Source organism: Teichococcus aerophilus (assembly GCF_014490485.1).
GTDB classification, from domain to species: Bacteria; Pseudomonadota; Alphaproteobacteria; order Acetobacterales; family Acetobacteraceae; genus Pseudoroseomonas; species Pseudoroseomonas aerophila.
Window position 1 is genome coordinate 1 of the sequence record NZ_JACTVA010000047.1, and the last position, 46,267, is coordinate 46,267.

A 46,267-nucleotide genomic window follows, 5' to 3' on the forward strand; every position below is an offset into this window, starting at 1 on the left:
CGCTGCCCCGGGTGCCGCCGCGCCGGCGGCTGCCCCCGGTGCCGCCGCGCCGCGCCTGACCCTGCGGGGCCGGGACGAGGGTGGCGAGGAAGAGCGTCGCGGTCCCGCGCGCCGGCCGATGGGTGGCCCGCTGGCCGCCAAGAAGCCGATGCCGGTGCCGGTCAAGAAGACCCCGGTTACCGACCGCCGCCGTGACGGCCGCATCGACGTCGCCGCCGCGATCGAGGGCGAGGACGAGCGCAGCCGCTCCATGGCTTCCGTCCGCCGCGCCCGTGAGCGTGAGCGCCGGCAGCAGGAGCTGCAGCGCCTGCGCAATGACGGCGTGAAGGTCGTGCGCGAAGTGGTGGTGCCGGAAGCCATCACCGTGCAGGAACTGGCCAACCGCATGGCCGCCCGTGGCGGCGAGGTGGTGAAGGCCCTGTTCCGCATGGGCGTGATGGCCACGCTGACCCAGACCATCGATGCCGATACGGCGGAGCTGGTGGTCAACGAGTTCGGCCACCGCGTGAAGCGCGTGTCGGAAGCCGATGTCGAGCAGGGCCTGACCGGCACTGCGGACATCGACACCGACCTGCAGGTGCGTGCGCCTGTCGTGACCATCATGGGCCATGTCGACCACGGCAAGACCAGCCTGCTGGACGCGCTGCGCAAGACCGACGTGGCGGCGCGCGAGGCCGGTGGCATCACGCAGCATATCGGCGCCTATCAGGTGACGATCGCCGGCGGTCAGAAGATCACCTTCCTGGACACGCCGGGCCATGAGGCCTTCACCGCCATGCGCGCCCGTGGCGCGTCGGTGACGGACATGGTCGTGCTGGTCGTCGCCGCCGATGACGGCGTCATGCCGCAGACGATCGAGGCGATCCACCACGCGAAGGCGGCGAACGTGCCGCTGATCGTGGCGGTCAACAAGATCGACAAGCAGGGCGTGAACCTCGACCGCGTGCGGCAGGAACTGCTGCAGCACGAGATCGTGGTGGAATCCCTGGGTGGCGACACGCAGGAGATCCAGGTCTCGGCGCTGAAGGGCACCAATCTCGACAAGCTGCAGGAAGCCATCCTGCTGCAGGCCGAGGTGCTGGACCTGAAGGCGAACCCGGACCGTGCCGCCGAAGGCACCGTGATCGAGAGCAAGCTGGACAAGGGCCGTGGCCCGGTGGCCACCGTGCTCGTCCAGAAGGGCACGCTGCGCCAGGGCGACCTGGTCGTGGCCGGCGCCGAATGGGGCCGCGTGCGCGCCATGCTGGACGACAAGGGCCGCCAGGTGAAGGAGGCGGGCCCGAGCCTGCCGGTCGAGATCCTGGGCCTGTCCGGCGTGCCGACCGCTGGCGAGACCTTCGTGGCCGTCGAGAACGAGAGCCGCGCCCGCGAGATCTCCGAGTACCGTCAGCGCGTGGCGCGGGACAAGCAGGCGGCTGCCGCCGGCGCGGCCCGTGGCACCCTGGCCGACATGATGGCCCGCGTGGCCGCTGGCGTGCAGAAGGAAGTGGCCGTCGTCGTCAAGGCCGACGTGCAGGGCTCCGCCGAAGCGCTGGTGGTGACGCTGAACAAGCTGTCGCGAGACGAGGTGAAGGTGCGGGTGCTGCATAGCGGCGTCGGCCAGATCACCGAATCCGACATCCAGCTGGCCAAGGCGTCCAACGCCGTGGTCGTCGCCTTCAACGTCCGGGCCACCACCCAGGCGCGCGAGATGGCGAACCGCGACGGTGTCGACATCCGGTACTACTCGATCATCTACCAGGTGTCGGACGACGTGCAGGCGATGGTGCGCGGCAAGCTGGCCCCGATCCAGCGGGAGAAGTTCCTGGGCTACGCCCAGATCCTGCAGGTCTTCGAGGTCAAGCGCCTGGGCAAGATCGCCGGTTGCCGCGTCACCGAAGGTGTGGTCCGCCGCGGTTGCGGTGTCCGCCTGCTGCGCGACGGCGTCGTCATCCACCAGGGCGAGCTGGCGACGCTGCGCCGCTTCAAGGACGACGTGAAGGAAGTCACGAACGGCTACGATTGCGGTATGAGCTTCGCCAACTACGACGACATCCGCGTCGACGACCAGATCGAGTGCTACGAGACGGAGACCGTCGCGGCGGTCTGATCGTACCCTCGGACGCCGGGCGGGCGCTTCGCGCCCTCGGCACCGTCGCCGGAGTGTGTGGTCGCTGAAGGCGGAATCGCCGGACGTGAGCCACACGCTCCACGGGTGGCGGGCCGCCCTCGCGGCCCCGGCCGGCACAAGCCGGCAGCGGGCTTCGCGAGGTCCTGGCACCTGATCCTATTCTCTGCAGCCCGGCGGGCGACCGCCGGGCTGTTGTTCTTTGTGGAAGACCCTCATCCATGGCCAAGCAACCGGCCGGCAGCGGCCCCACCCAGCGCATGCTGCGTGTCGCGGAGGAAGTGCGTCACGCACTCTCCGCCGTCTTCACCCGTGGCGAGATGCGCGACGAGGACCTGCTGGACACCCGCGTGACGGTGACGGAGGTGCGCGCCTCCCCCGACCTGCAGCACATGACCTGCTTCGTCAGCGGCCTCGGCCGCCGGCTGAGCAAGGAAGAGATGGACGGCCTGCGCCGCATCCAGCCCTGGCTGCGCAAGCAGGTGGCCAGTGCCGTGCGGCTGCGCCACGCGCCGGAGCTGCATTTCCAGCATGACGAGGCGCTGGAATATGCCGCGAAGATCGATACCGTGATGCGCCGGCCGGAAGTGCTGCAGGACCTGCAGGGCCGCCCGGCCAAGCCTGGCCTGCCCGCCAGTGACGCCGACCCCGAGGCCGAGACCGAATGAGCAACCGCCCGCCGCCGGAAGATCCGCCGAAGGCCGACCCCGTCATCCGCACCACCGCCATGCCGGCGGATACCAACCCGGCCGGCGATATCTTCGGCGGTTGGCTGATGGGGCTGATGGACATGGCCGCCGGCAGCGCCGCCACCCGCCGCGCCCGGGGCCGCTGCGCCACCGTGGCGGTGGAGGCGATGAGCTTCCTCTCCCCGGTGCGGGTGGGCGACGAGGTCTCCTTCTACGCCACCGTGCTGACCACCGGCCGGACCTCCATGCGCATCCGCGTGGAAGCCTGGCGGCGGGAGCGGGAAGGGGACCACATGAACCGCGTGACCGATGCGGTGTTCACCTTCGTGGCGCTGGACCAGACCGGGCGCCCACGCCCGGTGCCGGCGGCCTGAGCGGCGCCTTCGCGTCAATGCGCTGGACGCCTTCGCGCCAAGGCGTAGGCGCCTCGGCGCGCCACCGCTGCTTCGAGCCGGGACGCTTCAGCCCAAGCGCCCCGGCTGCACGCCCTGACTGAAACGACTGACTGGAACTCGCAAAGATGCCTCGCCCGCACCGCAAGCCACGCGGACTCCCGCTCGATGGCTGGCTGATCGTCGATAAGCCCTCCGGCATGGGCTCCACGGATGTGGTGAACAAGCTGAAGCGCGCCTTCAACGCCCAGAAGGTCGGGCATGGCGGGACGCTGGACCCGCTGGCCACCGGCGTGTTGCCCATCGCCTTCGGCGCCGCCACCAAGACCGTGCCCTACGTCATGGACGGCACCAAGACCTACCGCTTCACGCTGAAGTTCGGCGATGAGCGGGATACGGACGACGCGGATGGCAAGACCATCGCGACCTCCGATGTGCGCCCGACGGATGACGAGATCCGCGCGGCGCTGCCCGCCTTCATCGGCGACATCATGCAGATCCCGCCGATCTATTCCGCCATCAAGGTGAATGGCGAGCGCGCCTACGACATGGCGCGCGAAGGCCAGCTGGTCGAGCTCGCCCCCCGCCCGGCACGGGTGGACAAGTTCGAGCTGGAGTCGCGCCCGGACGTGGACACCGCCATCTTCACCGTGCAGTCCGGCAAGGGCGTCTATATGCGCTCCCTCGCCCGCGATATCGCCCGCGCGGTGGGCAGCGTGGGGCATATTGCCACGTTGCGCCGCATGCGGGTCGGTCCCTTCCTGGAAGCGGCGGCGATTCCGCTGGACAAACTGCTTCCGACGGAGGATACCCCGCCTCCTTCCCCGGACCTCCTGCTCCCCGTAACGACCGCGCTGGCCGACATCCCGGCACTGGCCCTAACGGACGCAGAGGCTGCCCGCCTATCCTTCGGCCAGACCATCTCCCTGGTCGAACTGATGGGGCGGATCCCGGACGACGCCAACCCCGCAGGGGGCCTGGTGCGCGCGATGGCGGGGGGGCGCCTGAAGGGCCTGGCCAGGCTGGAGGACGGACTTGTCCGCCCCGAACGCTGGCTTGGCCCGGGTGAGACGACATTTGTCGCACCGCCGCCCGTGGGCGCGGATGACGACACAGAACTGAAAGGCTGAAGCCGATGTCGATGTTGACCGCTGAGCGTCGCGCCGAAATCATCAAGGAATACGCGACGAAGGAAGGCGATACGGGTAGCCCGGAAGTGCAGGTCGCCCTGCTGTCCGAGCGCATCTCCTCGCTGACCGAGCACCTGAAGGCCCACCCGAAGGACTTCCACAGCCGCCGTGGCCTGCTGGTCCTGGTCGGCCAGCGTCGTGGCCTGCTCGACTACACCAAGAAGAAGAGCCAGACCCGCTACGAGAGCCTGATCGGCCGCCTCGGCCTGCGCCGCTAAACAGCGCTTCAGCCCGAACGATATGAACGCCGGTCTCCGCAAGGAGGCCGGCGTTTTTCGTTTGGGGGCGGCCGGTTCAGGGAAGCGAAGGCCGGGGAAGGAATTCCCCGGGCCCCTTCTTTTTTTCTGCGAGTTTGGTGTGGCGCTTCAGGAATAGGAGCTGGCGCTGCTTGATGATTTTAATAATGGGCCACGCGGACTGAACCCCAGTCGCCGGAGGTCTAGGACCTCCGGCGCACCCAGCCGTATCTCAGGCGCACCCCCTCTGCAGCCGCGCCCGCAAAACTCGAAAAAAGAAAAGATGGGGTCCGGGGAATTCCTTCCCCGGCCATCCCGTCACCCCGCCCCCTCGCTCTCATAGGCCAGCACAGCCGCCGCGAGGTCTTCCCCCGCCCAGCCGACCGACTTGAACAGGGTCACGTCCCCGGCGTTGGTGCGGCCGGGATGCGTGCCGCGGCAGAGGTCGAACAGGTCGGCCTGGATGTGGTTGGCGTCGATGCTGCCATCGGCGATGGCTTGCACGACGTCGCCGGCCTCGGCCAGGGCGCCGGGGCGGGTATCGACGAACAGGCGGGCGCGGCGCACCAGGGCGGAGTCGCTTTCGCGCATGTCGGGCCGGAAGGCGCCGATCAGGTCCACATGCGTGCCGGGGGCGATGCTGGCGCCGGCCAGCAGCGGCGTGGTGGAGAGGGTGGCGGCGGAGATGATGTCGGCCCCCGCCGGGTCGGGCGTGGCCACGGCGCGGGCGGGCAGGCCGGCGGCCGCCAGGCTGGCGGCCAGCTTTGCTGCGCTCTCCGCACGGCGGGACCAGATGCGGATGTCGCGCAGGCCGAAGCGGGCGGCATAGGCCTCGGCCAGGGCGTGGGCCACCTTGCCGCTGCCCAGCAGCAGCAGGGTCTGGCTGTCCGGCCGCGCCAGGTAGCCGGCGGCCAGCACGCTGGCGGCGGCGGTGCGGCGGTCGGTCAGTGTGCCGCCATCCAGGATGCAGAGCGGCTGGCCGCTTTCACCGTCCGACAGCAGGTAGACCGAGTGCACCGCCTGCAGGCCGGGCTGCTTCGCGTTGGCGGGATTCACGTGGACGATCTTGACCCCGGTGAAGCGGTGCGCCTGCCAGGCCGGCATCAGCAGCAGGGAGCCTTCGGCTGCCTCTTTTTGCGGCAAAGGGTGCCGGTGGCGCAGCGGGGCCTCGCAGCCGGTGCGGAACATCTCCCGCAACGCCTCCAGCAGGGCGGGCCAGGGCAGGCGGGCGGTGGTTTCGGTCTTGTCCAGCATCCGCATGAAGGGTGGGCATCTCCGCCGTGGGGTGGGCCGCATTTTGCTGGGCGGGGGGGGGCAGGGGCAACAGCTGGCAAGAAGTTTGCTTATGGAGTGAAACCATGCTTCTCGCGGAGTGAGACGGCATGGCACCATTGCGTCTTTCTCATGGCAGCATTACGCCTGGGAAGATCGGCGACGCTCGCCGGTCCGTGCGTCGAATAAATGCCCGTCGTCCCCCTGAGGCGCGGTCGGGCCGAGTGGATTTGGGAGAGAGTGACGATGAAGCCGACACGGCTTGCTACACTGCGCGCCACCACCATCCGGGCCCTTGGCGCGGTTGCCCTCGTCACGGCCGCGGCCATGCCCGCCCTGGCGCAGCAGGCGGCGCCGGCGTCCGGCGCCGATACGCTGGGTGCGATTCGCGCCCGCGGCGCGCTGATCTGCGGCGTGAACACCGGCCTGGCGGGCTTTGCCCAGCCGAACAGCCAGGGTGCCTGGCAGGGCTTCGACGTCGATTATTGCCGCGCCGTCGCGGTGGCTATTTTCAATGACCCGACCAAGGTGCGCTACGTGCCGCTGACGGCGCAGAACCGCTTCACGGCGCTGCAGTCCGGCGAAGTGGACATGGCCGCGCGCAACACGACCGTGACGCTGTCCCGCGACACGTCGCTGGGCTTCGATTTCCCGGCCATCAACTTCTATGACGGCCAGGGCTTCATGGTGAAGGCCAGCCTGGGCGTGAAGTCGGCCAAGGAGCTGAACGGCGCCACCATCTGCGTCCAGCCCGGCACGACGACCGAGCAGAACCTGACCGACTGGGCCCGCGCCAACAGCATCCAGTTCACCCCGGTGGTGATCGAGCGCGTCGAGGAAGTCGTCGGCGCCTATGCCGCCGGCCGCTGCGATGCCTACACCACGGACGTGTCCGGCCTGGCCGCCACCCGCTCTGCCCAGCCGAACCCGGCGGACCACGTGATCCTGCCGGAAGTGATCAGCAAGGAGCCGCTGGGCCCGTTCGTCCGCCAGGGTGACCCGCGCTTCGCCGACATCGTGCGCTGGACCCACAACGCACTGCTGACGGCCGAGGAGCTGAACATCACCACGGCGAACGTGGACCAGGCCGTGGCCGGCGATGCCCGCCCCGAAGCGCAGCGCCTGCTGGGCAAGAACGGCGGCCTCGGCCAGATGCTGGGCCTGGACAACGCCTGGGCTGCCAACATCGTCAAGAAGATCGGCAACTACGGCGAGATCTTCGAGCGCAACCTGGCACCGATCGGCATCCAGCGCGGCCCGAACGCCCAGTGGACGAATGGCGGCCTGCAGTTCTCTCCGCCGTTCCGTTGATCTGACTCCGGTGGCCGGGCGGTTGCCCGGCCACCGTCCCCGCCCGCTCGCGGCGGACATTTGCAATGACGAGAGGCTCCCCGATGTCCGACACGGCCGCTGACCCCCGATTGCTTCGCGCACCACCCAAACGCGGGTTGCGCCTCTCATGGGCGGATGAGCGGTTCCGCGCCATCATCTGGCAGGTGCTGATCGTCGGCGTCGTGGCAGGGGTCATCTGGTGGCTGGTGGGCAACACCCGGCACAACCTGGAAGTGCGCCGCATCGCTACCGGCTTCGGCTTCCTCACGCGCGAGGCGGGGCTGCCCATCGCCGAATCGCTGGTGCCCTACACACCTGCCAGCACCTATGCGCGGGCGTTGCTGGTCGGCGTGCTGAACACGCTGAAGGTCGCCGTCATCGGCGTGGTGCTGGCGACCGTGCTGGGCACGTTGATCGGCATCGCGCGCCTCTCCAAGAACTGGCTGCTCTCCCGCATCGCGGCCACCTACATCGAAGTCATCCGTGACCTGCCGCTGCTGCTGCAGCTGCTGTTCTGGTACACGCTGATGCAGACGCTTCCCGGGCCGCGCCAGGCGATGCACCCGGTCGAAGGCGTCTTCCTCTCCAACCGCGGCCTGCGCCTGCCCTGGATCCAGTGGGAGGACGCGCACAGCTTCGCGCTGCTCGGCATGGTTGTCGGCATCATCGCGGCGGTCGTGTATGGCCGCTCCGCCCGCGCCAAGCAGATGCAGGATGGCCAGCCGCGCAAGATCTGGCCCGCGGCGGTCGGGCTGATCGTCGGCCTGCCGCTGGTGATCTGGGCCGCCTGGGGCGCACCGTTCCAGGGCGACATCCCGGCGCTGCGCGGCTTCAACTTCCAGGGCGGCATGAGCATCTCGCCCGAGTATTTCGCCCTGCTGGCCGGCCTCGTCACCTACACCGCCGGCTTCATCGCCGAGATCGTCCGCGCCGGCATCCAGGCGGTGCCGGGCGGGCAGTGGGAGGCGTCCGAGGCGCTGGGCCTGCAGCGCGGCAAGATCATGCGGCTGGTGGTGCTGCCGCAGGCGCTGCGGGTGATCATCCCGCCAATGACCAGCCAGTACCTGAACCTGACCAAGAATTCCTCCCTGGCCGTCGCCATCGGCTACCAGGATATCGTCTCGATCGCCAACACCACGCTGAACCAGACCGGCCAGGCCATCGAGGGCATCGCCATCATCATGGGCGTGTACCTGACCATCAGCCTATCGATCAGCCTGTTCATGAACTGGTATAATTCGCGCATCGCGCTGGTGGAGCGTTGATCATGGCCCGCCTTCAAACCCCTGGGCGCCTTCCGCGCACCGCGCCGGTGGAGTGCTGACCCGATGAGCGACGCCACCCTCCACGCCCCCGCCGTTTCGGCGGACACCCCCTCCCGCCGCCCGCCCATCACCGTGGTGGGGCCGGTGGCCTGGGCAAGGGCCAGCCTGTTCTCCTCCTGGCTGTCCACCGCCGTCACGCTGGCGCTGGCCTATCTGCTGGCCCGCTGGATTATCGGCTTCGTCGACTGGGCGTTCATCAACGCCATCTGGTCCGTGCCGGTGAACGCGCAGGGTGCGCAGACCCAGGCCTGCCGTGCCCTGCAGGGCGCCGGCGCCTGCTGGGCCGTGATCACCGAGAAGCACCGGTTCATTCTTTTCGGCACCTACCCCTACGATGAGCACTGGCGGCCGCTGGTCTGCGTGTTCCTGTTCATCGGGCTTTACATCGTCTCGGCGATGCGGCGCTTCTGGCGGAAGGAGCTGGCGCTGATCTGGGCCGGCGTGCTGTTCCTCATCGGCTTCCTGATGTGGGGCGGCGCGCTGGGCATGCCCTATGTGCCGCAGGAGCGCTGGGGCGGTCTGGTCATCACCCTGATCCTGTCCACCTTCGGCATCGCCTTCGCCTTCCCGCTGGCCGTCCTCGTCGCCCTCGGCCGCCGGTCCAGGATGCCGGCGATCAAGATGCTCTGCGTCGTGTACGTGGAGCTGATCCGCGGCGTGCCGCTGATCTCCCTGCTGTTCATGGCCAGCGTCATGTTCCCGCTGTTCCTCCCGGAAGGCATGAACATCGACAAGCTGCTGCGCGCGCAGGTGGCCATCATCCTGTTCGCCGCCGCCTACCTGGCGGAAGTGGTGCGCGGCGGCCTGCAGGCGCTCTCCCGCGGGCAGTACGAGGCGGCGGACGCGCTTGGCCTCTCCTATTGGCAGAAGACGCTGTTCATCATCCTGCCGCAGGCGCTGCGGCTGGTCATCCCGCCGCTGGTGAACACCTTCATCGGCATGTTCAAGGATACGTCGCTGGTGCTGATCATCGGCATCTTCGACTTGCTGACCGCGGGCAAGACCGCCATCGTCGAGCCCGCCTGGCAGGGCTTCGGCATCGAGGTCTATGTCTTCGTCGGCATCATCTACTTCATCTTCTGCTTCGCCATGTCCCGCTACAGCCAGGGACTGGAGCGTGGCCTGAACCAGCACCGGGTGCGCTGATGCCCACCCCCATCAACCGCACCGCCAAGGAAGCGTCCCGATGAGCGTCACGACCGAAACCGCTGTGGCCTCCGCCGCCCGTACCGACGCACCGCCGGCCATCCTGCTGGACAAGGTGAACAAGTGGTACGGCGCGATGCACGTGCTGCGCGACATCAACCTCAGCGTGGCCGAGGGTGAGCGCGTGGTGGTCTGCGGGCCGTCCGGCTCCGGCAAGTCCACCATGATCCGCTGCATCAACCGGCTGGAGCAGCACCAGGAAGGCCGCATCATCGTCGACGGCATCGAGCTGAACGACGACATGCGCAACCTGGACGCCATCCGCCGCGAGGTCGGCATGGTGTTCCAGTCCTTCAACCTGTTCCCGCACCTGACGGTGCTGGAGAATTGCACCCTGGCCCCCATCTGGGTCCGCCGCACCCCCAAGAAGGAAGCGGAGGAGCAGGCGATGGAATACCTGCGCCGGGTCAAGATCCCCGAGCAGGCGTTGAAGTACCCCGGCCAGCTCTCCGGCGGCCAGCAGCAGCGCGTGGCCATCGCCCGCGCGCTGTGCATGAAGCCCAAGATCATGCTGTTCGACGAGCCGACCTCGGCGCTCGATCCGGAAATGATCAAGGAAGTGCTGGATACCATGGTGATGCTGGCCGATACCGGCATGACCATGATCTGCGTGACCCACGAAATGGGCTTCGCCCAGCAGGTGGCCGACCGCGTGGTGTTCATGGACCGCGGCGAAGTGGTCGAATCCGGCACGCCGAGCCAGGTGTTCAACGACCCCAAGACGGACCGGCTGAAGATGTTCCTCAGCCAGATCCTGCGCGGGCACTGACCGGCGGGAAGGGGCGGGGCGGGTTCCGCCTTGCCCCTGGCGCTGGCTTGGCCATCGGCTCCTGCCCCGGGGGCGATGTCCGGAGGTTGGAGAAGGCCGGGGAAGGAATTCCCCGGACCCCTTCTTTCTTTCTGCGAGTTTGGTGTGGCGCTGCGGGACTGAGAGCGGGCGCTTCTTGATGATTTTATCAATGGGCACGCGGGCTGAATCCGCAGTCGCCGGAGGTCCAGGACCTCCGGCGCACCCAACCGTCTCTTAGACCCGCCCTCTCAACGGCCCACTCGGCAAAAACTCGGAAAAAGAAAAGAAGGGCCCCGGGGAATTCCTTCCCCGGCCTTAGACCCCACCCGACGGCCGGCCCGGGGGGAGCCGGCCCTTGCATGGCAACCCCCCGAACCCCTATGCGTTGCGGCTGCACCAAACCAGCACGGCCGTGTCCTCCATTTCCTCATCTCCTGACGCCCGCCCGATGACGCCTGCGCTGGTTCTCGGCGTCCTGGGCGTTGTCTTCGGCGATATCGGCACCAGCCCGCTTTATGCGCTGCGTGCCTCCCTGCTGCACTTCTCGGCCGATGGGCTGGAGCGGTGGGAGATCCTCGGCGTCCTCAGCCTGATCTTCTGGTCGCTAATCCTGGTGGTGACGGTGAAATACGTCCTGCTGGTGCTGCGCGCGGATAACCGGGGGGAGGGCGGCATCCTGGCGCTGATGGCCCTGGCCCAGCGCGTGGCGCGGTCCGACCGTTCCCGCCGCTTCGTCGCCATCGTCGGCGTCATCGGCGCGGCGCTGTTCTTCGGGGATGGCATCATCACCCCGGCGGTCTCGGTGCTCTCGGCGGTGGAGGGGCTGAAGATCGTCTCCCCCGCCTTCGACGGCGCGGTCATCCCGATTTCCCTGGCCATCCTGGTGGCGCTGTTCCTGGTGCAGCATCGCGGCACGCACGGGCTGGGGCGCATCTTCGGCCCCATCACGGCGGTATGGTTCGCCAGCCTCGGCATCCTCGGCCTCATCGAGGTGATCAAGGAGCCGGAGGTGCTGGCGGCGCTCAGCCCGCACCATGCCATCACCTTCTGCGCCACCTACAAGCTGGCGGCCTTCATCGCGCTCGGCTCCGTCGTGCTGGCGGTGACGGGGGCGGAGGCGCTGTATGCCGACATGGGCCATTTCGGCGCCAGGCCCATCCGCTTCGCCTGGCTGTGGTTCGTGCTGCCGTCCCTGACGCTGAACTACCTGGGCCAGGGCGCGCTGCTGCTGAGCGACCAGCATGCGCTGGAGAACCCGTTCTACCTGTTGGCGCCGGACTGGCTGCGGCTGCCGCTGGTGGTGCTGGCGACGCTGGCCACCATCATCGCCAGCCAGGCGATGATCTCGGGCGCCTTCTCCATCGGCCGGCAATGCGTGCAGATGGGCTTCATGCCCCGCCTGGTCGTGCACCATACGAGCGAGACGGAGGAGGGGCAGATCTACATGCCGCAGATCAACTACGCCCTGCTGGCCGGCGTGGTGATCCTGGTGCTCTCCTTCCACGATTCGGACAGCCTGGCCGCCGCCTACGGTATCGCGGTGACGGGCACCTTCCTCTGCACCTCCATCCTGGCCGGGCTGGTGCTGCGGCGGCGCTTCAACTGGCCGGTGCTGGGCGTGGTGGCGGTGATGGTGCCGCTGTTCCTGCTGGACCTCAGCTTCTTCATCTCCAACGTCCTGAAGGTGCCGGATGGCGGCTGGGTGCCGCTGGTCCTCGGCGCACTGCTCTGCGTGATGATGATGACGTGGCGCCGGGGCCGGGACCTGTTGTTCGACCGCTTCCGGCAGGACAGCCTGCCGCTGAAGTCCTTCCTGGCCCGCCTGCCGCAGTCCCGTACCATCCGCGTGCCGGGCATCGCCGTGTTCATGACCGGCCAGGCCGACTACCTGCCCAATGCGCTGCTGCACAACCTGAAGCACAACAAGGTGCTGCATGAGCGGGTGCTGTTCGTCACCGTCATCAACGAGGACGTGCCCCAGGCGCAGGAGCGGCGGGAAGTGACGGAGATGGCGCCGGGTATCCACCGCGTCATCCTGCGCTACGGCTTCCAGGAGAGCCCGAACATCCCGCGGGAGCTGGAGGCGCTGCGCGAGTACGGCGTCGATTTCGAGGCGATGCAGGCCAGCTACTTCCTGGGGCGGGAGACGCTGGTGGCCGCCGCCGTGCCCAAGCTGCCGCGCTGGCAGCAGGCGCTGTTCTCGGTGATGAGCCGCAATGCCGTGCCCGCCACCGAGTTCTTCCGCATCCCGAGCGACCGCGTGGTCGAGCTCGGCGTGCGCGTGGCCATCTGAGCCGCGCCGTTGCGGGTCCTGCTCTGGTACTGGGGGCGGCGGGGCGGCGGGGCGCAATTCGCGCTGTGCCTGGCCCGTGGGCTGATGGAGCGGCCGGATGTCTCCCTGGCGCTGTCCGTCTCGCGCGAGGGGGATCTGGTCCGCGAGTTCCAGGCGCTGGGCGTGCCGTGCGACAGCGTGCCCACCTACCGCAATGCGCTGGGCTTCGCGCTGGGCTTCGCGCGGGTGCGCGGCCTGGCGCGGCGGCTGCGGCGGCAGGCGCAGCTGTTCGGCGCCGATGTCGTGCTCTCCGCCATGCCGCATCTGTGGACGCCGCTGGTGGCGCCGGCCCTGCGGCGCGCCGGCATTCCCTTCGTGCCGATCCTGCATGACGGCCTGCCGCATCCCGGCGACCCCGCCATCGCCTGGCACTGGCGGCTGCGGCGGGAACTGGCGGCGGCACGTGGAGCGGTAACACTCTCCGCCGCCGTGGAGGATGTCATCCGCGCACAGGCACCCGGGCTGCCGCTGTTCCGCCTGCCACTCGGCGCGCATCTGCCGGGGGAAGCGCCAAGGGGCGCGCTGTCGGGCACGGCCGTCAGCCACGACTTCCTCTTCTTCGGCCGCATCCGGGCCTATAAGGGCCTGGACCTGCTGCGGGACGCCTTCGCGCAACTCCGCCAAACGCATCCCGCCGCCACGCTGCGGGTGGTGGGGGAGGGCGATATCGAGGCCGCCGCCCCCGGCCTCTCGGCGCTGCCGGGCGTGACGGTGGAGCCGCGCTGGGTGGCGGATGATGCCATTCCCGCCTTGGTTGCCTCCGCCCGCGCCGTGGTGCTGCCCTACCGGGAGGCCAGCCAGTCCGGCGTGCTCCCGATCGCCCTGGCCTGTGGCGTGCCGGTGGTGGCGACGCCGGTGGGCGGCCTGGCCGAGCAGTTGCGGGATGGCGAGACCGGCCTGCTGGCCGCCGCCCCCACCGCCGGGGCGCTGGCCGCTGCCATGGCGCGGCTGCTGGAGGACAAGGCGCTGTATGCCAGCCTGGCCGAGGGCGCCCGCCGCCACGGTGCCGAGCTGATGGATTGGGGCGCCCAGGCCCAGACGCTGCTGGACGGCATCCGCCCCTGGGTGCGGCCGGGCTCCGGCGCCAAGGTCGCCACCAGCGGCACCGGGGCAAGCGCGTGATCCGCCGCCTGTGGGCGCTGCTGCCGCGCCGGCTGCGGCGGGAAGCACTGTTTGGCGCCATGGCCGCGCTGGCGCCGCGGATCGACCGGCCGGAGCCGGATGGGGATTGGCGGCATGGCGGTAGCCTGACCGTCGCCGGCTATTTCAGCGCCGCCACCGGGCTGGGCGCCGCCACCCGCCGCCTGGCCGCCGGGATGCGGGAGAGCGGGCTGCAGCCGCTGGAGGTGGACCTGACCGGCCCGCTGCGCCAGCGCACCGGCCCCGAGGGCGCCCGCCCGCCCGTGCCGGTGCCGGCGGGGCCCGGCACGCTGCTGGTGCATGTGAACGGCTTCATGCTGCCTTGGGCGCTGAAGGTGCTGGGCAAGCGCGCCGTGCGTGGCAAGCGCGTCATCGCCGTATGGAACTGGGAGCTGCCGGTGCTGCCGGCGGACTGGCACCGTGGCTTCGCCTGCTGCCATGAGATCTGGGTCGGCGCCGAGTTCGTCGCCCAGGCCTGCCGTGCCGCCCCTGGCTGCCCGCCGGTGCGGGTGGTGCCCTATCCGATTCTGCCGCGCCCCGAACCCTCGGCGCTGTCCCGTGCCGATTTCGGCCTGCCGGCGGAAGCTTTCGTCACGCTCGCGCTGTTCGACGCCACCTCCTCCCTGGCGCGGAAGAACCCGCTGGGCGCGATCGCGGCGCACCATGCCGCCTTCGGCGACCGGGCAGACCGCATCCTGGTGATCAAGACGCATGCCACGGCGGATGCCGGCCCGGGCTGGGCGGAGGTGGCGCGTGCCGCCGCCGCGCATCCCAATATCCGCATCATGGAGCAGCATCTGCCCCGCGCCGGGCTGTGGGCGCTGGTGGCGGCGGCGGATTGCATGCTCTCCCTCCACCGGTCCGAGGGCTATGGCTTCGCCATTGCCGAGGCGATGGCGCTGGGACGTGCCGTCATCGCCACCGGCTGGTCCGGCAATATGGACTTCATGACAGGTCCGGGAGCCTTTATGGTGCCCTACCGGCTGGTGCCGGCGCATGACCCGCAGGAGATCTACGACATCCCCGGCGCTTCCTGGGCTGAGCCGGACATCGCGGCGGCGGCTAGCCTGCTGCAGGCCCTGGCGGAGCGGCCCTTCCACCCGGCCCCCGTTTCCATACCGATTCCGGATTACGAAGCGCTGCTGTCCGACAGGCCCAAAGGCGGAGCCTGAGCTTGACAGCGAGGCGGCAACTGAAACAGAGCCAAGGCGCGAAACTGGCCCTCCTGCGGCCTAACCGCTAGACAACAGACCTTATGAAAGACGAGACCTGCTGACATGCCTCGTGCATTGATTACCGGCGTCACCGGCCAGGACGGTGCTTATCTCTCCCAGCTGCTGCTGGAGAAAGGCTACGAGGTGTTCGGCCTGCTGCGCCGCTCCGCCTCCTCTGACGTGATCGATGCCCGCCTGCGGTGGCTGGGCATTGACGGTCAGGTGACGATGCTGGACGGCAACCTGACCGACCTGTCCTCCCTGATCCGGGTGATGGAAGAGGCGAAGCCGGACGAGGTGTACAATCTCGGCGCCCAGAGCTTCGTGAAGACCTCCTGGACCCAGCCGCTGCTGACCGGGCAGGTCACCGCCATGGGCGTCGGCAACATGCTGGAGGCGGTCCGCCTCGTCGCCCCCAAGGCGCGTTTCTACCAGGCCAGCTCCTCCGAGATGTACGGCCTGATCCAGGAGCCGGTGCAGGACGAGAACACGCCGTTCTACCCGCGTAGCCCCTATGCGGTGGCCAAGCTGTACGGCCACTGGATGACGGTGAACTACCGCGAGTCCTTCGGCCTGCACGCCTCCAGCGGCATCCTGTTCAACCACGAGAGCCCGCTGCGTGGCCTGGAATTCGTGACCCGCAAGATCACGGACGGCGTCGCCCGCATCAAGCTGGGCCTGGCGACCGAGCTGCCGCTGGGCAACCTGGACGCCAAGCGCGACTGGGGCCACGCGAAGGACTATGTTCGCGCCATGCACCTGATGCTGCAGCAGGAGGTGGCCGATGACTACGTCGTCGCCACCCACCGCACCACGACGGTGCGTGAGTTCTGCCGCATCGCCTTCGCGCATGTCGGACTGGACTACGAGAAGCACGTCACGGTGAACCCGGCCTTCATGCGCCCGGCCGAGGTGGACGTGCTGCACGGCAACCCGGCCAAGGCCACCGCCAAGCTGGGCTGGACGCCGGAGATCACGCTGGAGCAGATGGTTCAGGAGATGGTCGAGGCCGACCTGAAGCGCCACAACGCCCGGATGGCGGCTAACAAGGCCTGATGGCGACCGGCATGCCGCAGAAGATCCTTGTCACGGGGGCAGCCGGCTTCGTCGGCCGCCACCTGATGTCGCGGCTGCGGCATGCCTTCCCCCGCGCCACGCTGGTGGCGGCCGAGCGGGACGGCGCCCCGCGCTGCCCAGTGGCCGACCTCCACCTGTCCATGGACCTGGAGCAACCGGCCAGCCTGGATGCCCTGGTGGCCGAGGCGATGCCCGATGCCATCGTGCACCTGGCGGCGCAGGCCGCCGTCGGTGCCGCCTTCGCCGACCCGGTGCATACCTGGCGGGTGAACCTGCTGGGCACGCTGGCGCTGGCCGACAGCGTGCTGAAGCGGGCGCCCCAGGCGACCTTCCTGTTCGTCTCCTCCGCCGAGACCTACGGGCTCAGCTTCCGCGACATCGACGCGGCGCTGGACGAGAACGCGCCGATGCGCCCGGGCAACCCCTACGCCGCCAGCAAGGCCGCCTGCGACATCGCGCTCGGCGAGATGGCGCTGCGGGGGCTGCGCTGCGTGCGGATGCGCCCGTCCAACCACACTGGCACCGGGCAGAGCGACAGCTTCGTCGTGCCCGCCTTCGCGCACCAGATCGCGCGCATCGAGGTCGGGTTGCAGGAACCGGTGATGCGCGTCGGTGCCCTGGACCGGTGGCGGGACTTCCTGGATGTGCGCGACGTCTGCGATGCCTACGTGCTGGCCCTGAAGGCGGCGCCGGAGCTGCCGGTGGCCAGCGTGTTCAACATCGCCTCCGGTCAGCCGCGCCGCATCGGCGATATCCTGGACGCGCTGCTCAGCCGTAGCGATACGCAGGTCAAGGTGGTGGAAGACGCCGGCCGCCTGCGCCCCACCGACGTCATGCGGACGCTGGGCAATGCCAGCTTGGCACGCCAGCACTTGAATTGGAGCGCCACGGTGCCGTGGGACGAAACCCTGGACACGGTGTTGGCCGATTGGCGGGCACGCGTGCGGGCCGAGGCGGCGTAGGGTCCACGCCCGGCGGCTCGATTGGGTTGGAGGGAAGGCCGGGGAAGGAATTCCCCGGACCCCATCTTTTCTTTTTTCGAGTTGTTGCCGGCGGGGCCGTTGATAGGTCTGGCTTGAGATACGGCTGGGTGCGCCGGAGGTCCTGAACCTCCGGCGACTGACAGTTCAGCCCGCGTGGCCCATTTTTAAAATCATCAATCGGCGTCCGCTCTCAGTCCTACAGCCTGACGCCAAACGCGCAGAAAAAAGATGGGGTCCGGGGAATTCCTTCCCCGGCCCTTTTCTTTTCTTCCTGCCCCTGACAACGCAACGCATCGCTTCGTTCAGCGGCCTGCCGGAACGTCGATCGGCACGGCGGTGACGCTGTTGAAGGGCGAGCCGTCGATGATCTTGGTGCTGGTGATCAGATAGACCAGCACGCGCTTTTCCATGTCGACGATGCGAGTGACCGTCAGGGCCTTGAACAGGGCTGAGGAGGACTGGCGGAATACGGATTCGGTCTGCGGCACGCCGGCCGGCAGGGCCACCGGGCCAGTGGCGCGGCAGGCGAGGCTGAAGCGCGAGGGGTCCTCCGCCAGGCCGACCCAGCCGGAGAGGCCGCCGGTATCGGCGCGGGAGACGTAGCAGGAGACGTTGGGCACCCTGGGGTCGTCGTAGCGTTCCACCACCACCTTGTCGTTCGGGCCGACCATGCGGAAGGTGGTGCTGACCTCGCCCACGCGGGTCTGGGCCCAGACGGGGGCGATGGCCAGGGCCGGGGCGAGCAGGGCGGCCGCGAGCAGGCCGTGGACGATACGCATGGTGGCTTCTCTCCGCTGGGGCCGTGGGACGGTTTGCGGCCGGGTGGACATCATCCGGCCGGGTGGCAGGCAAACGGGACAACGCCCGGGAACGGTGCAGGTATCAGGCAGCATGGGCCTGGGCGTTGCATGGGGATCAGGATGACGCGGGTGGTGGCTTCGCCGGGCCCGCTTCATCCGGATCGTCCCCTGATAGATGGGGTGCCGCGACGCTTCAGTCAGGCCCTCGGCCTCGGCGTTTTGCTTCAGCTGCGCGCCAGCAGGCCCGGCACGGACTGGGCCAGGGCGTGCAGGCCGAAGCCGACGAAGATGAGGCCGGAGGCACGGACGATCGAGGCCTCATGCCGGCGGTACAGGCGCCGCATCGGCGCCAGCCCGGTCAACGCCACCAGGATGCCGTAGGCCAGGAAGGACCCCAGCACCGCCGCCGCCACCAGAACCGGCAGCAGGCCCCAATGCAAGGCGGCGGATTGGGCGGAGAGCAGGGCGGTGAAGGTGGCGACCGCCACCGGGTAGCCCTTGGGGTTGGTAATGCCGAAGGCCAGGCCGCGCAGCAGGGGACGGCTGGGCGTGACCAGCGGCGCATCGGCGCCGGCGGGCCGGGCGCGCAGCGCGGCGAAGCCCAGCCACAGCAGGTAGAAGCCGCAGAGCAGCCCCAGCACATCGAATACCAGCGTGCCGATGCTCTGCGCACCGATGATGGCCGCTAGCGCCAACGCTGCCCACACGGCGTCCCCCGCCAACAACCCGGTGACGAAGCGTGTGGCGGCGCCGCGCCCCTGGCCGGCGGAAATACCCATCAGCGCCAGCACCGCCGGCCCGGGCGAGATGCCGTAGATGAAGCCGGCGAGGGCGGCGGCGGCCAGGAGGGAAAGCATCGGGGGCGTTCCGGAGAGGGTCAGCGTCTTGCCCAGCACTTGTGGCGGGGCGGGGAGAAGGCCGGGGAAGGAATTTCCCGGACCCCATCCTTTTTGTTCGAGTTTGGCGTCTGGCTGGGAGGCAGGGCTCAGATGATTTTGGTGAAGTTGCAACGTGGCTCCGCTGGAAGCCTTGGACCTGCGGCGCATCCTGGATGACGCCGAGCGCAACCGCCTGCCTCCACACCACGAGCTCGAAAAAAGAAGATGGGGGGCCCGGGGGAATTCCTTCCCCCGGCCTTGCTTCCCACCCGGCCCGCCTCACCCCCGGTGCGGCGCCTTCTCCCCAAGGTCCCAGAACAGGCCTGCCATGATGGCCAGGCCCTCGCGCATCACCGGTACCAGCACATGCTCGTCCGGTGCGTGCTGGGAACAGGCGGCATAGGAATGCGGCACCCATAGCGTCGGCAGGCCGAGGATATCGGCGAAGACGTGGTTGGGCAGGCTACCGCCGATATTGGGCAGGATGGCCGGCGGTGCCCCCAGCGTCTGCGTCACCGATGCGACGGCCCAGCGCACCCAGGGCGAATCCGGGTCCAGCCGCGTGGCGGGCGCCGGCTCCCGGTCGCTGTCAACGATCCGCACCATGTCGAAGCCATGCGCGTCCAGATGCGCGCGGATGGCGGGGACGATCGCCTTCTCATCCGTGCCGGCGACGTGGCGCAACTGCACCGTGGCCTTGGCGACGGAGGGCACGGCGTTCATTGGCGCCTCCGGGTCCCCGGCACCCATGGCCAGCACTTCCAGCGTGTTCCAGCCGAACAGGCGCTCGGCCGGGGTCAGGCCCTCGGCGCCCCAGTCGGCATCGATGGCCGGGTCGGTCTCGCCGCCGCCAACAGTCAGGCCGGCGATGGCGGCGCGGACGCTGTTGGGCATCGGCGGCGGCAACAGGCCTTCCACCTTCAGTCGGCCCTGGCCGTCCACCATGCTGGCAATGGCATTGGCCATCACCGTGCCGGGGTTGCGGATGACGCCGCCCCAGTTGCCGGAATGGTAGGCACGCTCCCGCGCCTTGTACTCCAGCCCGACATTGAAGGCGCCGCGCGAGCCAAGGAAGATCGTCGCCCGGTCCGCACTCAGGCGCGGGCCGTCGGAGGCGATCAGCACATCCGCCTTCAGCTCCGCCGCATGCTGCTGGCAAATGGCGGCAAGGCCGGGGGAGCCGGATTCCTCGCCCATCTCCAGCAGGATCTTGGCGTTGAAGCCCAGCCTGCCGCCGCGTGTGTGCAGCACCTGGGTCAGCGCCGCCAGGTTGACGCCGTGCTGGCCCTTGTTGTCCGCGGTGCCGCGGCCGTACCAGCGCTCGCCTTCCTGCGTGATGGTCCAGGGCGCCAGGCCCTCGCGCCATGCAGCATCCTGCCCATGCACCACGTCCCCATGCCCGTAGATCAGCACGGTCGGCAGCGCCGGGTCCTCGATGCGCTGGGCGATCAGGAACGGACCGCGATTGGGCACGCTGTTGGGCACGATCTCGGTGGTGAAGCCGATGGCGTGCAGGGCCGGCTGCATCTCCTCCACCAGATAGCGGTCCAGCTCACCCGCGCTGGCGGGGTTCTGGCTCTCGGTGCGGAAGCCGACGCGGCGCGACAGCTCCTCCAGGAAGGCCCCGGTGTCGATCAGGGCGGTCGAGGCCTGGATGGCAGCGTCACGGCTCATCTGCACGGTGCTCCGGTTTGAATGCGTGGCTTCGTGTCTAGAAGACGGGCCTTAGTGTGGGAAGGGCACGGGGGTGGTCCGTGTGGTTCCTGATGGTGCCGCGGGGGCCAGGAGGGGCGCTGCCCCTCCCGGGCCCTCCCCGCCGGGGTGACCGGGTCACCCCGGACCCCGTCGTGAGTCTTTGGTGAGCCCTTGCGTTTGCAGGGTGGCCGTCAGCGGTTGGAATGTCGGGGGAATTTATGAGATTCCGGATCAGTGAGTTAAGGCCGATCGACATTCGACGGGGGAGAGAAGGTCAGGGGAATGAATTCCCCTGAAGCCCCATCTTTTTTCTGTCAGTTGGCGTGGGGCTTCAGGACTGGCGGGGGCGGTCATGAGCAGGAACGTAAGTCGTCCGGGCTGAACGATCCGCCTCCGGCTGTCACGAACCTTCGGTGTAAATCCGATCTGGCCCATAATGGCCGGCGCCCCCACATGCACACCCGAAAGACTCGCAGAAAAAAGAAGGATCAAACCCATAGGGTTTGATGGGGAATTCTTTCCCCTGCCTTCGTGCCCGAGGCTGAATGTCGATCTGTCCTAGCGAACCGAGGTGCTGGGGACAGCGCAACAGGCGGGCAGAAAAATCATAAAGACGCCTTCGAGAAGCAAGAGATTTTGAATAACAATCTCTGCCACCTCTCAAGCACGCCAACGCCAGATTCGCCAGAGGCTGCTCCAGCTCCGGCGTAAGCATGCAGAACACGCAGCCCAAACTCCACATAATCAGTCACGCTGCAGAAACGCCGCAACAGAGCGATTCCAGCCGCCCACGACCGGCGCCAAGCCCATTAAGGGGCGCCGAAAACTGGAAGCGGGGTCCGGGGTGGACTTTCCACCCCGGCGGGGCCTGGGGCAGAGCCCCAGTCTTCATTCACTCAGCCGGAGCAGCGTTCCAGAGTTCCGGCCGCAGTTCCTCCTGGCGATCCGGGAAGAACAGCGCGCAGGCCAGCGTCACCGCCGAGAAGCCGGAGAGTACCAGCAGCGTCGCGGCGAGGTTACCCGTCGCCTCATGCAGCAGGCCGACGATGGGCGCCGCGACGGCGGCGCCGAGGAAGCCGATGAAGAAGCGCAGCGAGTACAGCTTCACCCGCAGGGCGGGGGCGATGTAGCGGGCGGTCATCGTCTCGTTCACCGTCACCTGCCCGAAGATGGAGGCGGCGAGCGCAGCGGCCAGCGGCAGCACCAGCGGCCCCTGCACGAAGGACAGCGCCAGCATCAGCGGCAGTTGCGCCATGGCCAGCGGCAGGAAGACGCGGCGCAGCGTCAGCTTGTCGATCATCCGCCCCACGGTGAACTGCGTCAGCCCGCCGCACAGCGTCGCGGCGAAGGCCAGGGCGCCGATGACGGGCAGTAGGTCCGGCGAGGTCGCCAAGCGTTCCTGCATCAGCTTCGGCAGCAGCAGGGTGAAGGCGTTGAACACCAGGCCGGAGACGGCGGCGATGGCCAGCAGCACCACCACGGCGCGGCGCACCACGGCGGGCGGGATGGTGGGGAAGGGCTTGGCCGGGCCGCGGCCGGCATTCATGTCCACCGGCTTTTCCCGCGCATAGGCCAGGCCGACCAGCACGCAGAGGATGCCGGGTACGATGAAGGCCCAGCGCCAGCCCAGGCTCTGCGCCAGGAACGCGGTGGCGACGGGGGCGGTGGCGACGCCGAGATTGCCGAACACGCCGTTGAGCCCGACGGCACGGCCCACCTTCTCGCCCGCCGCTTCCACCAGCATGGCGGTGCCGATCGGGTGGTAGATGGCGGCGAAGGCGCCCATCGCCGCCAGCGCCGCCGCCAGCCAGAAGGGAGATGCCGTGAAGCCGGCCGCGGCCATGAAGAAGCCGGTGCCGAGGAAGAAGACCAGCATCATCCGCTGGCGGCCGAACTTCGCCGCGAACCAGCCCATCGGCAGTGCGCCGACGCCGTAGATGACGAACATGGCGGTGCCGAGCGCCATGATCGGCCCGTACTCGCTGCCGAAGAGCTGGTGGTCCTGCTGCAGCATGCCGAGCACGGCGGTGGCCAGGATCAGCAGGCAGTAGTGGGTGGCGGTGTGCGCGGCGTTGATGAAGGCGATCTGCCGCTTGGCAGCGGGCGAGTGGTCCATGGCAAGGCGATCCTGGCGTTTCGTTGCCATGGAGGATAGGCTTGGCGGCTTAGCGACGTCCGGACAAATTATGTCGCCAGACCGCCATCCTTCGCTGCCCTCCCTGCCCGTGCAGGCCGAGCTGGTGAACCGCCCCCTGGCCGCCTTCGCCCAGGACTACCTGGACGGCATGGCCACCGGCGCGCACAGCCACAGCCGCGCCCAACTCCTCTACGCCACCAGCGGCGTCATGCGCATCCTGGCCGCCGGCGCGTTGCACGTTGTGCCCACCGGCCGTGCCCTGTGGGTGCCGGCGGGGCTGTTGCACGAAGTGACCATGCAGGGCGCCGTGGCCATGCGCGCGCTGTTCCTGCGTGCGGACGTCACCGGCTCCGGCCCCGCCGGGGTGACGGTGATGGCGGTCTCCCCCTTGTTGCGGGAGCTGGTGCTGGCGGCCTGCAGCGGCCCGCTGGAATGGGACGAGAGCGGCCGCGGCGGCCACCTGGCGGCGTTGATCCTGGACGAGATCGCCTGCGCGCCCACCCTGCCGCTGGGCGTGCCGCAGCCGCGTGACCCGCGTCTGGTGCGCCTAGCCCAGGCCATGCGCGCCGACCCCGCCCGGGACCGGACGCTGGAAGACTGGGCGGAGGAAGTCGGCGCCAGCCCGCGCACCCTGACCCGACGCTTCCGGGAGGAAACCGGGCTGGGCTTCGCCGTATGGCGGCAACAGACGCGCCTGGCCGAGGCCGCCGCCCTGTTGGCCCAGGGCATGACGCCTGCCCGGGCGGCGGCGGCCGTGGGCTACGCCAGCGCCTCGGCCTTCGGGGCCGCCTGGCGCGCGGCCTTCGGCGGCACGCCTGCGCGGATGGGGCGGGATGACGGGCGCTTTGCCTGAGGGGTGCGGCCGTTCCTTCGGATGATGGATTCGGAGAAGGCCGGGGAAGGAATTCCCCGGGCCCCATCTTTTTCTGCGAGTTTTCCGGGTGTGGCGATGCGGCGTTGGCCGTTCAGGCCAAGGGCGGGCTGACGCCGGAGGCTGATGGTCAAGTCTGGTGGCCCGTGAGCTTTCTCACGGCCACACCTGTCGGCCCCGAAGCCCCATGCCAACTGACAGGAAAGAGATTGGGCTTCAGGGGGAATTCTTTCCCTGACCTTCCCTTCCCACCCTGATTCGAATGTCAATCAGCCGCCGTGCAATACATGGGAATTGCGTGCCTGGCGGCATGATCGGGCGGCGCTTTGGCCGCCGGCGTGCTATGCGGGGCGCGTCATGGCCCGCATTCCCGTCACCCGCCGCATCAGCATCGACGAATCCGAAGTGTCGGAGAGCTTCGTGCGGTCTTCCGGCGCCGGTGGGCAGAACATCCAGAAGGTGGAAACGGCGGTCCAGCTACGCTTCGACGCCGCCAACTCTCCCAGCCTGCCGGACGGCGTGCGGGAACGGCTGCTGCGCATGGCGGGGCACCGGGCGACCCTGGCCGGTGAGGTCATCATCATCGCCCAACGCCACCGCACCCAGCTGCGGAATCGCGAAGATGCCCTGGAACGCCTGCTGGACCTGATCCGCGCCGCCGCCGCGCCACCCCCGCCCGAACGCCGCCCCACCAAGCCGACCCGCGCCTCGAAGGAACGCCGGCTGGATGGCAAAGCCCGCCGGTCCCGCACCAAGAACCTCCGCTCGGGGCCTACGGACTGAGGCTGCCGGGCGTTGTGGGATAGGGTGAAGGCTGGGGAAGGAATTCCCCAGGCCCCTTCTTTTTTCTTCGAGTTTGACGAAACGCTGCAGGACTGAGAGCGGGCGCTTCTGATGATTTGAATAATGGCCCAACAGGGCTGAACCGTCAGTCACCGGAGGTCCGAGACCTCCGGCGCACCCAGCCGGTTCTCAGACCCGACTCGTCAACAGCCACGCCCGAAAACTCGAAAAAAGAGAAGGGGTCCGGGGAATTCTTTCCCCGGCCTTCTTTTCCATGATCCAGAGTTCCGACCTCAGCCGTTCGGATCGTTCGCGTTCGGGAAGAACAGTTGCTCGCCGTCGATCTGATAGGCGGCGATGGCGTCTTGCCCGGGCTTGGAGACCAGCCAGTCGATGAAGGCCTGGCCGTCGGCGGCTTTCACGTGCGGGTGGCGGGCCGGGTTCACCAGCATGACGCCGTACTGGTTGAACAGGCGGGTGTCGCCTTCGGTCAGGATGCGCAGATCCCGGCGGTTGCGGAAGCTGAGCCAGGTGCCGCGGTCGCTGAGCAGGTAGGCGTCGGAGGCCGCGGCGGTGTTCAGGGCCGGGCCCATGCCCTGGCCGATCTCGCGGTACCAGTGGCCGCGCCCGCTGGCGGGGTCGATGCCGGCCAGTTGCCACAGGCGCAGTTCGGCCGCGTGGGTGCCGGAGCGGTCACCGCGCGAGATGAAAGGCGCCTGCTTCTGCGCCACGGCGCGCAGGGCCGCGACGACGTCGTTGCCGCGCGTGCCGGCCAGGTCGGTGGCGGGGCCGACGAGGATGAAGTCGTTGTACATCACCGGGTAGCGGCGGCTGGCGAAGCCCTGCTCGATGAAGGTCTGCTCGGCCGCGCGGTCATGGACGAAGACGACATCGGCATCGCCGCGCCGGCCGACATCCAGCGCCTGGCCAGTGCCCAGCGCGACGACGCGGACCTGGATGCCGGTGGCGCGGGTGAAGGCGGGCAGGATGTGGCCGAACAGGCCGGATTGCTCGGTGGAGGTGGTGGAGGCGACGGTGATGCTGCGGTCCTGCGCCTGGCTGGCCAGCGGCGCGGCGAGCAGGGAGAGCGCCACCAGGGCGGCGGAGAGAAGTGGGCGTCTGCGGGCCATGGCGGGTCCTTCGGAAGAGGTGTGAGCGGCAGGGAGCCAATATGGCCGCAGGAAGCCCCAGCGATGGATTGGGGTCCAGTCCTTTTGGCCCGCAGGCCCGGCCGGGCGGTGTGGAGGCGGTGGGTCGGGCCGGGATTGTGGTGCGGAACGGCGTTCGTGCAGCGCGACGGCGGGTGCCGATTTCGCGCTGTTGAAACGCTGCAGCAGTCGAAGCCTGACTGGCGATGCCGGAACGGCAGCGTCCCGTGCATGCACCGCTTTCCTGAAACGCCTTCGCTGGGAACGTGGTTCCTCGGCACACGCTATCCAGCCCACCTGCCGATCAAACGCCGCTGCCGAATAACGATGTGAAAATAAACAGGTAAGGTTGCGTCTCGCTCTTCGCTGAGGTGACCTGAAAGCCGGGTTTCCAAAGACCTCTGGCCTGTGGCGGGAGGGCTCGAGAGGAGCAGCGACTCTCTCGACCCCAGCGGGGCATGATGGACTCGGCGCCGGGCTCGGCCTATGGCCGCCGCATGCGAATTCTGGCGGTGGATGGCGCCCTTGCGAGGGCCTCGGCGGCGGTTTGGGCGGATGGGCAGGTGCTGGCACGTGCCGCGGTCGATGGCGCGCGGGGCCAGCCCACCGTGTTGCCCGGCCTGGCGCAGCAGGTGCTGCGGGAGGCCGGGGTGGCGGCCACCGGGCTGGATGCGGTGGCGGCAGTGGTGGGGCCGGGTGGCTTCACCGGGCTGCGCGCCGCCCTGGCCCTGGCGCAGGGGCTGGCGCTGGCGCTGGGCTGCCCCGCCATCGGCGTGACGAGCGGGGAGGCTTTGGCGGCCGGCTTGCCGGCGGCACGGCGGGCCACGCGGCCGGTGTGGACTGCGATCGACAGCCGGCGCGGCCGGGTGTTGCTGGAATGCTTCGCGCCGGGTGCCGACGCGGCGCTGGGTCCGCCCGTTTCCTTGGCGCTGGAGGACCTGCCGGATTGCGATGCGCCGCCGCTGCTGGCGGGCGATGCGGCGGAGCTGGTGCAGGCGGCGCTGGCCGCGCGCGGCGTGGCGGCGGAACTGAGCGGCCATACGTTGCCGGATGCCGCCGACGTGGCGGCGGTGGCGGCGCTGCGGCTGGCCGGGCGCCTGCCACCGCTGGCGGCGCTGCCGCTGTATGTGGAGCCGCCGGCCGTGCGCATGCCCGGGCAAGGCTAGGCCGCGCCATGATGCCGCCGCGCCCGCTTCTGCCGGCCGATATGCCGGGGATGGCCGCGTTGCACGCCGCGGCCTTCCCGCCGGCGGAGGCCTGGGACGCCGATGCGCTGTCGCTGATGCTGGGGCTGGAAGGCGGCTACGGCTTCGTGGTGGAGAATACCGGCTTCATCCTTGCCCGTGCCGTGGCGGGGGAGGCGGAGGTGCTGACCCTGGCGGTGGCCCCCGCCGCGCGGCGGGCCGGCACTGGTCGGGCTTTGCTGGCGGCGGCGCTGGACGGCGCCAGCACGCGCGGCGCCCATACCATGTTCCTGGAAGTATCAAGGAACAATACCGGCGCGACGTCGCTGTATCTGTCGGCGGGCTTTACGGAAGTCGGCCTGCGGCGCCGTTACTATAGCGATGGCTCCGACGCGCTGGTGCTCAGGCGGGACCTTTCCGCAGGCTGAGCCGGGCGAGGCCCCCTTCCAGTTCCACCAGTTCCAGTACCACGTGGCCTTGTTCCGTGGCCGTGCGGGGCACGTTGCGCCGTGGTTCCTCGCCTTTCATCAGCACTTGCAGGACTTGGCCGGGCCGCATGCGGTCCAGCGCCAGGCGGGTGCGGACAAAGGTCATCGGGCAAGTCTCGGCGGTGATATCGAGGTGGCGGTCCACCGTTTCGTCCATGCGTTGTTCTTGGGACATCCTGTAATCCGCCGAGAATTATTCAAATAACGGGTTGAACGCTGTTGCGAAATGGCGCTGGAAGAAGATATGTTGCGTTAAGCACGGCTGGGCAAGTCGCCATCGTGTGCAGAAATGACGATCTTATGAAAAGGCACCAGGATGGCCGAAGAACAGGGTGGGCGTGAACTGCTGGAACTGACGGCCCAGATCGTGGCCGCGCATGTTTCGAACAATTCCGTCGCGCTCCCGGATGTGCCTTCGTTGATCGAGCAGGTGCACCGCACGCTGTCCGGCCTCGGCAACGCGCCCGCGGCGCCGGCCCCGGTGGCGGAGCGTCCGCAGCCCGCCGTGCCGGTGAAAAAATCCGTGACCGACGAGTATCTGGTCTGCCTGGAGGACGGCAAGAAGCTGAAAATGCTGAAGCGCCACCTCAAGACCGCCTACGACATGACGCCGGAGCAGTACCGGGAGCGTTGGGGCCTGCCGTCGGATTACCCGATGGTGGCGCCGAACTACGCCAAGCACCGCTCCTCCCTCGCCAAGAAGATCGGCCTGGGCACCAAGCCGCGCATCGGCCGCCAGCGCCGCAGCGCCGCCTGAAGGCGGACCACCCGGCCGCCCCGCCCCGCGGGGAGGGTGGCCGGGGCCGTTCGCCTTGCCTTTGAGGAATTAAGATGGCAAGGGCGGGTGGCAGAGACCCGCCGCCGCGCGGGGCCCGGTCCGGTCCCGGCGCAGGAGAGCTACCGACAAGACGCATGGATACCCGCTCAGCAACTTCTCGACCTGCCCCGGCCGCCCCGGCGGCCACCGACCAGGCCCGGCCCGACCCCATGCGGATCGAGCGCCTGTGCATCGAACGCGGGCTGAAGATGACCGGCCAGCGCCGGTTGATCGCGCGCGTGCTGTCCGAAGCCGTCGACCACCCGGATGTCGAGGAACTGTACCGCCGCGCGCTGGCGCTCGATGCCCGCGTCTCCATCGCCACCGTGTACCGCACCGTGCGGCTGCTGGAGGAGAAGGGGATCCTGGAGCGCCATGATTTCGGCGGCGGCCGCGCGCGCTACGAGGCCACCGACCACGGCCACCACTACCACCTGATCGACATCGATACCGGCAAGGTCATCGAGTTCTCGGACGAGCAGCATGAGCAGCTGGCGACGCTGATCGCCGCCCGGCTTGGCTTCAAGCTGATCGGCCACCGGCTGGAGCTGTTCGGCCGGCGCCAGCCCGACGAAGCCGCCCAGCCCGCGCGCGGGCGCGGCCGCCGCCCCAAGGGGGACACCGCGCCGAAGGGCGAGGCCAGCAACGATAGCGGGGGCGGAGAGACCGCATGATCGATCCGGATGCCGGCTTCGGCGAACTCCGGGCCGGCAATCTGGGGGTTCGCATCGCCATCTCCGCCGAGGAGATCGATGCGGCGCAGGCGCTGCGTTACCGGATCTTCTACGGTGAGATGGGCGCGCATGCGGATGACGTCACCGCGGCCTCGCTCCGCGACAGCGACGCGTTCGACCCGGTCGCCGACCACCTGCTGGTGCTGGACCACAATCTGGGCGAAGGCGCTTCCGCCGTCGTCGGCACCTACCGGCTGATCCGCCGCCAGGCCGCCGCCAAGGTCGGCGGCTTCTATTCCGCCAGCGAGTACGACGTCTCGCCCCTCGTCTCCCGCCCCGGGCCGGTGCTGGAACTCGGGCGCTCCTGCGTCGATTCGCAGTATCGCGGCCGGCCGACCATGCAGCTTCTGTGGGGCGGCATCGCCGCCTACGTCGCCAAGCACAACATCGAGGTCATGTTCGGCTGCGCCAGCCTGCCCGGCGTGGACCCGGATGCGCTGGCCGTGCCGCTGACCTACCTCTACGCCGACCACCTGGCCCCGGCAGAGCTGCGCCCGCGCGCGGTGCCGGAGCGCTTCGTGGACATGAACCGGATGGACCCGGCGCTGATCGACCGCCGCGCCGCCCTGGCCGACCTGCCACCGCTGATCAAAGGCTACCTCCGCCTCGGCGGCTTCGTCGGCGATGGTGCGGTGATCGACCCGCAATTCAACACCACCGATGTCTGCGTGGTGGTGATGACGGACCGCGTGACGGACAAGTACTTCCGGCATTTCGAGCGCCAGAAAGCGGCCTGAGGGGCCATCCGCCGGGCGGGGGACAGGAAGGAAGGCCGGGGAAGGAATTGCCCGAGCCCTTCTTTTTTTCTGCGAGTTTGGGATGGCGCTGCAGGACTGAGAGCGGACGCTTCGAGATGATTTTAGTCATGGGCCACCAGGGCTGAACCCTTAGTCGCCGGAGGTCCCAGACCTCCGGCGCATCCAGCTGTCCCTCAGGCCCGCCCTCTCAACGGCCCGCCCGGCAAAACTCGAAAAAAGAAAAGAAGGGGCCCGGGGAATTCTTTCCCCGGCCTTCCCCCCGGCATCCGGAACGCCAGCACTGGTGCTGTTCATGCCCCGGTGCTGTTCATGCCGATGTCGCAGGGGCGTCATTGTGGTGTCGCGCTGGCTCCGGTATCGCTGTGGCATGACGGTTTCCGCCAGCACGACGCCTGCAGCCACCCCGGATGGTCGCCGCGCGGCCTTGGTTTCCCTGGCGCCGGATACGCGGCCGCTGACCACGGGGGGCGTGCTGCGCGCGGTGTCCCGGCTGGTGCTGGCGGTCATGTGGACCTTGCCGTCCATTCCGCTGCAGGCGGCGCTGGTGGCGTTGCCGGGGCAGGGCAATGTGGCGTTCGGCGCGTTCTACCACCGGGTGCTGTGCCGCATCCTGGGCGTGAAGGTCCGGGTGGTGGGGCAGGCGGCACAGGGATCGAAGGTGCTGTTCCTGTCCAATCATTCCTCCTGGCTGGATATTCCGGTGCTGGGCGGCGTGCTGGGTGCGCCGTTTGTCTCCAAGGCGGATGTCGGCGAATGGCCGGTGGTCGGGTTGATCGCCCGGCTGGGCCGCACCGTCTTCGTCAGCCGCACGCGCGGCCGGACGGGGGAGGAAGCGGCCGGGATGCGGGAGCGGCTGGCGGCGGGGGACAGTCTGGTGCTGTTCCCGGAAGGCACCAGCAGCGATGGCGGGCGGGTCCTGCCGTTCCGGTCCGCCTTCCTGGGCGTGGCGGAGATGGCCAAGCTGGTGCAGCCGGTCTCCGTTGTCTACGACCGGCTGGGTGGCCTGCCGGTGGCGCGGCGGGACCGGGCGCATTTCGCCTGGTTCGGGGACATGGATATCGGCAGCCATTTCTGGCGCCTGGCCCGGCGGTCCGGTGGGGGCGTGACGGTGCTGTTGCATGAGCCGGTGGACCCGCACGCCTTCCCCAACCGCAAGGTGCTGACCCAGGCGGTGGAGCGCGTGGTGGCGGAGGGTGCGGCAACGCTGCGGCAGAACCGGCCGGGGCGCCCGCTCTCGGCGCTGGGTTGAGGTTTCGATGCCGGTTTGGCTTGACCCGGCGCCTTGCGATCCACAACTCTGATAGGCATGGACCGACCGGAATCGAGCAACGGGCGGCGGTCTTCCGGGGCAGGCTTCGCTTGACCTCGGCCACCGCGCGCCGCACATCGGCCCCCGCCGCCGCCCGGAACCCGGGTGGCCCCGGCGCAGGGATGCCGCCGGGCCTCGCCGCGCCAGGGTATTTCAGGTCATGACCAGTGTTTCCGTGCCGCCCCGCAAGCGGCTCTACATCCGCACCTTCGGCTGCCAGATGAATGTCTATGACAGCGGCCGCATGGCGGATGTCCTGGCGCCGCTCGGCTACGGCCCGGTGGAGACGCCGGAGGAAGCCGACATGGTCATCCTCAACACCTGCCATATCCGGGAGAAGGCGGCGGAGAAGGTGTTCTCCGACCTCGGCCGGCTGCGGGTGATGAAGGAAGCGAAGGCGGAGCAGGGGCAGCAGATGGTGCTGGCCGTCGCCGGCTGCGTGGCGCAGGCGGAGGGCAAGGAGATCGTCACCCGCGCGCCGTGGGTGGACATCGTGCTGGGCCCGCAGACCTACCACCGGCTGCCGGAGATGGTGGCGCGCGCCGCCCGGGCCGCCGGGGCGCAGATCGATACCGACTTCCCGGTCGAGACGAAGTTCGACCTTCTGCCGGCCCCGCAGGCCAGCCAGGGGCCGATCGCCTTCCTCACCATCCAGGAGGGCTGCGACAAGTTCTGCTCCTTCTGCGTGGTGCCCTACACGCGGGGCGCCGAGTTCTCCCGCCCCGTGGCAGCGATCATGGCCGAGGCGAAGGCGCTGGTGGCGGGCGGCGCGCGGGAGATCGCGCTGCTCGGCCAGAACGTGAATGCCTGGCATGGCGAGGCGCCGGACGGCTCCACCTGGGGCCTGACGCGCCTGCTCTATGCGCTGGCCGAGCTCGAGAACCTGCCGCGCATCCGCTACACCACCAGCCATCCGCGCGACATGGATGCCGGGCTGATCCGCGCCCATGGCGAGATCCCGCAACTGATGCCGTTCCTGCACCTGCCGGTGCAAAGCGGTTCCGACCGGGTGCTGGAGGCGATGAACCGCGGCCACAAGGCCGACATGTTCATCCGCATCTGCGATGAGCTGAGGGAAGCGCGGCCGGACATGGCGCTCTCCTCCGACTTCATCGTCGGCCATCCGGGCGAGAAGCCGGAAGACCACGCGGCCACCATGACGCTGGTGGAGCGGGTGGGCTTCGCCCTGGCCTATTCCTTCAAATACTCGCAGCGGCCGGGTACGCCCGCCGCCGGCCAGCCCTTCCAGGTGGCAGAGGCCATCAAGGATGAGCGGTTGCAGGAGTTGCAGGCGCTGCTGCGCATCCAGCAGGACGCCTTCAATGAATCCTGCGTCGGCCAGGAATGCGAGGTGCTGTTCACCGGCCCGGGGCGCCACCCCGGCCAGGTGATGGGGCGCACGCCCTGGCTGCAGCCGGTCCATGCCCTGGGCCCGGCCTCGCTGATCGGCGGCACCGCGCGCGTGCGCGTGGCGGTCCGATTCCCCAACTCGCTCTCCGCCACCTTGCTGGATCAGAAGGAGCTTGCCTGCGCTTGACCGTACCCCGCTCCGCCGCCCCGATCGCGCTCCGCGCCAATCCCCGCAGCATGACCCATGGCACCATGGAAAGGCCGTTGATGGCTGACACCGTTTCCGCCGCCCGCACCGTCACGCTGCAATTCGATGACAATGCGCTGCTGCCGCTCCTCTACGGGGAGCATGACCGGCACCTGGCGCAGATCGAGCAGCGTGCCGGGGTCCGGCTGGCCAGCCGGGGTAACCGGCTGACCATCACCGGCTCGGCCGAGGCCGCGGGAATAGCGGAGGCGGCGCTGCGGGCACTGTGGAAGCGGCTGGAGCGTGGGGACGTGGTGGCGATCGCGGAGGTCGAGGCCTCGCTGCGGCTGGCCGAGGGCGCGGTGCGCCAGGCGGCGCTGGCCGAGGCGCCGGAGCCGCGGCTGCCGCTATCCGACCTGCCGGCCATCCGCACCCGCAAGGGCGCCATCGGGCCGCGCAGCGTCGCGCAGTCCGGCTACATGGACCTGCTGGCGAAGCACGAGATGGTCTTCGGCATCGGCCCCGCCGGCACCGGCAAGACCTACCTGGCGGTGGCGCAAGGCGTGGCGCTGCTGATGGCCGGGCGGGTGGACCGCATCGTCCTCTCCCGCCCGGCGGTGGAAGCGGGGGAACGGCTGGGCTTCCTGCCCGGCGACATGAAGGAGAAGGTCGACCCCTATCTCCGTCCCCTCTACGACGCGCTGCACGACATGATGCCGGCCGAGCAGGTGCAGCGGCGCATCGTCAGCGGCGAGATCGAGATCGCGCCCCTGGCCTTCATGCGCGGCCGTACCCTGGCGCATTGCTTCGCGATTCTTGATGAGGCGCAGAACACCACGCCGGCCCAGATCAAGATGTTCCTGACCCGGATGGGCGAGGGGACGCGGATGGTCATCACCGGCGACCCGAGCCAGGTGGACCTGCCGCCTGGGCAGAAATCCGGCCTGGTGGAGGCGCTGTCCGTGCTGGATGGCGTGCAGGGAATCGGCATCACGCGCTTCGCGGAGCAGGACGTGGTGCGGCATCCGCTGGTAGGCCGCATCGTCGCCGCGTATAACCGCGCCGATGAGCAGGCAGCGGCCGGACGTTCCGGGCGCGTCGTGCGCCGTGGCGGCGATGGTCCGCCCCGGCAGGAAGGGGAATGATGGAACCGGGAAGTAGACCGCCCGGCCGCAACGTCGCGGCCGGGCTTCCTGAAGAGGCGGGACCCGAGATCGAGGTCATCGTCGCGGACCCAGGCTGGCGCGCGGCCGTGCCCAGGGTCGAGGATATGGCGCGCCGCGCCGCGCGCGCCGCATGGGCGGAGGCCGGGGGGGATTCCTTCGGGGCCTTCACCGTGCTGCTGGCCGACGACGTCGCGGTGAAGCGGCTGAACACGGACCACCGCGGCAAGGTCAAGCCCACCAACGTGCTGTCCTTCCCTGGCGAAATGCCGGGGCACCTGGGCGACATCGCCCTGGCGCTGGGCGTGGTGCGGCGGGAAGCGCGGGCGGCCAAGCGCCGCGTCGCCACCCACTTGGCGCACCTAGTGGCGCATGGCACGCTGCACCTGGCCGGCCATGACCACATCCAGGCCGGCGAGGCCCGGCGCATGGAGCAGGCGGAGGCGCGCATCATGCGCCGCCTGAACCTGCCCAACCCCTGGCGGGGCCTGACATGAGCGGTACCGAACCCCGGGATGGCCTGCTGTGGCGGCTGCAAGGCCTGCTGCGCAAGAAGAGCGCGGACAGCGTGCGCGGCCAGATGGAAGCGCTGGTCGAAGGCCGCGAGTATCATGGCGGCGACAACGACGCGCTCACTTCCCCGGAGCTGGACGCGCAGGAACGCGCGCTGTTGACCAACGTGCTGAAGCTGCGCGGCAAGACCGCCGCCGATGTCATGGTGCCCCGCGCCGACATCGTGGCGATGCCGGAGGACCTGACCCTGGAACAGGCTATCCGCCTGATCCAGCGCGAGGGCCACAGCCGCTTCCCCGTATACCGGGAGCAGTTGGACGAAGTGGTCGGTATGGTCCACATCAAGGACGTCTTCGCGAGTGTGGGCCGGGAGGCGCCATTCAGCATGGCGGCCGTGCTTAGGCGCCCGCTCTTCGTCGTGCCCTCCATCCCGGTGCTGGACCTGCTGCTGCAGATGCGGCAGGCCCGCATGCACCTGGCGCTGGTGGTGGACGAATACGGCGGCATCGACGGCCTCGTCACCATCGAGGACCTGGTCGAGACCATCGTCGGCGACATCAGCGACGAGCATGACGAAGACCGCCCGCCGCAGATCGTCGAGCGGCCGGACGGGCTGATCGACCTGGATGCTCGGACACCGATCGAACTCTTCGAAACCCGCCTCGGCACCGTGCTGACGGAGGATGAGCGGGACCAGGATATCGACACCGTCGGTGGCCTGGTCTTCACCCTGGCCGGCCGCGTGCCTGCCAAGGGCGAACTGGTCTCCCACTCCTCCGGCCTGGAATTCCGCGTGCTGGACGCCGACCCGCGCCGGATTCGCCGGCTGCGCGTGCGACGGCCGGGGATCGCGGTGGCCAAGGCGGCGGCGGAGTAGCGGCGCTGCTGGCGGTGTCGCTGGTTTGAGGAGAAGGCCGGGGAAGGAATTCCCCGGGCCCCTTCTTTTCTTTTTTCGAGTTTTGCCGGTGTGGCTATTGGTGCGTGGGTCTGGTTTGAGACCCAGCCGGGCGCGCCGGAGGTCTGGGACCTCCGGCGACTGAGGGTTCAGCCCTCACGGCCCATATTGAATATCATCAAACAGCGTCTTGCTTCAGCTCGCGGTGCGACGCCGAACTCGCAGAAGAAAGAAGGGGTCTGGGGAATTCTTTCCCCAGCCTTAACCTTCCCCAGGCTGCCGGCCTCCCCCCTTGCCCCAACCGGCTCCCCATCCCATCAAGTCCATCCAACACGCATCTCGGAACCTGCTTCACGTGACATGGAATGTCTTGCCGGCGCTGCGGCGCCTGACTGGCCGGCGTGCGGTTTTCGCGGCGTTCGGGCTGGGGGTGCTGGCGGCGCTGGCGCTGCCGCCGGTGCATGCGGTGCCGGTGCTGTTGCTGGCCATCCCGGGGTTGCTGGCCTTGCTGGACGGGGCGGGCAGCTGGAAGCGGGCGGGGGTGCTGGGCATGGCCTGGGGCATGGGCCACCATGTTGCCGGCCTGTACTGGATCAGCCACGCGTTGCTGACGGACCCGTGGCGTTGGGGCTGGCTGGTGCCGGTCGCGGTGCCGGGGCTGGCGGTGCCGCTGGCGGCGTATATCGCGCTGGCGGCCATCGTCGCCTGGTTCGCCCGGCCGGGCTGGCCGCGCTGGCTGGCGCTGGCGGCGGCCTGGGTGCTGATGGAGCTGTTGCGCGGCTTCCTGTTCACCGGCTTCCCCTGGAACCTGACCGGCAGCGTCTGGGCGTTCGATGCGCTGCCGCTGCAGGCGGCGGCGCTGGTGGGCGTGCACGGCCTGTCCCTGCTGACGATGCTGCTGGCGGGGCTGCCGGCGCTGGGGCGGCGGGCCGTGGCAGGGGGCGCGGTGGCGCTGCTGGCGTTAGGTGGCTTCGGCGCCTGGCGGCTGGCGCAGCCGGAGCCGGCGCCCACTGGGGTGAACCTGCTGTTGGTGCAGGGCAACGTGCAGCAGGAGGCCAAGTGGCGGGAGGAGATGCGCTGGCCGATCTTCCGCCGCTACCTGGACCTGACGCGGGAGGGCGTGGCACGGGCGCCGGCAGGCGGCACGCTGGCGGTGATCTGGCCGGAGACCGCCAGCCCCTTCCTGCTGCCGAACGATGCCGATGCCCGCCGCTTCGCCGCCGAGGTGCTGCCGCCCGGCGGGGTGCTGCTGGCCGGTTCCGTGCGGGCCCAGTTCGGCGCGGACCGGCAGTTGAGCGCGGTGTTCAACAGCCTTTCCGCCATCGGGCAGGATGGGGCGTTGCTGGGCGCTTATGACAAGTCGCACCTGGTGCCATTCGGTGAATACATGCCGCTGCGCGGCCTGATCCCGATTCGGGTGGTGCAGGGGGGAATGGATTTCTCCGCCGGGCCGGGCGCGGTGGCGATGACGGTGCCGGGCCTGCCGAGCTTCAGTCCGTTGATCTGCTACGAAGTGATCTTCCCCGGCGCGGTAGTGCCCGCGGAGCGGCCGCAATGGCTGCTGAACGTGACCAACGATGCCTGGTTCGGCTTCTCGGCCGGGCCGTTCCAGCATCTGGCGGCCGCGCGGTTGCGCGCGGTGGAGGAAGGGCTACCCCTGGCACGCGCAGCGCAAACCGGTGTTTCCGCGGTGTTTGACGCACACGGCAGGGTTGTAACGCGAATCGGCCTGGGCGAGATGGGCAGTGCCCTGGCGCCTTTGCCGGCCGCGCTGACGCCGACTTTGTTTGCCCGCCTTGGGTTGGCGATACCGGGTGGCGCGGCAGGGTTGATTTTACTGGCGCTGATGCTGGCCGGTTGTATGCAGCGCAACAGAACCACCTGAAAGACCATCTCTTTATTGAGAATTCTCGAAAGAGTTGACGCAATCTTTCGCTCTCCCTAAGAAGTGGTTGCATGCGAGGGGCGGGGTACACCGCTCATCCCGCCAGCGCATTGTACGGAAAGGTAAAGACGATGGCCCAGGCCGAGGTCGCTGACCGGGCGGAGAAGGAACACCGCTCCAGCCCCATCGACACGCATGTCGGCAGCAGGGTTCGCCTGCGCCGCACGCTGCTGGGGATGAGCCAGGAAAAGCTCGGCGAGGCGCTGGGTCTGACCTTCCAACAGGTGCAGAAATACGAGCGTGGCGTGAACCGCATCGGCGCCAGCCGGCTGTTCGACCTCTCCCGCGTGCTGGATGTGCCGATCGGCTTTTTCTTCGACGACATGCCGGGGGCCACGGGCAGCAGCGCCACCACCAGCATGCTGCGCGCCCGCATGGGCGGCGGCTTCGCCGAGCAGCAGGAAGGCTTCGAGGACGACGCGCTGCACAAGCGGGAGACGCTGGAGCTGGTGCGCGCCTATTACCGCATCAACGAGCCTGCCGTGCGCAAGCGCGTCTTCGACCTGATCAAGAGCCTCGCGCCCGTCGACTGAGACGGGCTGCACGGTTTGGGCGGGAGATCCATCCCGCCTGGCCGGCGGCGCGTTCCGGGCGAGGCACTCCCTTGATTGAAATCCGGCTTCAGCCATGTGCCCGGGCCGACCTTTTATGCCCAGGCATGTTGGCGGCCAATGTGCCGCCAGCCGGCCAGCGCTAACTCGCGCGGACGCAAAATCCCGGCGCACCGGCTGCCGCCAGAGCAACCGGATAATCCAAGAGATTGTTTTTAAAAGCCTGCTGGGCTGGTTGCGGCGCCTCTATCCCGCGCCGGCTTGTCAGCGGTTCGGCCCGATGTCCGCGCATCCGGCCTGCGGTGCCTCCGTGCCGCACGTAAAATTCCACCACGCCTTACCAGCCTCTCCGCCCTCATTCTGCGGCGGCGATACTCGGCTGACCCTTTCCACACCAAGACTCGCAGAAAAAGATGGGGTCGGGGAATGCCTTCCCTGGCGCTCCCTTCTCCACACGCTCGCGTCCCCAGCGGCAGGCGAATAGGTGGGGGGCCCGCACGGGCGCTCGACTTCCCGCCCATGCATGCGCATATCGCGCCGAGATGACCGAACCGCTCGCCCTCTACGTCCACTGGCCGTTCTGCGCGGCCAAGTGCCCGTATTGCGATTTCAACAGCCATGTGCGGGAACAGGTGGATGCCGCCCGCTACGGCGCCGCGCTGCGGCAGGAGCTGGCGCGGGAGGCGGCGCGGATCGAGGCTGACGCGCCTGGAATCCGCCGCCCGCTGGCTTCCATCTTTTTCGGCGGTGGCACGCCCAGCCTGATGCCGCCGCAGGTGGTGGCGGACATCATCGCCGACGCGTCCCGCCTGTTCGACCCGACGCCCGATATCGAGATCACGCTGGAGGCCAACCCGACCAGCGTGGAGGCGGCGAAGCTGGCGGAGTTCCGCGCCGCCGGCGTCAACCGCGCCAGCCTGGGCGTGCAGGCATTGGACAACACGGCGCTGGGCTTCCTGGGCCGCAAGCATGATGCCGGCCAGGCCATCGCGGCGCTTGAGGCCGCGCGGGGGTTGTTCCCGCGCCTGTCCTTCGACCTGATTTATGCCCGCCCCGGCCAGCAGCAGGATGCCTGGCGCGCTGAGCTGCGGCAGGCGCTGGCGCTGGCGGCGGACCATCTCTCGCTCTACCAGCTGACCATCGAGCCCGGGACGCGCTTCGCCACCGAGCATGCCCGCGGCGCCTTCGCGCTGCCGGAGGATGACGATGCGGCGGCGCTGTACTTCGCCACGGGCGAGGAAGCGGCGCGCTTCGGCCTGCAGCCCTACGAGGTTTCCAACTACGCCAAGCCGGGGGCGGAGAGCCGGCACAACCTGGCCTACTGGCGGTATGGCGATTACATCGGCATCGGCGCGGGCGCGCACCAGCGGCTGATGCTGGGCGGCGAGCTGCGCGCCGCCCGCCGGCATCGTGGCCCGGAAGCCTGGCTGGCGCGGGTGGAAACCGATGGCCACGCGGTGACCCACGAGGAGAGCCTGGCCGCGATGGACCGTGCGCGCGAAGCGCTGCTGATGGGGCTTCGCCTGGCCGAGGGCATCGACCCCGCCCGCTTGCAGCGCCGCACCGGCGTGACGCTGGCTGAGGCACTGGACCCCGCCATGCTGACCGCCTGCCTGGATGAGGGCTACCTGGAATGGCAGCCGGACGGGCGGCTGGTGGCCACCTGGGAAGGCCGCATCCGGTTGGATCTGATGTTGCCGGCACTTCTGCGCTGAACGAGGCGGCCTGGGTCGAGGGAATGCTGCCTCCCTCGAGCTCCCCCGACAGGGGTGCGATCCCTGCACCCGCGATTCACTGGGGCGCCGCACGACAGGACGGGTTTCCGAAGGCCTCAGCCTTTGGAAAGTTTGAAAGGGGCACCGCCCTTCTTAAGGCCCCGACCCTGGGAATATCTCAGCCAAGGTTCTTCCTGTGCCGGGAGTGAATGCCGATGCCAGCACCGCTGACAGGATGCTGCGAAGTGGCGGTAAGGCCTTGGCTGCGTTGCGTCCTGCCTGGCTTTGCCTGATGCCGCGACAATCGGATTGTTACGGCAACCGATGGCCGTGTCGCGTTGTTAACCGGCGCAGACCGTCAGGATCTCCGACAATGCGCAATCTTGCCCTGTTAGGTTTGGCACTCTGCCTCAGCGTCCCTGTTGTGGCGACTGAAGCGTTCCGGTTCAGCCTGCTGCCGGACGATGATGGCGTCGAGACCGTGCTGGCTCAGCACCTGGAGCGCGGCATCGCCTGCGACGGTGCCTCGGCGATGAGCCTGCAGGACGTTGCGCGCCACGTCACCCCGCAAGGCCAGGCGCCCGTCGGCTGTCCCTGATGCGTGACGGCTGCCGGGTGGTTCGGCCGGGGGCGTGACCCGGGCGGGCGGCATTCGGTTCAGGGTAGGAGGAAAAGGTCAGGGGAAAGAATTCCCCTGCGTAAACGTATACGTTTACGCCTTTTTTCCCTTAGTGGACGTAGGGCTTCAAAGCCGGCCTGTGCGGCGATGGGAGCAGATGCCTTCACGGACCATGGCCCATGAGTCTATCTGTGCGCGTGACTCAGGCTTTTCAGCGCTTCCAATTCAAGCCGTCACACGCTGGCAGGATGGTAGGCCGTCCGGGCCGAAGCATCAGCCTCCGGTGGTCGTGGATTCCTGCGTAACCCCAGCCCGGGCCCGAAACGGCTGACGCCGCCACAGCCACACCCAGAAGACTCACAGAAAAAAGATGGGTCCGGGGAAATTCCTTCCCCGGCCTTTCTTACCCAAGTCCAAATGCCGGTCTGCCCTGGAAGGCGAGAGCGGGCCGGGCGCTGCCCAGCGTTCATCCCTGGCGCGGCAGGCGTGCCCGAAACTCGCGGCCGCCGGCGATGCTGGACCGCAGCTCCCGCACCGTCTGGCGGCCGACATACAGGGTGTAGATCTCCTCGCTCTCCGGCAGGCGGTCCAGCAGCAGGCGGAACAGGTCGTCCACATCCTCCCGCCGCAGCAGGCGGTCCGGGTTGAAGTTACGTGCGGCGAACTGCGCCATGTGGCGGTCCAGATGCTCGCTGCGGAAGGTGGTGAAGCGCTGCTGCTGCTCGGCCAGGATGGCGGCGCTGCGGCCCGGCGCCAGGGGCGGCAGGGTCAGGTCGGTCCGTTCCACCAGCAGAGTGCGGTGGTAGCCCATGCGCTGGAAATGCGCCTCGCTGAAGGAAGCACCCTGTTCGCCGATGTAGCGGGCGAAGCAGGCATCGGTCATCACCCGCACGATGCCATTGGCCGCCGCCGCCAGGGCCTTCAGCGCATCTTGCGACGTGACGTCGCACGCCATGCCGTGCCGCTGCAGGAAGCGGAAGATTTCCACGTCGTTGCGGCGCGGGTAGTCCATGCTGCGCAGGATCTCGAAATACGGCGCCAGCCAGGCGTCGATGCGCTGCCAGGCCTGTCGCCGCAGGCCGAAGCCCCAGTGGTGTTCCATGCTGACCAGCTCCAGCGGCCGGTCCAGATCGGGGCGCGAACGGTGCTGGCCGTAGACGGCGAAGTAACCGACCTCGGGAAGCTGCGCGGTTGCCTCCCGCAGCCGTTCCATCATCAGCAGGTAGGCAGGGCCGAGTTCCAGGTCGTCCTCGAAGAAGTAGCCGAGATCGGTCTTCATCGTCTCGAACACCAGCGTCTCGCCGCGCCGGATGTTGAAGGCGATGCCGAGATTCTCCTCGCTGCGCAGCACCCGGCCGGTCGGGAAACTCTCGCGGAACACCTCCACGCTCTCCGCCAGCCGGGCCTCCTCCGCGTAGCGCACGCCGGAATGGCGGGAGACGGCACCATCCTGCACCAGGATGATGCGGCGCTCGTCCAACTCCACACCCTGCTGCGCCTTCAACGATTGGCAAAGGCGGCGCAGGTAATGCGGACGATCGAAGGAGAAGATGACGATCGGAGTTTCGATCGCGCGCAGCGTCTCGGCCATGCCTGCGGGGCTCCTCGGCGTGCTGTCACCCGGCTCCGTGCCTAAGGGGTGTCGTTGGCGATGACAAGCGGGTGAGGCGAGGTCGGGAGGGATCGTTCCGGGGGGGCTTGATGAGAAGGGAAGGAAGGCCGGGGAAGGAATTCCCCGGGCCCCTTCTTTTCTTTTTCGAGTTTATGCGGGGTGTGGCTGTTGATGAGTTGGTCCTGGGACCCGGCTGGGTGCGCCGGAGGTCTAGGACCTCCGGCGACTGAGGGTTCAGCCCGCGTGGCCCATTTTAAATATCATCAGAAGCGTCCGCTTTGGTCCTGCAGCGCTTTGCCAAACTCGCAGAAAAGAAGAAGAGGTCCGGGGAATTCTTTCCCCGGCCTTCTCTTCTCTAACCTCTCCCCTCAATCCTCCGAGCGGAGTTCGAGCGCCCGGGCGTAGACCTGCTTGCGGGGCAGCCCAGTGGCGGTGGCGACCAGGGCGGCGGCGTCGCGCAGGCTTTCGCCGGCGGCAAGGGCGGCGCGGAGGCGGGCGTCGAGGGTCAGTTCCGCCTCGGCGGTGTTTTCCTCGGCTTCGGGTGGGCCGACCACCAGGGCGATTTCGCCGCGGGGCGCGTGCTCGGCGTAGTAGGCGGCCAACTCGGGCAGGGGGGCGCGGCGGATTTCCTCGAAGCGCTTGGTCAGTTCGCGTGTCACGGCGGCGGGGCGGGGGCCGAAGGCTTCGGCGAGGGCGGCGAGGGTCTCCGCCAGACGGTGCGGGGCCTCATAGAAGATGAGGGTGGCGGAGAGGCCGGCGCGCTCGGCGGCGCGGAGCCTGGCGAGTTCCGCGGCGCGGGCGGCGGCGCGGGCGGGCAGGAAGCCGTGGAACAGGAAGGGGTGCGGCGGCAGGCCGGAGAGGGTGAGGGCCATTACCGCCGCGTTGGGCCCGGGCACGGCGGAAATGGTGACGCCGGCGGCGATGGCGGCGCGGACCAGGCGGAAGCCCGGGTCGCTCATCAACGGTGTGCCTGCATCCGAAACCAGAGCCAGGCGTTCACCGCGGGCGATGCGCGCCAGAATGCGTGGGGTGGCCTGATCCTCGTTGTGATCGTGCAGCGGGACCAGGGGCGCCGAAACGCCATGACGGGCCAGCATCGGCGCGGTTACTCTGGTATCCTCGCACAGGATCGCGTCGGCCGCCTTCAGGGTGGCGACGGCGCGGGACGAGAGGTCGCCAAGGTTGCCGATCGGCGTCGAGACCAGGATAAGTCCTGGGGCATGGCCTGGGGCGCGTTCGCCCGGGGTTGTCGTCAGCGTATCATGGCCGGGCTCCCCGGCCGGTGGAGGGGAGGTTTCCGTTGCAGTTTCCGAGGTTGCTGGCTGGTCCTGTCGAGGTTCGTCCGTCTGCACGCGCTGTTCCTTCGGCAAGGACCCACGGAGCGCACACCCCGGGGGCTGGGAAGCCAAGGGGATTGCGGCGGGCCGCCCTGGCACTGGGTGCCCTTGTGGCGCTGTCGGCCTGTGCGCCGCAAGCCTCGGGTCCTGTCTTCAGTGGTGGTGTGGCGCCGGCACCGGGCGGCGGCCTGCCGCCGGGGCCGCCGCCGCGTACCAAGGTGGCGCTGCTGCTGCCGCTGACCGGCAGCAATGCGGCGCTGGGCCAGGCCATGCTGAACGCCGCCCAGCTGGCGCTGTTCGAACAGGGGGCGCCGGGCTTCGAATTCGTGCCGCGTGATACCGGCGGTACCTCCCAGGGTGCGGCGGAAGCGGCCCGCTCGGCCATCGCCGGCGGGGCGCGGGTGCTGGTGGGGCCGCTGACCTCGGCCGAGACCTCGGCGGCGGCGGTGCCGGCGCGGGCGGCCTCGGTGCCGATGCTGCCCTTTACCAACGACTCCAATCAGGCGACGCCGCTGGTCTGGCCGCTGGGCATCACCCCGGCGCAGCAGATGCGCCGGCTGGTGGCGGCGGCCAATGCGCAGGGCGCCACGCGCTTCGCCCTGGCGGCACCGTCCGGTGCCTTCGGGCGGCAGTTGGCGGCCGGGCTGCAATCGGCGGCCAAGGATCTGGGCCTGCCGGCGCCGCTGATGCTGAGCTACCCCGCCGCCGCCGCGCCCGCCCTGGCGGCGCGCGACGTGGCCGCGCAACTGCAGCCGGGCGAGGGCGGTGCGCCGCGCGCGGACGTGCTGATCCTCTCCGAGGCCGGGACGCGGGCGCGCGAGTTCGCGGCCGGGCTGGTGGCCGGCGGAGTAGCGGTGCCGCCGATGAAGCTGGCCGGTACCTCGCTCTGGGCGCAGGACACGACGCTGGCGCAGGAAGCGGCGCTGAACGGCGCCTGGTTCCCTGGCGGCGACCCCAATGCGCGCGCGCAGTTCGAAAGCCGCTTCCAGGCGGCATTCGGGGAACGTCCGTCCCGCGTGGTGGGCGTGGCCTACGATGCGGCCGCCATTGCCGCGCGGGCCATCCGCGGCCAGCCGGATGCGGTGCCGCCGATGCCGGTGGGCGAGATGATCCTGGGTGCCGATGGTGCCTTCCGCCTGGGGCCGAATGGCGAGGTGCAGCGGGCCCTGGCGGTGTTCGCGTTGACACCGGGGATCGATGGCCAGGTGGTTCAGCCGGCGGAACTGCCGGGGACCGCGGCGTTCTGAAGCCCTTGGGCTTTTGGCTTCGGCCAGGGGGCGCTGCCCCCTGGACCCCCGCTGGGGTGACAGGGTCACCCCAGACCCCGCCGTGAGTTTTGGCGCTGCGGGTGGCGTTTGCGTTTTCTTGTTATGATCGGACCCTGGGGGCTTGGCTGGTTAGTTGAGGCCATGCGTTGCGGGTTGCGTAGCGCTCATGGCTTCCTGATTCCAATTGGCCGATATGGCCTGGCTTACTCGGGCTATGCGGGGGGCGCTGACTTATGCTCCAAGTTCCACGGCTCTCGGCGCACCGTACTGCTTTTACCGGCCGGAATTATTGAAATAAATCTGATTTAAAATTTCTTATATTCTATGATGTATGCCTGTAAATGGCATCGATTATTGCGGTCAGTATCCCTTCATCTGCCCTGTTTATTGCGTGGCCATAAGTGCGGCTGCTGGTGATCCTTCCCGGCAACTCGCAGCGGGGTCCGGGGTGGACTTTCCACCCCGGCGGGAGGGCCCAGGGAGGGCAGAGCCCTCCTTGGCCAACCTCCCCGGGAACGCCTCGCACCCACAACGAGCCGTTCCCCCGACTGTCATGAAAGAAACACGCGCTGCCAAGGCCTTGGCGGTTCCCTGCCGGGCTGGCCGCCGTATTGTTGCAGGCTTGGTGAAGAGAGTGGTTCCTTTATGACGGAACAGGTTGCGGCACCCATCTCCTTGGGGCGGCTGGCGAGTTCGGCGGCGTTGATCGGCTGGGTGCCGGTGGCGATGTTCCTGGCCTTGGGCGTGGGGCGGTGGCTGGACCCGGCTTTGGCGCTGCTGGGGGCAGGCGTCACCGTGCTGGGCGCCTGGCTGGTGGCCTGGATCTGGCTGAGCAACCTGGCACGGCTGGCGACGGTGCTGCGCCGGGCGTCGGAGGGGCATGGGGAGGCGCTGGCCTCGCCCGGACCGCCGATGCTGCCGGCCATGCGGGACGTGGCCGAGGCGACCGCCCGGCTGGCCCGCAGCCTGGATGAGCGCAGTGCCCTGGTGGGCCGGCTGCGCCGCGCCGACGCGGCCATCCTGGAGAACCTGCCCGACCCGTTGTTCGTGCTGGCGGAGGACCGGACGCCGCTGCGCGCCAACCGGGCGGCGCGGCTGCTGTTTGGCGTGCCGGTGGCAGATATGCGGCCGCTGGCAGGCGACACCGGTGCGTTGCTGCGCCACCCGGCGCTGGCAGGGGCGGTGGATCGCGCGTTGCTGGAGGGCTCGGTCCAGGCAGTGGATATCGTGCTGCCGGTACCGGTCTCGCGGGAGTTGGCGGCACAGGTGATTCCGCTGGACCCGCCGCTGCTGGATGGTGGCCGGCTGGTGGTGCAGTTGATAGACCGGACGCGGGAGCGGGCGGTGGAGCGGATGCGGGCCGATTTCGTCGCCAATGCCAGCCATGAGCTGAGGACGCCGCTGGCCAGCCTGATCGGCTTCATCGAGACGCTGCGTGGCCCGGCGGAGGATGACGCCGATGCCCGCAGGCGCTTCCTGGGCATCATGGCCGAACAGTCGGAGCGGATGCGCCGCTTGATCGACGATCTGCTGGGCCTGTCCCGCATCGAGCTGACGGAGCACCAGGCACCGACCGGCCAGGTGCTGCTGGCAGAGCTGGCGCGTTCGGAGGCGGAGGCGATGGTGCCGATCCTGGCCCGGCGCTCGGTGCATCTGGATCTGGCGCTGGATGACGCTGCGCTGGCCACGCCGGCCGATGGGGAGCAACTGGCGCAGGTGCTGCGCAACCTGCTGGAGAACGCCATCCGCCATGGGCGGGAGGGCGGCACGGTGCGGCTGGTGGTGCGCCAGATGAAGGGGGACCGGCCGGGCGCGGTGATGGAGATCACCGACGATGGCCCGGGCATTGCGCGCGAACATATCCCGCGGCTGACGGAGCGCTTCTATAGGGTGGACAAGGGCCGTTCACGCGGCGCTGGCGGCACCGGGCTGGGCCTGGCGATCGTGAAGCACATCATCAACCGGCACCGCGGGCAGCTGGTGATCGAGAGTGAGGAGGGGCATGGCGCGACCTTCCGGGTGTGGCTGCCATCGGCCGTCGGAGCAGGATGAGGGGCAGTTTCAGCGGCGCTGCATTTTTTCTGCGAAAGCCGGTTGACGGTGTTGGGATGGTTGGGTAGAAACCGCCCCCCACCGCAAGGGCAACTGAGTGGCCGGGAAGTAAAGACTGAGGCGCTGCTAAATAAAGCTAAAATACTGGTTGACACTGAGGTGGTGGTCCGGTA

41 protein-coding genes are annotated in these 46,267 nt (G+C 68.9%); 32 read left to right on the forward strand and 9 right to left on the reverse strand.

From position 1 onward, the window contains the following. The 5 genes from infB to rpsO all read left to right on the forward strand — a co-directional run. A partial coding sequence (infB, locus tag IBL26_RS20075) for a translation initiation factor IF-2 (protein WP_241749610.1) occupies positions 1–2,089 on the forward strand: 2,089 nt, incomplete at its 5' end. A 239-nt stretch (positions 2,090–2,328) separates the two neighbouring features. Further along, a complete protein-coding gene (gene rbfA, locus IBL26_RS20080; protein ID WP_187786295.1) occupies positions 2,329–2,775 on the forward strand; it encodes a 30S ribosome-binding factor RbfA in 447 nt (148 codons plus the stop codon). Next, positions 2,772–3,170 carry an acyl-CoA thioesterase gene (locus tag IBL26_RS20085; RefSeq protein WP_187786296.1) on the forward strand — a complete coding sequence of 133 codons (399 nt, stop codon included), beginning with the start codon at positions 2,772–2,774 and terminating at the stop codon, positions 3,168–3,170. The genes rbfA and IBL26_RS20085 overlap by 4 nt, the downstream gene beginning before the upstream one ends. A gap of 146 nt (positions 3,171–3,316) precedes the next feature. Next, positions 3,317–4,318 carry a tRNA pseudouridine(55) synthase TruB gene (gene truB / locus IBL26_RS20090; protein WP_187786297.1) on the forward strand — a complete coding sequence of 334 codons (1,002 nt, stop codon included), beginning with the start codon at positions 3,317–3,319 and terminating at the stop codon, positions 4,316–4,318. A 5-nt stretch (positions 4,319–4,323) separates the two neighbouring features. After that, positions 4,324–4,596: a 30S ribosomal protein S15 gene (rpsO, locus tag IBL26_RS20095; protein ID WP_408901958.1), complete on the forward strand. Its 273-nt coding sequence runs from the start codon at positions 4,324–4,326 to the stop codon at positions 4,594–4,596. A gap of 336 nt (positions 4,597–4,932) precedes the next feature. Here the strand turns inward: rpsO and lhpI are convergent, their stop codons facing one another. Then, positions 4,933–5,874 carry a bifunctional Delta(1)-pyrroline-2-carboxylate/Delta(1)-piperideine-2-carboxylate reductase gene (gene lhpI / locus IBL26_RS20100; protein ID WP_187786298.1) on the reverse strand — a complete coding sequence of 314 codons (942 nt, stop codon included), beginning with the start codon at positions 5,872–5,874 and terminating at the stop codon, positions 4,933–4,935. A gap of 258 nt (positions 5,875–6,132) precedes the next feature. On the opposite strand from lhpI, the gene IBL26_RS20105 reads away from it, so the two are divergent. The 9 genes from IBL26_RS20105 (at position 6,133) to IBL26_RS20145 (ending at position 17,264) form a co-directional block, all read left to right on the forward strand. Then, entirely contained in the window at positions 6,133–7,197 is a 1,065-nt protein-coding gene (locus tag IBL26_RS20105) for an amino acid ABC transporter substrate-binding protein (RefSeq protein WP_187786299.1), read from the forward strand. Between the two features lie 83 nt (positions 7,198–7,280). Then, the gene (locus IBL26_RS20110; RefSeq protein WP_187786300.1) at positions 7,281–8,483 is read left to right on the forward strand and encodes an amino acid ABC transporter permease; all 1,203 of its coding nucleotides are present in this window, start codon (positions 7,281–7,283) and stop codon (positions 8,481–8,483) included. 63 nt (positions 8,484–8,546) lie between these two features. After that, on the forward strand, positions 8,547–9,689 hold the full coding sequence (locus IBL26_RS20115) for an amino acid ABC transporter permease (RefSeq protein WP_187786301.1): 1,143 nt from the start codon (positions 8,547–8,549) through the stop codon (positions 9,687–9,689). A gap of 40 nt (positions 9,690–9,729) precedes the next feature. Further along, on the forward strand, positions 9,730–10,518 hold the full coding sequence (locus IBL26_RS20120) for an amino acid ABC transporter ATP-binding protein (RefSeq protein WP_277817345.1): 789 nt from the start codon (positions 9,730–9,732) through the stop codon (positions 10,516–10,518). A 469-nt stretch (positions 10,519–10,987) separates the two neighbouring features. After that, positions 10,988–12,832: a potassium transporter Kup gene (locus IBL26_RS20125; RefSeq protein ID WP_187786302.1), complete on the forward strand. Its 1,845-nt coding sequence runs from the start codon at positions 10,988–10,990 to the stop codon at positions 12,830–12,832. A 9-nt stretch (positions 12,833–12,841) separates the two neighbouring features. Next, the gene (locus IBL26_RS20130; RefSeq protein ID WP_187786303.1) at positions 12,842–13,993 is read left to right on the forward strand and encodes a glycosyltransferase family 4 protein; all 1,152 of its coding nucleotides are present in this window, start codon (positions 12,842–12,844) and stop codon (positions 13,991–13,993) included. Next, positions 13,990–15,183 carry a glycosyltransferase gene (locus IBL26_RS20135; protein WP_187786304.1) on the forward strand — a complete coding sequence of 398 codons (1,194 nt, stop codon included), beginning with the start codon at positions 13,990–13,992 and terminating at the stop codon, positions 15,181–15,183. Before IBL26_RS20130 ends, IBL26_RS20135 begins: the two co-directional genes overlap by 4 nt. A gap of 105 nt (positions 15,184–15,288) precedes the next feature. Next, entirely contained in the window at positions 15,289–16,281 is a 993-nt protein-coding gene (locus IBL26_RS20140) for a GDP-mannose 4,6-dehydratase (RefSeq protein ID WP_187786305.1), read from the forward strand. Between the two features lie 11 nt (positions 16,282–16,292). Beyond that, entirely contained in the window at positions 16,293–17,264 is a 972-nt protein-coding gene (locus tag IBL26_RS20145) for a GDP-mannose 4,6-dehydratase (protein WP_241749612.1), read from the forward strand. Between the two features lie 323 nt (positions 17,265–17,587). Here IBL26_RS20145 and IBL26_RS20150 read toward each other — a convergent pair whose 3' ends face one another. The 4 genes from IBL26_RS20150 to IBL26_RS20165 all read right to left on the reverse strand — a co-directional run bounded on the left by IBL26_RS20150 (position 17,588) and on the right by IBL26_RS20165 (position 22,774). Next, positions 17,588–18,064: a CreA family protein gene (locus tag IBL26_RS20150; protein ID WP_187786307.1), complete on the reverse strand. Its 477-nt coding sequence runs from the start codon at positions 18,062–18,064 to the stop codon at positions 17,588–17,590. A gap of 245 nt (positions 18,065–18,309) precedes the next feature. Beyond that, entirely contained in the window at positions 18,310–18,942 is a 633-nt protein-coding gene (locus IBL26_RS20155; RefSeq protein ID WP_187786308.1) for a LysE family translocator, read from the reverse strand. A gap of 300 nt (positions 18,943–19,242) precedes the next feature. Beyond that, entirely contained in the window at positions 19,243–20,637 is a 1,395-nt protein-coding gene (locus IBL26_RS20160; RefSeq protein ID WP_187786309.1) for a M20 family metallopeptidase, read from the reverse strand. A gap of 913 nt (positions 20,638–21,550) precedes the next feature. Then, positions 21,551–22,774, reverse strand: a complete 1,224-nt coding sequence (locus IBL26_RS20165; protein ID WP_187786310.1) for an MFS transporter — start codon at positions 22,772–22,774, stop codon at positions 21,551–21,553. A gap of 70 nt (positions 22,775–22,844) precedes the next feature. On the opposite strand from IBL26_RS20165, the gene IBL26_RS20170 reads away from it, so the two are divergent. Both IBL26_RS20170 and arfB read left to right on the forward strand, forming a co-directional pair. Then, a complete protein-coding gene (locus IBL26_RS20170; RefSeq protein WP_187786311.1) occupies positions 22,845–23,648 on the forward strand; it encodes an AraC family ligand binding domain-containing protein in 804 nt (267 codons plus the stop codon). 375 nt (positions 23,649–24,023) lie between these two features. Beyond that, positions 24,024–24,449, forward strand: coding sequence for an alternative ribosome rescue aminoacyl-tRNA hydrolase ArfB (arfB, locus tag IBL26_RS20175; RefSeq protein WP_187786312.1), 426 nt, complete (start codon positions 24,024–24,026; stop codon positions 24,447–24,449). Between the two features lie 293 nt (positions 24,450–24,742). Here arfB and IBL26_RS20180 read toward each other — a convergent pair whose 3' ends face one another. Continuing rightward, positions 24,743–25,579 carry a substrate-binding domain-containing protein gene (locus tag IBL26_RS20180; RefSeq protein WP_187786313.1) on the reverse strand — a complete coding sequence of 279 codons (837 nt, stop codon included), beginning with the start codon at positions 25,577–25,579 and terminating at the stop codon, positions 24,743–24,745. Positions 25,580–26,058: 479 nt separating this feature from the next. On the opposite strand from IBL26_RS20180, the gene tsaB reads away from it, so the two are divergent. Further along, positions 26,059–26,763, forward strand: a complete 705-nt coding sequence (gene tsaB, locus IBL26_RS20185; protein ID WP_241749614.1) for a tRNA (adenosine(37)-N6)-threonylcarbamoyltransferase complex dimerization subunit type 1 TsaB — start codon at positions 26,059–26,061, stop codon at positions 26,761–26,763. Between the two features lie 8 nt (positions 26,764–26,771). After that, positions 26,772–27,209: a GNAT family N-acetyltransferase gene (locus IBL26_RS20190; RefSeq protein ID WP_241749617.1), complete on the forward strand. Its 438-nt coding sequence runs from the start codon at positions 26,772–26,774 to the stop codon at positions 27,207–27,209. Here IBL26_RS20190 and IBL26_RS20195 read toward each other — a convergent pair. Next, entirely contained in the window at positions 27,184–27,444 is a 261-nt protein-coding gene (locus IBL26_RS20195; RefSeq protein ID WP_187786314.1) for a sulfurtransferase TusA family protein, read from the reverse strand. The two genes, IBL26_RS20190 and IBL26_RS20195, sit on opposite strands and share 26 nt — an antisense overlap. Before the next feature lie 141 nt (positions 27,445–27,585). Between IBL26_RS20195 and IBL26_RS20200 the strand changes: the two genes are divergently transcribed. The 12 genes from IBL26_RS20200 to IBL26_RS20255 all read left to right on the forward strand — a co-directional run bounded on the left by IBL26_RS20200 (position 27,586) and on the right by IBL26_RS20255 (position 39,804). Then, positions 27,586–28,026, forward strand: a complete 441-nt coding sequence (locus IBL26_RS20200) for a MucR family transcriptional regulator (protein WP_187786315.1) — start codon at positions 27,586–27,588, stop codon at positions 28,024–28,026. 155 nt (positions 28,027–28,181) lie between these two features. Beyond that, on the forward strand, positions 28,182–28,760 hold the full coding sequence (locus IBL26_RS20205; RefSeq protein ID WP_187786316.1) for a Fur family transcriptional regulator: 579 nt from the start codon (positions 28,182–28,184) through the stop codon (positions 28,758–28,760). Next, positions 28,757–29,557, forward strand: coding sequence for a GNAT family N-acetyltransferase (locus IBL26_RS20210; RefSeq protein ID WP_187786317.1), 801 nt, complete (start codon positions 28,757–28,759; stop codon positions 29,555–29,557). The genes IBL26_RS20205 and IBL26_RS20210 overlap by 4 nt, the downstream gene beginning before the upstream one ends. A gap of 388 nt (positions 29,558–29,945) precedes the next feature. Continuing rightward, the gene (locus IBL26_RS20215; protein ID WP_187786318.1) at positions 29,946–30,827 is read left to right on the forward strand and encodes a lysophospholipid acyltransferase family protein; all 882 of its coding nucleotides are present in this window, start codon (positions 29,946–29,948) and stop codon (positions 30,825–30,827) included. A gap of 220 nt (positions 30,828–31,047) precedes the next feature. After that, positions 31,048–32,424 (forward strand): tRNA (N6-isopentenyl adenosine(37)-C2)-methylthiotransferase MiaB, encoded by a 1,377-nt coding sequence (gene miaB, locus IBL26_RS20220; protein WP_187786319.1) that lies wholly within the window; start codon positions 31,048–31,050, stop codon positions 32,422–32,424. Positions 32,425–32,489: 65 nt separating this feature from the next. Next, positions 32,490–33,569: a PhoH family protein gene (locus IBL26_RS20225; protein WP_187786333.1), complete on the forward strand. Its 1,080-nt coding sequence runs from the start codon at positions 32,490–32,492 to the stop codon at positions 33,567–33,569. Further along, complete coding sequence (gene ybeY, locus IBL26_RS20230; protein ID WP_241749624.1) at positions 33,569–34,084, forward strand: rRNA maturation RNase YbeY; 516 nt, start codon at positions 33,569–33,571, stop codon at positions 34,082–34,084. The genes IBL26_RS20225 and ybeY overlap by 1 nt, the downstream gene beginning before the upstream one ends. Then, on the forward strand, positions 34,081–34,977 hold the full coding sequence (locus tag IBL26_RS20235) for a hemolysin family protein (protein ID WP_187786320.1): 897 nt from the start codon (positions 34,081–34,083) through the stop codon (positions 34,975–34,977). Before ybeY ends, IBL26_RS20235 begins: the two co-directional genes overlap by 4 nt. 373 nt (positions 34,978–35,350) lie before the next feature. Continuing rightward, the gene (gene lnt / locus IBL26_RS20240; protein ID WP_367615474.1) at positions 35,351–36,880 is read left to right on the forward strand and encodes an apolipoprotein N-acyltransferase; all 1,530 of its coding nucleotides are present in this window, start codon (positions 35,351–35,353) and stop codon (positions 36,878–36,880) included. 131 nt (positions 36,881–37,011) lie between these two features. Next, positions 37,012–37,473: a helix-turn-helix domain-containing protein gene (locus IBL26_RS20245; RefSeq protein ID WP_187786321.1), complete on the forward strand. Its 462-nt coding sequence runs from the start codon at positions 37,012–37,014 to the stop codon at positions 37,471–37,473. A 560-nt stretch (positions 37,474–38,033) separates the two neighbouring features. Beyond that, entirely contained in the window at positions 38,034–39,206 is a 1,173-nt protein-coding gene (gene hemW / locus IBL26_RS20250; RefSeq protein ID WP_187786322.1) for a radical SAM family heme chaperone HemW, read from the forward strand. A 373-nt stretch (positions 39,207–39,579) separates the two neighbouring features. After that, positions 39,580–39,804, forward strand: coding sequence for a hypothetical protein (locus IBL26_RS20255; RefSeq protein ID WP_187786323.1), 225 nt, complete (start codon positions 39,580–39,582; stop codon positions 39,802–39,804). Positions 39,805–40,291: 487 nt separating this feature from the next. Here IBL26_RS20255 and IBL26_RS20260 read toward each other — a convergent pair whose 3' ends face one another. Continuing rightward, on the reverse strand, positions 40,292–41,416 hold the full coding sequence (locus IBL26_RS20260; RefSeq protein ID WP_187786324.1) for a glycosyltransferase family protein: 1,125 nt from the start codon (positions 41,414–41,416) through the stop codon (positions 40,292–40,294). A 389-nt stretch (positions 41,417–41,805) separates the two neighbouring features. Beyond that, positions 41,806–42,789: a 16S rRNA (cytidine(1402)-2'-O)-methyltransferase gene (rsmI, locus tag IBL26_RS20265; RefSeq protein WP_187786325.1), complete on the reverse strand. Its 984-nt coding sequence runs from the start codon at positions 42,787–42,789 to the stop codon at positions 41,806–41,808. 62 nt (positions 42,790–42,851) lie between these two features. Between rsmI and IBL26_RS20270 the strand changes: the two genes are divergently transcribed. Then, the gene (locus IBL26_RS20270) at positions 42,852–44,021 is read left to right on the forward strand and encodes a penicillin-binding protein activator (RefSeq protein ID WP_187786326.1); all 1,170 of its coding nucleotides are present in this window, start codon (positions 42,852–42,854) and stop codon (positions 44,019–44,021) included. A 666-nt stretch (positions 44,022–44,687) separates the two neighbouring features. Next, positions 44,688–46,094 (forward strand): ATP-binding protein, encoded by a 1,407-nt coding sequence (locus IBL26_RS20275; RefSeq protein ID WP_187786327.1) that lies wholly within the window; start codon positions 44,688–44,690, stop codon positions 46,092–46,094. Positions 46,095–46,267: the final 173 nt, after the last annotated feature.

Excerpts from the sequence above, each read along its gene's own strand:
- rbfA (WP_187786295.1), top strand. The coding sequence starts at position 2,329 with ATGGCCAAGCAACCGGCCGGCAGCGGCCCCACCCAGCGCATGCTGCGT.
- IBL26_RS20085 (WP_187786296.1), top strand. The coding sequence starts at position 2,772 with ATGAGCAACCGCCCGCCGCCGGAAGATCCGCCGAAGGCCGACCCCGTC.
- truB (WP_187786297.1), top strand. The coding sequence starts at position 3,317 with ATGCCTCGCCCGCACCGCAAGCCACGCGGACTCCCGCTCGATGGCTGG.
- rpsO (WP_408901958.1), top strand. The coding sequence starts at position 4,324 with ATGTCGATGTTGACCGCTGAGCGTCGCGCCGAAATCATCAAGGAATAC.
- lhpI (WP_187786298.1), bottom strand. The coding sequence starts at position 5,874 with ATGCGGATGCTGGACAAGACCGAAACCACCGCCCGCCTGCCCTGGCCC.
- IBL26_RS20105 (WP_187786299.1), top strand. The coding sequence starts at position 6,133 with ATGAAGCCGACACGGCTTGCTACACTGCGCGCCACCACCATCCGGGCC.
- IBL26_RS20110 (WP_187786300.1), top strand. The coding sequence starts at position 7,281 with ATGTCCGACACGGCCGCTGACCCCCGATTGCTTCGCGCACCACCCAAA.
- IBL26_RS20115 (WP_187786301.1), top strand. The coding sequence starts at position 8,547 with ATGAGCGACGCCACCCTCCACGCCCCCGCCGTTTCGGCGGACACCCCC.
- IBL26_RS20120 (WP_277817345.1), top strand. The coding sequence starts at position 9,730 with ATGAGCGTCACGACCGAAACCGCTGTGGCCTCCGCCGCCCGTACCGAC.
- IBL26_RS20125 (WP_187786302.1), top strand. The coding sequence starts at position 10,988 with ATGACGCCTGCGCTGGTTCTCGGCGTCCTGGGCGTTGTCTTCGGCGAT.
- IBL26_RS20140 (WP_187786305.1), top strand. The coding sequence starts at position 15,289 with ATGCCTCGTGCATTGATTACCGGCGTCACCGGCCAGGACGGTGCTTAT.
- IBL26_RS20145 (WP_241749612.1), top strand. The coding sequence starts at position 16,293 with ATGCCGCAGAAGATCCTTGTCACGGGGGCAGCCGGCTTCGTCGGCCGC.
- IBL26_RS20150 (WP_187786307.1), bottom strand. The coding sequence starts at position 18,064 with ATGCGTATCGTCCACGGCCTGCTCGCGGCCGCCCTGCTCGCCCCGGCC.
- IBL26_RS20155 (WP_187786308.1), bottom strand. The coding sequence starts at position 18,942 with ATGCTTTCCCTCCTGGCCGCCGCCGCCCTCGCCGGCTTCATCTACGGC.
- IBL26_RS20160 (WP_187786309.1), bottom strand. The coding sequence starts at position 20,637 with ATGAGCCGTGACGCTGCCATCCAGGCCTCGACCGCCCTGATCGACACC.
- IBL26_RS20165 (WP_187786310.1), bottom strand. The coding sequence starts at position 22,774 with ATGGACCACTCGCCCGCTGCCAAGCGGCAGATCGCCTTCATCAACGCC.
- IBL26_RS20170 (WP_187786311.1), top strand. The coding sequence starts at position 22,845 with ATGTCGCCAGACCGCCATCCTTCGCTGCCCTCCCTGCCCGTGCAGGCC.
- arfB (WP_187786312.1), top strand. The coding sequence starts at position 24,024 with ATGGCCCGCATTCCCGTCACCCGCCGCATCAGCATCGACGAATCCGAA.
- IBL26_RS20180 (WP_187786313.1), bottom strand. The coding sequence starts at position 25,579 with ATGGCCCGCAGACGCCCACTTCTCTCCGCCGCCCTGGTGGCGCTCTCC.
- tsaB (WP_241749614.1), top strand. The coding sequence starts at position 26,059 with ATGGACTCGGCGCCGGGCTCGGCCTATGGCCGCCGCATGCGAATTCTG.
- IBL26_RS20190 (WP_241749617.1), top strand. The coding sequence starts at position 26,772 with ATGATGCCGCCGCGCCCGCTTCTGCCGGCCGATATGCCGGGGATGGCC.
- IBL26_RS20195 (WP_187786314.1), bottom strand. The coding sequence starts at position 27,444 with ATGTCCCAAGAACAACGCATGGACGAAACGGTGGACCGCCACCTCGAT.
- IBL26_RS20200 (WP_187786315.1), top strand. The coding sequence starts at position 27,586 with ATGGCCGAAGAACAGGGTGGGCGTGAACTGCTGGAACTGACGGCCCAG.
- IBL26_RS20205 (WP_187786316.1), top strand. The coding sequence starts at position 28,182 with ATGGATACCCGCTCAGCAACTTCTCGACCTGCCCCGGCCGCCCCGGCG.
- IBL26_RS20210 (WP_187786317.1), top strand. The coding sequence starts at position 28,757 with ATGATCGATCCGGATGCCGGCTTCGGCGAACTCCGGGCCGGCAATCTG.
- IBL26_RS20215 (WP_187786318.1), top strand. The coding sequence starts at position 29,946 with ATGACGGTTTCCGCCAGCACGACGCCTGCAGCCACCCCGGATGGTCGC.
- miaB (WP_187786319.1), top strand. The coding sequence starts at position 31,048 with ATGACCAGTGTTTCCGTGCCGCCCCGCAAGCGGCTCTACATCCGCACC.
- IBL26_RS20225 (WP_187786333.1), top strand. The coding sequence starts at position 32,490 with ATGGAAAGGCCGTTGATGGCTGACACCGTTTCCGCCGCCCGCACCGTC.
- ybeY (WP_241749624.1), top strand. The coding sequence starts at position 33,569 with ATGGAACCGGGAAGTAGACCGCCCGGCCGCAACGTCGCGGCCGGGCTT.
- IBL26_RS20235 (WP_187786320.1), top strand. The coding sequence starts at position 34,081 with ATGAGCGGTACCGAACCCCGGGATGGCCTGCTGTGGCGGCTGCAAGGC.
- IBL26_RS20245 (WP_187786321.1), top strand. The coding sequence starts at position 37,012 with ATGGCCCAGGCCGAGGTCGCTGACCGGGCGGAGAAGGAACACCGCTCC.
- hemW (WP_187786322.1), top strand. The coding sequence starts at position 38,034 with ATGACCGAACCGCTCGCCCTCTACGTCCACTGGCCGTTCTGCGCGGCC.
- IBL26_RS20255 (WP_187786323.1), top strand. The coding sequence starts at position 39,580 with ATGCGCAATCTTGCCCTGTTAGGTTTGGCACTCTGCCTCAGCGTCCCT.
- IBL26_RS20260 (WP_187786324.1), bottom strand. The coding sequence starts at position 41,416 with ATGGCCGAGACGCTGCGCGCGATCGAAACTCCGATCGTCATCTTCTCC.
- IBL26_RS20275 (WP_187786327.1), top strand. The coding sequence starts at position 44,688 with ATGACGGAACAGGTTGCGGCACCCATCTCCTTGGGGCGGCTGGCGAGT.